Below are 53,775 nucleotides of genomic sequence, written 5' to 3'. Positions count from 1 at the left end.
TTCGCCTGCCGGCCAGGCAGCGGGCGCAGGTGCTGGCGCGGCTGAGCGACGTGCAGTGCGTGGAATGGTTCGAGCGCTTTCCGATCTGGGCGCATGCCGGACAGCTCGATCCGGGCGGCGATCCTCTGGTGTGGCTGATCCAGGCGGGGCGCGGCTTCGGCAAGACCCGCGCCGGCGCCGAATGGCTGAGCGGGCTGGCGCGGCGCGAGCCCAAGGGGCGCTTTGCGCTGGTCGGCGGGAACGCCGAAGACGTGCGTCGGGTGATGGTCGAAGGACCGAGCGGGCTGCTCGCGGTTGCGCGCAGCGGCGAGGCGATCGAGTGGAACCGCACGCGCGGCGAAGTGCGCTTCGCATCGGGCGCGACGGCTTTCGTGTATTCGGCGGCGGCGCCCGAGGCGTTGCGCGGGCCCGAGCATCACGCGGCGTGGTGCGACGAGACGGGCAAATGGGGACGGCGCGGCGATGCCGCCTGGGACAATCTGATGCTGGGATTGCGGCTGGGGAGCGCGCCGCGCGTGCTGGTGACCACCACGCCGCGACCGACCGAGCTGATGCGGCGCGTGGAGCGGCTGGCGGACAAGGCGGCGGCGGTGATCCGCGGGCGGACGCGCGACAATCCGCATCTGCCGGAGCGCTTCGTCGAGGCGATGCTCGAGACCTATGCGGGCACGCGGCTGGGGCGGCAGGAGCTGGACGGCGAATTGCTCGAGGATGCCGAGGGTGCCCTGTGGACGCGCGGGCTGATCGAGCGGGCGCGTGCCGAGGTGGCGCCCGAGCTGGTGCGCGTGGTGATCGGTGTCGATCCGCCGGCGAGCGCCGGGGGCGACGCGTGCGGAATCGTCGCGACCGGGCTGGGGCGCGACGGCCATGGCTATGTGATCGAGGATGCCACCGTCTCGGGGGTTTCGCCCGAGGGCTGGGCGCGCGCCGTCGCGGCGTGCGCGGCGCGGCATGGGGCCGACCGGGTGGTGGCGGAGAAGAACCAGGGCGGCGAGATGGTGGCGAGCGTGCTGCGCGGCGCCGATACCGGACTGCCGGTCAAGCTGGTTCATGCCTCGCGCGGGAAAGACGCCCGGGCGGAGCCGGTGGCGACGCTCTACGAGGCGGGCAAGGTTCGGCATGCGGGGGCGTTCCCCGAGCTGGAGAACGAATTGTGCGGGCTGCAGGCGGGCGGCGGCTATGAGGGGCCGGGCCGCTCGCCGGACCGGGCGGATGCGCTGGTCTGGGCGATGACCGAACTGATGCTGGGGAAACGCGGCGCGGCGCGGGTTACGCTGATGTGAGAGGGGCAACCCTCCCCTGGCGGGGGGAAGGTGGCGCCGGAGGCGACGGAGGGGACGGTAAGCCACCCACTTGCCGGCGTGCTTCCTCCCCCTTCGTCATGCTGCGCATGCCACCTCCCCCCTGGCGGGGGAGGATTGAATGTCGATACGACCTATAGTGGTTAGCGGACGGTTGATCCCGCATAATCCTCCCCCGCAAGGGGGAGGTGGCGCCGAAGGCGACGGAGGGGGAGGACGGCGATGCGTCTCGAGGGTTCCGGAAGCGGGCGTCGCAATGCCAGGCGCTTGCGCAAGGAGATGACCCCGCCGGAGATAGGCCTGTGGCTAGCACTGCGTCGAAATTCGGAAGGCTTGCGCTTTCGCAAGCAACACTCGGCCGGTGACTATATCCTCGATTTCTATTGTGCGCCGGCAAGGCTGGCCATTGAGGTGGATGGCGAAGCGCATGCACGAGGCGATCGTCCGGCACGCGACGCTGTTCGTGACGTGTGGCTCGTGTCGCAGGGTGTGCGAGTCCTGCGCTATCCGGCGAAGGAGGTGCTGACGAACCTCGAAGGGGTGGTTCGCCAGATCATCGCGATCGCGATCGATCGTCGGGATGGAAGGGAGAGCTAGTCGCTACCCTCCCCCTCCGTCGCCTTCGGCGCCACCTCCCCCTGGCGGGGGAGGATTGGGGGCTCGAAGGTCGATGGGAGCTTGTGCGGCGGCCGGACAGCGCGGATAGCGAGCGGCATGGTACCGCGCGAACTGATCGATACGGCCGAAGTGCCCGGCGGGGATCCGCTGCGGCTGTTTCGGCGGGGCAGCGACTTCATGATCGTGCTCGATCGCAACGAGCTGATGAACAGCCGGATGAGCGGGTCGGAAGAAGCGCTCGCCGAGATGACGATCGACCGGCTGCGCGTGCCGGCGCCGCATCTGCTGATCGGTGGATACGGGATGGGGTTCACCTTGCGCGCGGCGCTGAAGCGGCTGGATGCGGATGCGCGGGTGACCGTGAGCGAACTGGTGCCCAAGATCATCGACTGGGCGCGCGGGCCGATGGCCGCGCTGGCCGCGGGGTGCCTGGACGACCGGCGGGTGGACGTGGTGCTCGACGATGTCGGCGCGATGATCCGGCACGCGCGCGGCAGTTACGATGCGATCCTGCTCGATGTCGACAACGGGCCGGACGGGCTGACCCGGCCGGGCAATGACGGGCTCTATTCGATGCGCGGACTGGCGGCGGCGAAGGCGGCGCTGCGGACCGGCGGGGTGCTGGCGGTGTGGTCGGCGGCGCCGGACGCTGCCTTTACGCGGCGGCTGCGCGATGCGGGGTTCGCGGTGGAGGAAGTCGGCGTGAAGGCGCGGAGCAACGGCAAGGGGCCGCGGCACGTGATCTGGTTCGGGACCAAGCGGTAGGGCGCAGATATTCCCCTCCCTGGAAGGGAGGGGTCAGGGGTGGGTAGAAAAGGTCGGGCTCGATGCCCGGCCTTTTCTTTATTCCACGTGCATCGTTGGGCTCCCCCGGCCTTCGCCGGGGTCGCACCCACCCCCAGCCCCTCCCTTGCAGGGAGGGGAGTTTAACGGTTCGCGCAATCATCAGGAGACGGGCATGAAATGGTTCGGACGCAAGTCCGCGCGCGATGGCGTGCGGCCGGCGCTGGCGCGTGGCGGGAGCATCACCAGCCTCGGCGAATGGCCGCGCAGCTACGAGGCGCAGGTGCGCGAAGGCTATTGCCACAATCCGGTGGCGCAGCGCGCGGTGAAATTGGTGAGCGAAGGCGTGGGATCGGCGCCGCTCAAGGCGAGCGACCCGGCGCTGGCGGCACTGGCGAGCGCGCGCTCGGGCGGGCAGACGCTGATCGAGACCGTCGCGGCGCAATTGCTGCTGCACGGCAATGCCTATGTGCAGATCCTCTGCGACAGCGCGGGGCAGGTGCGGGAGCTGTTCGCGCTCAGGCCCGAGCGAGTGACGGTGGAGGCCGATGCCGGGGGCTGGCCGGTGGCGTATCGCTACCGGGTGGGCGAGCATGTCAGCCGGCTTGCGGCGGAGGATGCCGGCGGGCGCCCGGCAGTGGCGCACATCAAGGCGTTCAATCCAGTCGACGACCATTACGGGCTGGGGTGCCTCGGCGCGGCGGCGGGGGCGGTGGCGATCCACAATGCCGCGACGCGCTGGAACAAGGCATTGCTCGACAATGCGGCGCGGCCCTCGGGAGCCCTGGTCTATGACGTGAGCGACGGCGGGGTGCTGAGCCCCGACCAGTTCGCGCGGATCAAAAGTGAGCTCGAGGCGGCGTTCGCGGGGGCGGCCAATGCGGGGCGGCCGATGCTGCTCGAGGGCGGCCTCAAATGGCAGGCGATGAGCATGACGCCGGCCGACATGGACTTCATGGGGCTGAAGGCGGCGGCGGCGCGCGAGATCGCGCTCGCGTTCGGCGTGCCGCCGATGCTGATGGGACTGCCGGGCGACACCGCCTTCGCCAATTATCGTGAGGCCAACCGGGCTTTGTGGCGACTGGCGATCCTGCCGGTGGCGGAGACGATCCTCGCGGGGCTGGCACAGGCGCTCACGGGCTGGTTTCCGGATGCGGCGCTGGCGGTCGACCTCGACCGGGTGACGGCGCTGGCCGAGGATCGCGAGCGGCTGTGGCGCCAGGTGAGCGCGGCCGATTTCCTCACCGACGAGGAGAAACGGTTTATGGTCGGATTGTCGTGACGGTGAGCGTGCAGGTGCGCGTGGTTCGATCCCACGCGCCGCCGACGTCGAGACATCTGTCGATCAGAACATAGTCCGACCACCAGAGCCACGCGAGCAGCGCGGCGAGGACGACCAGCAACAGGACGAACAAGGGAAAGAGCCGGCGGCGCATGGCCATGGCCTAGGCGACGGCGTGCGGCGCGGCAATCGGGAGAAATGTGATGCGTAACGAAACGGTGCTCGCGCAACTGATCGAGCAGGCGAAGGAAGACGGCGCCGATACCGCGACTCTGCGGGCAATCGCCGAGGAAGCGGGCGAGCTGAGCGCGCAGCGGGCGCTGGCGCGGCTGGGGCTGGAGGATGTCGGCGCGGCGAAGGACATGGCCGAGCTGCGCGAATTGCTGAGCGCCTGGCGCGACGCCAAGCGATCGGCATTGAAGGCGGCGTTTTCCTGGGCCGGGCGGATGCTCGCGGCATTGGTGCTGGTCGGGCTGGCAGTGAAACTGGGGTTCCCCGGGTGGCTGAAATGATCCTTCGACATGCTCAGGACAGGGCGGTGCGCTTCGCAGGCTATGCCGCGGTGTTCGACGTGCCCGATCGCGGCGGCGACGTGGTGCGCCGGGGGGCGTTCCGGCTGGCGCGGCCGGTGCCGCTCTTGTGGCAGCATTCGGGCAAGCCGGTGGGCGAGATCGAGCAACTGGCCGAGGACAAGCGCGGTCTGCGCGTGATCGGGCGCGTCGCGGCGCCGGCGCTCGCCGAGGCAGTGGCGAAGGGCGCCGTGACCGGCCTCTCGTTCGGATATCGCGTGACCGAGGCCCGTGACGGGCCGCGGCGCGAGATCAGGGGGCTCGAACTGCTCGAAGTGAGCCTGGTCTCGAGTCCGATGCAGCCGCTGGCGCGCGTGCATGCGGTGGCCGGGGGCTAGGGACATCGACATTCAGGTGGGCGAGGCCTTCCAGATCCTCCCCCGCCAGGGGGAGGTGGCACGCGCAGCGTGACGGAGGGGGCGGAAGCACTGCGCTAGATAGAGAGGACGTCGCTTACCTCCCCCTCCGTCGCCTTCGGCGACACCTCCCCCTGGCGGGGGAGGATTTTGAATGCCGATACAGCCCAGTCTGGGAAGATTCAGGAGAGTCGGGTGTGCCCCTTTCGCAGTTGGCGGGAGGGGTTTCTTTTTGTGGGAGACGGACATGATCGAAGTGAAAGCGGACGGCCTCGAGGCGAGCTTCGAGGCTGTGGAAGCGGCGGGATTGCCGCCGGTGCGGCCGATGCTGGCGGGCGGAAGGCCGCTGGGCAGCGCGGCGTTCGAGGGGTTCCTGCGCGCCGGCAGCGGCGGCGTGGAGATGAAGGCGATGTCGGGGACGAGCGATGCCGCGGGCGGCTATGCCGTGCCCGAGGAGATCGATGCCCGCATCGACGCGACGCTCAAATCGGTCTCGCCCATTCGCGCGATCGCCAATGTCGTGAAGGTGGGATCGAGCGGATACCGCAAGCTGGTGGCCAGCGGCGGGATCGCATCGGGCTGGGCAGCGGAGACCGCGGCGCGCACCGAGACCGCGACGCCGACCTTCAACGAAGTCGCCCCGCCGAGCGGCGACCTCTACGCCAATCCGGCGGCGAGCCAGGCGATGCTCGACGACGCGGCGTTCGACGTCGAGGAATGGCTGGCGCAGGAGATCGCGCGCGAATTCGCCGCGGCGGAAGGATCGGCGTTCGTCAACGGCAACGGGACCAACAAGCCCAAGGGCTTCCTCGCGGCGGCGACGGCTTCGACGGGGGATGCGACGCGGCCGTTCGGGACGCTGCAATATATCGCGAGCGGCGCCGCGGGCGCGTTCGCGACGAACCCCGAGGACAAGCTGATCGATCTGGTCCAGAGCCTGCGTGCGCCGTATCGGCAGGGCGCGAGCTGGGTGATGAACAGCGCGACGCTGGCGAAGATCCGCAAGTTCAAGACCGTCGACGGAGCGTTCCTGTGGACGCCGAGCCTGGCGGTGGGGCAGCCGGCGACCTTGCTCGGCTATCCGGTGGTCGAGGCCGAGGACATGCCCGACATCGCGGCCAATTCGCTGTCGATCGCGTTCGGCAACTTCAAGGCGGGATACCTGATCGCCGAGCGCGGCGAGACGCAGGTGCTGCGCGATCCGTACAGCAACAAGCCGTTCGTGCATTTCTACGCGACCAAGCGCGTGGGGGGGATGGTGAGCAACTCCGAGGCGATCAAGCTGCTCAAGTTCGCGGCTTCGTGAGGCCTTGTTGTTCCTCTCCCCTTGATAGGGGAGAGGATAGCGAAGCTTGGCAGTTTGCTGCCTAGCGCAGCTTGGTGAGGGGTAGAGCGGAGCGAAGCTCCGCGCGGCCGCCCAGCGGCCGCACCCCCTCACCCAGCTCCGACTAGGGCCCGCTGAAGAAGCGGACCCAAGTCTGCGCAACCCTCTCCCCCTTCGGGGGCGAGGGAGTTTTGGCCAAAATTCGATGGGGAGACACTTATGCTTGCTCCGCCCTTTCCGGCGGCGGCGATCGCCGCAGCGCGCGATGCCGCCAAGCTTCATTTACGGATCCCGGGCACGGCCGAGGACGCATTGCTCGAGACGCATGCCGCGACCGCGCTGGCCTTGTGCGAGGCGTTTACCGGCCAGGCGCTGATCGCGCGGATGTGGACCGATACGTTGCCCGCGCATGCCGCGTGGCAACGGCTCGTCGGCGCGCCTGTGATGACGATCGATCGCGTCGAGGGACTGAACCTTTCGGACAACGGATTCGCTTTGCCTGCCGACACCTATGCGATCGACATCGACGCGGCCGGCGAAGGCTGGGTGCGCGGCAGCGCGGCGATCGCGGCGGGTCGGCTGCGGGTCGGCTATGCGGCGGGCCTTGCCGCGGAGTGGAGCGGGCTGCCGGTGCCGCTGACGCAGGGCGTGGTGCTGCTGGCGGCGCATCTCTTCGAAGCGCGGGCGAGCGGCGGAGCGCCGCCGGCGGCGGTCGCGGCCCTGTGGCGGCCGTGGCGGCGGATGCGGCTCGAGAGCGCGCGGCGATCGGCATGATGGAGGGATTCGAGGCGCGGGCCGAGGCGATCGGCGCGCGTGCCTCCGCACGCGCCGCGGCGCGGCTGGCGGATGCGGCGCGGGAAAAGCTGCCGGGCGTATCGGTCGAGGCCGAGCCGGGGCGCGTGGTGATTTCGGGACGCGGGCTCGGGCGGCGCTGGCTGCGCGATCCGGCGCTCCGCTGGCTGGGAGGGTTGTTGCGATGAGCGCACATGCGGTGTTGACCGAGGCAGTCGAGGCAGTGCTCGGCGCGCATCCGGGACTGGGAATCGCGATCAACGGCGTGTTCGACGCGCCGCCGGCGCGCGCGGTGCGGCCCTTTGCGGTGGTCGAGGATCCGGTGCTCGTCGACTGGGGCACCAAGGACATGATGGGGCGCGAGGGCCGGCTGGCGGTCGGGCTGTTCGAGGCGGGCGAGGACCGCGCGCGGCTGCGCGCGCTGGCCGACCACGCCACGGCGGCGGTGGCCGGGCTGCCGCGCGAGCTGGGCGAGGGGTGGCGGATCGCCAGCCTGGCGTTCGTGCGCAGCCGGATCTTCCGCGAGGGGCCGGCGCTGTGCGCGGCGGTCGTCGAGTTCCGGGTGCGGATGCTGCAGGCGAACTAGGCGGTCGGTTTTTCCTCACCGTTCGTTTCGAGCGAAGTCGAGAAACGGCTGTCGGGCGAATGCTTCTCGACTTCGCTCGAAGCGAACGGAGGGGGGCTCGCAATCCAATGCTCCTGCTTTCGCAGGAGCACATGCAAGGAGAAATGACATGGCGGCGGAGAAGGGTAGCGCGTTCCTGCTCAAGGTGGGGAATGGCGGATCGCCGGTGAGCTTCACCACGGTGGCGGGGCTGCGGACGACGCAGCTCAGCGTCAATGGCGAGGCAGTGGTGATCACCAGCAAGGATTCGGGCGGGTGGCGCGAATTGCTGTCGGGCGCGGGCGTGCGCTCGGTGAGCGTGTCGGGCGCCGGGGTGTTCACGGGATCGGCGGCGGAAGCGCGGGTGAAGACCAATGCGCTGTCGGGCGCGATCGACGATTACCGGCTGAGCTTCGAGAGCGGCGAGAGCATGACCGGGCGGTTCCTGGTCACGCGGCTGGACTATGCCGGGGATTTCAACGGCGAGCGCAGCTACACGCTGAGCCTGGAGAGTTCCGGGCCGGTGGTGTCGGCATGAGCGGGGCCAATCCTGTACGCGGCGAGGCCGAGTTGCGGATTGCCGGCGAGGTGCTGGTGTTGCGGCCGAGCTTTTCGGCGCTGGTGGCGGCGGAGGGGGAGCTGGGTCCGTTGTTCGCCCTGGTCGAGCGTGCCGCGGACGGGCGGCTGGCGCTGAGCGAGATGGTGGCGTTGTTCTGGCATTGCCTGCGCGAGCGGCCCGAGGGATTGAGCCGCGATGCCTTTGCCGAGGGCGTGACCGCGCGCGGGCTGGCGGCGAACATGCCGACGCTCAAAATGCTGATCGGGCAGATATTGGCGGGGCGGTGATGCGCTTCGCGGAGGCGGCGCTGCGGCTGAGCGGCGCGGCGGGGGTGGCGTTCGGCTGGACGCCCGGGACTTTCTGGAACGCTACGCCGGCCGAGCTGGGCGCGCTGGTGCGGGCGCTGGCGGGCGAGGATGCGGCGCCGCTCGGCGATGGCGAGCTCGCGCGGCTCAAGGAGCTTTTTCCCGATGGATGAAGAGATCGAACGGCTGATCGTCAGCGTGCGTGCCGACACGCGCGGCTTCGCGCGCGACGTGGCGGAGATGCGCGGACAGATCGAGGGACCGCTGGAGGCAGGCGCCGACCGCGCCGGGCGCGCGATCGAAGGCGCGCTGCTGCGGGCGGTGAAGACCGGCAAATTGGGGTTCGAGGATTTGCGCGTGATGGCGCTGGGCGTGCTCGGCGAGATCGCGGCGTCGGCGTTGCACCAGGGACTGGGGTCGCTGGGCGGCGGCGGGGCGAGCGGCGGCGGATTGCTGGGCACGATCCTCGGGCTGTTCGGCGGATCGCCGGGGCGCGCGACGGGCGGGCCGGTGAGTCCCGGGCGGCCTTATTGGGTCGGCGAGCGCGGGCCGGAATTGTTCGTGCCGTCGAGTGCGGGGCAGGTGGCGGCGCAGGTGGCGGCGGGGCCGCGCGAGGTGCGGGTGGCGATCACGGTGAACGCCGGGCCGGGCGAGGCGCCGCGGGCGCTGGCGCAGTCGAGCCGGCAAGTGGCGCGTGCGGTGAAGGCGGCGCTGGCGGGGGTGGAGTGAGCGGATCGATCAGAGAAGATAGCGCGCCGCTAGCCCCGCCAGCAGGATGAGCAAAAGGAGACTGCCCCATGCCGGCCGCGCATGGCCGGTCGCTTTGGCATGACCGTTGCGGAGGATCGTCTGCCGGATGACAGGGGGAAAAGCACAGCCGATCCCGGTCGAGATGTTGCGCCATCTGTTTCCCTGGCGCAGCTGCAGGGCCGACCAATAGCCGTTTTTCCTGCCGATCGCGCGATAGAGAAGCACGCGCGATTCTCCGGTGATCAGGCCGTCGACGGCGTCGCAGGTCCGTTGCCAGGCTTCCGGATCGTCGAGGGGGAAGATGTCGGCGAACCAGGCGTCGCCAGTGGTGCCGAGCGTCAGTTCATCGTGGCTGAACGCGAACCATAATTCGAAATCGAGGCCGGGCTGCTGCGGCAAGGTGCAGGAGAGCTCGACAGGGGCGTCCTCGCTCCATTCGAGGCGGAGCGAATGCCGCGCTGCCGTATCGGCGAGCATTTCGCGTACGCGGACGAGAAGCGCCTGCTCCCATCCGTCTTCGCGGACGGGCAGTTTAGCCATGCGGCGAAGGGCAATGGGCGAACATGTCCGCACCGTAACAGATGACAAGCCGTCGTGAAGGGCGCGGGCACAGAGGGGATAGACCATGGCGCATTGGCTGGCGTCCGAGCGGGGCGGGCAGGCGGAGGGGGTGCTCTCGCGCTTCGACCCGGCTTACTGGACGGTCAATTTTCCGCGGCCGATGATGGCGAGCGTGGTGACGACGGCGCCCGATGCGCTGCGCGTCGATGCGGTCTTCTATCGGCAGGACGATCTCGCCGGGCTGATCTGGGAGGCGGAGGACCGGTACGACCATCCGCTGCTCCGCTACGAGACCGATCGCGACTTTCGCGGGTGCCGGTTGCGGTTTCGCTGGCGGTCGGCGGGGGTGCTGGCGCTCGACGCGGTGAACGGGCCGGTGCTGACGATCGAGGGTCGCGACGCCATGGGGAATCCGCGGGCCTGGTATGTGCGGCTGTGGAATTATGCGAGCGGAGTGCCCGAGGACGCGATCGTCGCGATCGATTTCGCAAATGTCGACGGCGGTTTCATGCTGCCCGGCGAGGCGGATCCGGTGTTCGCGGGGGATGTCGACCGGATGTTCGTCTCGCTGGTGCCGGCGGGATACACCGCAGCCGATGCGGCGCTGGCGGCGCCGGCCGAGGCCTGGGTCGAGATCAGCGGGATTGCATGCGAGGGGCCGGGATCGGTGCTCAGCGTGGGCGATGTGGTGCTGCCCGAGCACGGGCTGCGGATCGCCAACGGCTATGACGATTGCTATCATCTGACGCCCGCGCGGGTGCTGCGCAACGCGCTCCAGCTCGGCTATCGCGGGAGCATCCTGCATTATGTCGGGATGAGCCATTATTTCCGGCTCGAGCTCAATTCGGGCGGCTATTATGTCAGCCTGGCGGGAGGCACGCTCAACGTGGCGTGTGCGGCGTGGCATGGCGACTTCGCGCGGCGGGCCAGGGCGCTCGGTTATGAGGTGATCTGGTCGCTCTCGTACGAACTGCTCGACCAGCATTGCTGGAACGACTGGAAGCAGCGCGCGGCCGACGGATCGCCGGGGCTGACCGGGTGGACCCCGCCCTCGGCATTGCTCTCCCCCGCACATTCGGGGGCGATGTATTATCTGCGCGTGGTGGCGCTGGCGTTCGTGGGCATCGCGCAGGCCGCGGGGCTGGCGGTGAAATTCCAGGTCGGCGAGCCGTGGTGGTGGGTGATGCCCGACGGGCGGCTGTGCATCCACGACGATGCGGCGAGGGCCGAGCTGGACGATCCGCCCGAGCAGAATGTGCGGGGGACGGTCGATACCGCAGTGCTCGATGCGGCGGGGGCCTTGCTGGCGGCATCGACTTTGGCGCTGCGCGACGTGGTGCGCTGGGCGCCGGGGGCGGAGGTGCTGCTGCTCGCTTATCTGCCCACGGTGCTCGATGCGGCGGCGCCCGAGCTCCAGCGCGCCAATTTGCCGACCGGCTGGGCGGCGCCGGCGTTCGATGTGCTCCAGCTCGAGGATTATGACTGGGCGGCGGCGGGGAACGAAGCGGCGAGCGCCCGGGGCATTGCGCTGGCCGAGGCGCGGCTCGGTTATGCCGCGGCGGACCAGCATTATCTGGCGGGGTTCGTGCTGAACCCGGCGGACAAGGCGCAGTGGCGGCCGATCGCGGCGGCGGCGGAGCGCGGGCGAAAGCGCGGCGTGCCGGCGACGTTCGTCTGGGCGCTGCCGCAGGTGCTGCGCGACGGCTTCGTGCATTTCGATGGGGAGGATGCTGTGGACGCGTTCGACGACGTGCTGTTTCCGCTCGCTTTGGGGCGCGAGGCCGAAGTGGCGCCCGAGGTCTCGACGGCGGTCGTGACCAGCGCGGGCGGGCGCGAGAACCGCAATGCCGAATGGGCCGAGGCGCGGATGCGCTACGATGTCGGGCCGGGGGTGCGATCCGAGGCCGACATCGCCGCGCTGATCGGGTTCTTCCGCGCGCGGATGGGACCGGCACGCGGCTTCCGGCTGCGCGATCCGTTCGATGCATCGGGCGGGGACGAAGTGCTCGGGGTGGGCGACGGCGCGGAGGCGCGGTTCCAATTGGTGCGGCGCTATGGCGACGTGACGCGGCGGATCACCCGGCCGGTGCGCGGCAGCGTGCGCCTGGCAGTGGACGGGCTGGCGACCGAGGACTTCACGCTGGGCGAACGGGGTGTGGTGACCCTCGATGCGGCGCCGGCCGCAGGCGCGGTGGTGACGGCGAGCTTCGACTTCGACGTACCGGTGCGGTTCGCGGAGGACCGGCTCAATGTCAGCCGGGCGACCTATCTTGCGGGGGCAGCGGCTTCGGTGCCGCTGGTCGAGGTGCGCGAATGAGCTGGCTGGATGGCGAATGCACGACGCTGGCTCTGTGCTGGCGAGTCGAGCGGCGCGACGGGGTGACGATCGGAATCACCGCGCATGATCGCGACCTGGAAATCGACGGTCTCGTCTATCGCGCGGCGCCAGGGATGATGCCGAGCGCGATCAGCCGCAGCGCGAACCTCGATGCCGACAGCATGGACGTGACCGGCGCGCTGACGAGCGCGGCGATCGGCGAGGCGGACCTGCTCGCCGGGCGCTGGGACGGGGCTCGGGTGACGCTGTTCGCGACCGACTGGTCGGCGCCGGGCGCGATGGTGGCGCTGGGCGAAGGGACGATCGGCGCGGTCGAGACGCGCGGCGGGACGCTGACCGCGGAGTTGCGCGGGCTCTCCGAGATGCTCGAGCGGCCGGTGGTCGAGGAGACTTCGCCCGAATGCCGCGCCGAACTGGGCGATCGGCGCTGCCGTGTGGCGATGGCGGGGCGGCGACGGTTCGCGCGGGTGACGGCGGTGGCGGGATCGGTGGTGACGCTCGATGCGAGCGAGCCGGTGGCCAACGGCTGGGGCGGCGGGCGGCTGCGCTGGTTCGGCGGGGGCAATTCGGGGCTGGAGGATGCGATCGCGCGATCGGACGGCGCGACGGTGACGCTGCGGCGGCCGCCGCGCTTTGCGGGCGCGGGGGCTTTGGTCGAATTGGTCGAGGGGTGCGACAAGAGCCTTGCGACCTGCGCGGGCCGGTTCGGCAATGCCGTGAACTTTCGCGGCGAGCCCTGGCTGCCGGGGATCGACCTCCTGACGCGGTATCCGGGCGGATGATGCCGGGCGAGCGCGCCGTCGCGGCGGCGCGGGCGGCGCTGGGCGTACGGTTCCGGCTGCACGGGCGGAGCGCCGAGGGGCTCGATTGCGTCGGGCTGGCGGCGCTGGCGCTGCGGGCGGAGGGGTTCGAGGGGCGGGTGCCGAGCGGCTATACGCTGCGGAGCGGCGATGCCGTGCGGGTGCGTGTTGCGATCGAGGTGCTCGGGCTGGTGCCGGCGGCCGAGCCGCGGCCGGGCGACCTGCTGCTCTTCAGGGCGGGCCCGGGGCAGCTGCATTTCGCGATCCAGGCGGAGGCGGGAATCATCCATGCCGACGCGCGGCTGCGGCGCGTGGTGGAGCGGCCCGAACTGCCCTGGCCGGTGATCGGCCGCTGGCGTCCGGCGACGGGAGACTGACATGGCGACAATCGTGTTGACGGTCGCCGGCAGCCTGATCGGCGGGCCGGTGGGCGGGGCGATCGGCGGGCTGCTGGGCGGCGTGGTCGACCGCGAAGTGCTGTTCAAGCCGAAGGGGCGCGAAGGGCCGCGGCTGAGCGAGCTGCGCGTCCAGACATCCTCCTACGGCACGCAGATCCCGAAGATCTTCGGGACGATGCGCGTGGCGGGATCGGTGATCTGGGCGATCGACCTGATCGAGCACCGCGCGACGCAGAGCAACGGCAAGGGGCGGCCGAGCACGACCAGCTACAGCTATACCGCGTCGTTCGCAGTGGCGCTGTCGGCACGGCCGATCCTGGGCATCGGGCGGATCTGGGCGGACGGCAAATTGCTGCGCGGCGCCGCCGGAGACTTCAAGGCGCGAACCGGGTTTCGCGTGCATCCGGGAACCGAGGATCAGGCGCCCGACCCGCTGATCGCCGCGGCCGAGGGGATCGGGATGGCGCCCGCGCATCGCGGGATCGCCTATGCGGTGTTCGAGGATCTCGAACTCGGCGATTTCGGCAACCGCATTCCCTCGCTGAGCTTCGAAGTGATCGCGGATTCGGGGCCGCAGGCTGCCGGTGCGATAGCGCAGGCGCTGGCGGGTGACGTGCTGGTCGCCGACGAAGCCACGGCCGCGCTGGCGGGTTTCGCCGCCTCGGGCGCGAGCGCGCGGGCGGTGATCGAGACATTGGCGGGCGCGGCGGGCGGATGGTTTCGCGCCGATGCGGGCAAGCTGGCGTTGCTGCACGGTGATGGCGCCGCGGTGGAACTGGCGGACATGGGCGCGGGCGAGGAGCACGGCCGGGGGCGTCGCGACATCGCCGCCGCCGACACCGCGCCGCGCGCGCTGACGCTGGCTTATTACGAGCCGGGACGCGACTATCAGGCCGGCGTGCAGCGCGCGATGCGGCCGGGTGCCGGGGTGCGCGAGGCGCGGATGGAGCTTGCCGCGGCGATCGACGCGGCCAGCGCCAAGACGATCGCCGAGGCGGCACTGATGCGCCTCGACATGGAACGCGAGCGGCGCACCGTGGCATTGCCCTGGGGATCGCTGGAGGTGCGCCCGGGCGAGCGTGTCACGATCGCGGGCGCGCCGGGGACGTGGCGCGTCGAGCGCTGGCGGCTCGAGAACATGGTGGTGCTGCTCGAATGCGTCGCGGTGACGCCGGGCGCGCCGAGTGCCGAGGCGAGCGGCGGGCGCGTGTTGCCCGCGCCCGATCTCGCGACGGGCGAGACGGTGGTCCATGTGTTCGAACTGCCGCCGCTGGGAATGCTGGCGACGACGCCACGGCTGGCGATCGCCGCGGCGGGGACCGGGCCGGGGTGGCGGAGCGCCGCGTTGCTGATCAGTACCGACGATGGCGCGAGCTGGTCGCCCGCGGGAGCGACGGCGGCGCCGGCGGTGCTGGGCCATGTCGTGACGCCGCCCGGCATGGCCCCGAGCCATCTCGAGGATCGCGTGAACACGCTGGTGGTCGAGCTCACGAACGGCGCGATGCTGCTGCACGACGCCGATACCGTCGCATTGGCGGCGGGGACGAACCTGGCGATGGTGGGCGAGGAATTGCTCCAGTTCGCGCATGCGGTGCCGCTGGGCGGGCGACGCTGGCGACTGGAGGGCCTCTGGCGCGGGCGCCGCGGGACCGAAAGTGCGATCGGCGGGCAAATGGCGGGCGATCGCTTCGTGCTGCTCGAACCGGAGGCGTTGGCGACGCTCGACCTGCCGATGCAGGTGGTGGGGACCAGCGCGCGCGTGCTCGCCCAGGGCGTGGGAGACGAGGATGCGGCTGAAGCCGCGGCGGCGATGACCGGCGTCTCGATCGTGCCGCCGGCGCCGGTGCATCTGCGCATCGACGATCTTCCCGACGGGAGCGCGGAGGTTCGCTGGATGCGACGCAGCCGGCTCGGCTGGGACTGGATCGATGGCGTCGACGCGCCGCTGGGCGAGGAAAGCGAGCGCTATCAGGTGACGATCCTGCGCGCCGAAGGGCCACAGGTCGTGGAAATGCTCGAGCCGCGAATTGCGCTGAGCGCCGGAGAGCGGGTCGCGGCGACGGAGATCGTCGTCCGGCAGATCGGGGCGCATGGCCTGTCGCGTCCGGCGATGCTCGAACTGGCTTGATCGGGAGAGAATGGATGAGTGACATGCATACGCCGCGGCTCGCGCTGCCGCTGTTGCAACCGGGGCAGGCGCAGAAAGAGATGCTCGTCAACGAGGCTATCGCGCTTCTCGATATCGCGGTGCAGGGCGCGGTGGCCGCCGCGGCGCTGGACGTGCCGCCGGTGGATCCGAATCCGGGCGATTGCTGGATCGTCGGCAACGCTCCCGGCGGCGCCTGGGCCGGCCATGCGCACGAGATCGCCGGCTGGACCAGCTCGGGCTGGCTTTTTGTGCGGCCGCGCGAGGGAACGCAGCTTTGGGTCGGCTCGACCGGGAGCGTCGCGCTGTTCACGGGCGGCGCATGGCGCCTGGGCGAGCTTCACGGGAAATTATTTATCGAGGGAGACCAAGTGGTTGGTCCAAGGGAGGCTGCCATCGCGGAACCCTCCGGGGGGTCGACGGTTGATGCCGAGGCACGGACAGCGATAGCTTCGGTGCTGGACGCATTGCGGGCACATGGTTTGATCGAGGGAGGTTGAAACTGTGACGTTGATGCAACAGTGCCGGTTTTGTGAGCTTGCGCAGAAACTTTCGTTTCGGTAGTGAGTTTGTCGCTGTCCGTAGTGACAACTTTGAAAGGGGATTAATATGCGGAAGCTTGCCGTAACTCTGGCACTAGCGACGACCGCGCTCAGCACGCCCGCACTTGCACGCGACGATGCGTGGTACGTGGGTGTCGAGGGCGGCGCCATGCTGGTCGAAGACATTGATTGGGACGTCGGCTCTGCGATCGACAGCGTCACCACTGACCATCGCGCCGGTTTCGACGTCGGCGGTACGGTCGGCTACGACCTCGGTCCGGTTCGCCTCGAGGCGGAAGTCGGCTATCGCGCCGCCAACGTGACGGGCCTTCGCTCGACGACCACGCTTCCGGCGATGACTGCTGCGGGCGGTACGGTCTTCGTACCGGGCGGCACCTATGACTTTGCCGGCGGCCGTGACTCGGCGCTGAGCTTCATGGTCAATGCGCTGTGGGACTTCGGTGACGACGATGGCGTGCAGGGCTTTGTCGGCCCCGGCCTCGGCGTTGCGCGGGTCAAGAGCCGCGTTGGGCTGAACACCAACGGCGACTTCCTCGACGATTCGGATACCGTCGTCGCCTGGCAGGCGATCGCGGGCGTCCGCGCTCCGATCTCCGACAATATCGACGTGTCGCTGAAGTATCGCTTCTTCAACGCACCGGGTGCCGAGCTCGTCGACGTTGCCGGTCGCCCCTGGTACGGCCGTTTCCGGTCGCACAGCATCATGGGCGGCCTGGTGTTCAACTTCGGTGCTCCCGAGCCCGAGCCCGTCGCTCCGCCGCCCGCACCGGCGCCGGAACCGATGCCCGCACCGGCTCCCGAGCCCGCTCCGCCGCCGCCGGCGGTGCAGTGCACCCCCGGACCGTACATCGTGTTCTTCGACTGGGATAAGTCGGACATCACGCCGGAGGCCGCGAGCATCCTCGACAACGCCATCAGCAACTATCAGAACTGCGGTAACTCGCAGGTCATGCTGGCCGGCCACGCCGACCGTTCGGGTCCTGCAACCTACAACGTGGGTCTCTCGCAGCGTCGTGCCGACTCGGTTAAGGCCTATTTCACGGGCCGCGGCGTCTCCGAAGGCGTCATCTCGACCGAAGCGTTCGGCGAAAGCCGCCCGCGCGTCGAGACCGCAGACGGTGTCCGCGAACTGCAGAACCGCCGCGTGGAAATCATGTACGGCCCGGGTTCGGGTCAGTAAGCCACGCTGGTTCTTCGGAACGGCAAAAGATTGGGGAGGTCGGGAAACCGGCCTCCCTTTTTCTTTCAAGCATAAGCTATTGCTGGAGCAGTGATGAGCACATCGGGCTGGTTCTGGACGACTGCGCTCGCGGCTGTTGCGGTTTATTGCGCCGTGCAAGCGGTTCGGGGCTTCAGGGCAAAGCGTTACGCGTGGGCAGCAGCGGCTGCCATCTCGGCTGTGCTGCTTCTAACGATGCCGATGCAATCGCATGCCGTTAAGATCGATCTACCCCAGTCACACTGAAGCTTGCCTAGGGGCGGCTCTATTTCCGTTCTGGAACGAGTTCCTATATGGATCGGATCCAAGAGGAACGCAGATGACCGCCTGGTCCGCCGAAATCGCCAACGAATTCATCCGCCGGGCCGCGGCGGAGAAACGCGCGCTCACCCAGATGCAGCTCCAGAAGCTCGTCTACATCGCGCACGGCTGGAACCTGGCGATCAACGGCGAGAAACTCACCCATGACGATCCGCAGGCGTGGGACTATGGGCCGGTCTATCGCGACTTGTGGGAGGCGCTGCGGACCTATGGCCGCGCGCCGGTCACGCGAGAGATCCTGAATGGCGAATATCTCCCGGGGATGCTCGACGACGAGACCGCCAGTGCCCCGGCGCGCGCGCGGCTGAACGACGACGAGCGTGCGATCATCGACCGGGTCTATCAAAGCTATGGGCGCTTCCACGCCTTCAAACTCTCGGCGCTGACGCACGAGCCCGATACGCCCTGGACCCATGTCTATGCCGAAGGCGGCGGGCGCTTCCATGAGATCACCTCCGAGCAGATCCGGCAGTATTTCCTTGACCTTGCCGCCCGCCAAGCTGCCTGATCCGACGCTCGACGCGATCGATGCGGGTGCGGCATTGGTCGAGGCCAAGCTGCGGCCCGACCTCAACGACATGCTCGAGAATGAAGAGCTCGAGGCGCTGCGGCTGCGCAACCGGCTGGCGCGATCGCAGATCAAGAACGTCAAGGCTGACCGGGCGATGCGGAAAACCTATGCGGGCCGCATCCTGCTGTATCTCGAAATCTACTCGGTGACGGTGGCGTTGATGGTGGTCGCGGCCGGTTTCCGGGTTCGCGGCTTCGATCTGCCGGTGGAGATCCTCGCCACGCTCGTCGGCAGCACTGCGGTGGCGGCGATCGGCCTGGTCGGATTCATCGCACGCGGACTGTTCCGGACGCCGCCGCCCGACGTGAGCTGATCTCGCGGATATTATTCCGGCGCAATCAGAGGGACGATGCCCCGGGCTGCTCGTGGAGTGCCGCGCGAAGCCAATCGGGAACGATCGCGTCGCCCAGAGCCTCGACGCGGCGCAGCTCGATCATCAGTCCCAGATCCGGCCAGGTCGCCCGCGTGCGATCGCCGGCCTCGCCGATCGGCGCGACGACCAGCCGGCGATTGACCTTGGCGCGATAGTGCATCCGCGCGGTATTCTCCTGGCCGACATAACAGCCCTTGGTGAAGCTCACGCCGCCCAGCTCGGCGGCGTTGCATTCGAGCCACAGTGTCTTGTCCTGGCCGAGCTCGGCGGCGCCCTCGGTCACGCCGAGGTGGAGGCGATGCATCGGCCAGCCCGTCGCCGGATCGCCGGCCGCGGGGCCGAGCCAGCGACGACCGAGTTCGGGGAGGCGCGGATCGGGCACGCCTTCGGTGCCGTCGGGGCTCCAATGGACGCCGCCTTCGATCGGCTCGATCGCGATCGGGCGGCGGAGCCGGTAGAGGGTGAGGCGGCGGGCGAGCGCATCGCGCTGGCCGGCCTCGCAGTCGATCACGATCGCCTCGCCGTCGTCCCACAGGATGAAATCGAACAGCGCCTTGCCCTGCGCAGTGAGCAGGCCCGACCATTTGGGCGCGCCCGGCTTCACGTCGGCCAAATCCTGCGTGAGCAGTCCTTGCAGGAAGCCGCGCACGTCTTCGCCGCCGACGCGCAGCAATGCGCGATCGGATAGCCATGTTCCGGGGCTGGTTTCGTTCATGGGGAACAGGTAGGAGCCGGGCACGCGCGACGGAAGAGGCGATATGACGAAGGTCGATCTCAAACTCACAGGCGGGCGAGTGCATTTGCCCGGCGGGCCGGCCGAAGTGGAGGTCGGTGTCTCCGGAGGCCGCATCGTGGCGATCGGCGATGTCGGCGATGCCGGCGAGACGGTGGACTGCACCGGGCTCGACGTGCTGCCGGGCGTGATCGACAGCCAGGTGCATTTCCGCGAGCCGGGGCTCGAGGCCAAGGAAGATCTCGAGAGCGGCAGCCGATCGGCGGTGCTCGGCGGCGTGACCGCGGTGTTCGAGATGCCGAACACCAAGCCCAATACCGATAGCGCCGAAGCCATTGCCGACAAGCTCGCGCGCGCCCGGGATCGCATGTGGTGCGACCATGCCTTCTACGTCGGCGCCACCGCGGCCAATGCGCCGCAGCTCAAGGAGCTCGAGCGGCTGCCGGGCACGGCGGGCGTGAAGATCTTCATGGGCGCCTCGACCGGCGACCTGCTGGTCGCCGAGGATTCGGAACTGGCGCGGGTGCTGGCTTCGGGCAAGCGCCGCGTGGCGATCCATGCCGAGGACGAGGCGCGGATGAACGCGCGGCTGGACGCGCGCGTCGCCGGCGATCCCGCCTCGCACCCGGTGTGGCGCGACGACGAGAGCGCATTGCTCGCGACGCAGCGCATCCTGCGGCTCGCGCGCGAGGCGAAGCGCCGGATCCATGTGCTCCACGTGACGACGCCCGCCGAGCTGGAGCTGCTGGGCAGGAACAAGGACATCGCGACCTGCGAAGTGACGCCGCAGCATCTGACGCTGGCGGGCGAGGACGCCTATCCGCGGCTCGGCACCTTTGCCCAGATGAACCCGCCGATCCGATCGGGCGCGCATCGCGACGGGCTGTGGCGCTGGCTGAACCAGGGCGTTCCCGACGTGATCGGATCGGACCATGCGCCGCACACGCGCGAGGAGAAGGCGAAGGAATATCCGGCGAGTCCGAGCGGCATGCCGGGAGTGCAGACGCTGCTGCCGCTGATGCTCAACCATGTCGCCGAGGGGCGGCTGACCTTGCAGCGGCTGATCGACATGACGAGCGCGGGACCGCAGCGGATCTTCGGCATCGTCGGCAAGGGACGCATAGCGGTCGGCTATGACGCCGACTTCACGATCGTCGACCTGAAGGCGCGCTGGACCGTGGAGGAGAGCTGGCTCGCCTCGCGGTGCGGCTGGTCGCCGTTCACGGGCATGGCGCTGACGGGCAAGCCGCTGGGCACGATCATTCGCGGCAACCGGGTGATGTGGGAAGGCCAGCTCGCCAATGCGGCAATCGGCGCGCCGGTGCGGTTCGAGGCAGTCGAGTTCGGCTGATCCCGGCCGATCGCGCCGGTGCATCCTTTGACCGCCAGCGCACGTTCATGAGGTCTATGCTGTTGGGAACGCATATTTCCTGACGAGGCTGGCGTTTGCGACCATGACCTTTGTGCGATCGACCCGAGCGGAGCGGGGCAGGGCTGCAGCGGGCGCTGCCATGCTGACCGCCGCGCTCGGTTATGCGCTGGTGGCGGGGCTCGCGATCGGCAGCGGCAAATCCCCCGAGGAAGCGCTCCAGATCTTCGAGGTCGGGCCCGAACCCCCTCCTCCGCCGCGCGAGAAGATCGTGCCGCACCGCAATCCGAGCCATCGCCGCGAAGGGGCGGCGTCGCCGCCCAATTTGCGGTCGGAACCGACCGAAGTGGTGGCGCCGACGCCGGTGGTGCCGCTCCCGATTCCCCCGCCGGTGATCGCGGCGCCCATTGCGGGAATCGGCAGCGCGCCGACGGCGGGCAATGCCGATGTGCGCGGTCCCGGCACCGGTAGCGGCGGCGAAGGGAATGGCCGTGGCAGCGGCGGCGAGGGCGACGGCAGCGGCGACGGGGGTGCGGAAATCCCGCCGCAGCAAGTGCGTGGCGAGCTCCGCGATTCGGACTATCCCGAGGGCGCCGCGGAAGCCGGCATCGGCGGCACGGTGGGGGTTCGCTATCTCGTCTGGACCGACGGCCGCGTTCGCGAATGCACGATCACGCATTCGAGCGGCAGCGCCGAGCTGGATGCCACGACCTGCCGGCTGATCGAGCAGCGCTTCCGCTTCCACCCCTCGCGCGATAGAAGCGGGCGGCCGGTCCCTGCATTGATCGTCGAGAACCACAGCTGGATGGTGCAGCGGGAGCCCGAGGAACCGCCGGCCCGGCGGAGGCGGCGGTTCGGCTTCTAGATCGCGAACCCGATCGCAACGCCGAGCTGGATCATCGCGATCAGCCACAGCCAGGTCGAGAAGGGCTGTTTGCGGGTCTTGTGGCGAAAGAGGTGGCGCGCAGTGAAGGCAGCGGGCGTGCCGCCGATAAAGGCCAGTGCGAGCAGGTCTGCTTCCGGAATCCGGCGCTTGCCTGCAATTGCGCGCTGTTTGTCCTGATAGAAGCGCAGCATCGTCCAGAGGTTGACCGCCAGCAGCGCCAATATTGCGTAAACGAGCATAATCGAAGTCTGGGATAGCACGGTCGAGAAGTCCACGACCGTTTAACGCCGCCTGCGTCCCGGGAATTTGAGCACTTCAGCGGCCGGACGGTTCGCCGCCATGGTCCGGGCGATGCCGCGCAGGAGCTGGTCCTGGCCGAACGGCTTGGCGAGGCGCGGTAGGTCTTCCGCGATGCCGTCGGGCAATTCGGCATAGCCCGAGACGAGCAGGACCGGCAGTCCGGGCCAACCCGCCTGCGCCGCTTCGGCGAGCTGCGCGCCGGTCATCTCGGGCATAGCGAAATCGGTGATCAGCAAGTCGACATGGCCTTCGCTCAGCAACTGGAGCGCGGCCCTGCCCGATGACGCCAGAAGCGCGCGATGCCCGGCATCCTCGAGCATCGCCGCGGTATTGGTGAGCACCAGCGCGTCGTCGTCGACCGCCAGCACCACCAGCTTGTCCATGGTCGCGGCGGGTTGCTCGGAAGCCGCATCCGCCCGGTCCCTCGGCGCATCGTCCTGGGATACCGGCAGCCAGAGTTCGGCCGTCGTTCCCTCGCCGACGCTGCTGCGCAGCGTCAGCTTGCCGCCGCATTGCTCGGCAAAGCCGTGCACCATCGACAGGCCGAGGCCGGTGCCCTTGCCGACGCCCTTCGTGGTGTAAAAGGGTTCGGTGGCGCGCGCGAGCGTCTCCGCGTCCATGCCCTGCCCGTCGTCGATGACCGACAGGCAGACATAGGCGCCGGGCTTCAGCCCGCCGCCGGACACGACATGCTCCTCGCGCGCAGCGATGACGATGCGACCGCCCTCGGGCATCGCGTCGCGGGCATTCACCGCCAGGTTGATCAGCGCGAGCTCGAGCTGCGCGGGATCGGCGTGGACATGCGGGACGACCAGCGGGAACTCGGTGTCGATGCGAACGCCGCCGCCGATCGTGCGCTGGAGCAATTCGGCCATGCCGCGGACCAGCGCGACGGGATCGACGGTCTCGAGCGCAAGCTCCTGCTTGCGGGCGAAGGCGAGCATGCGCTGGGTGAGTGTCGCGCCGCGCTCGGCGGCCTTCATGGCGTTGTCCAGGAAGCGCGAAATGTCGGCGCCGTCGGCCATCTTGCGGCGGGCGAGATCGAGGCTGCCGACGATCGCGGCGAGCAAATTGTTGAAATCGTGCGCCACGCCCCCGGTCAGCTGGCCGATCGCTTCCATCTTTTGCGACTGGAAAAACGCTTCCTGTGCCTGTTCGAGCGCGAGCTGCGACTGGCGCCGCTCGGTGAGATCGCGAGTGACCTTGGCGAAACCGATCAGTCCACCGCTCGAATCGCGGACCGGATCGATCACGACGCTTGCCCAGAAACGCGTGCCGTCCTTGCGCAATCGCCAACCCTCGGCTTCGAACCGGCCGTGGTTCGTCGCCGTTTCGAGCGCCCGGCGCGGGACGCCGGCTTCGCGGTCCTCTTCGGTGTAGAAGCGGGAGAAATGCTCGCCGATGATCTCGTCGGCCGTATAGCCCTTGAAACGCTCGGCACCTGCGTTCCAGCTCGCGACATGGCCGTTGATGTCGAGCATGTAGATCGCATAATCGGTGACGCTCTGGACCAGCAGGCGGAAGCGCTCCTCGCTTCGGCGCAAGGCTTCGTCGGCGGCGCGGCGGTGCGTGAGATCGCGCGTGACCTTGGCGAAGCCGATCAAACTGCCGTCCGGCTGGCGGATCGGATCGATGACGACGTTCGCCCAGAAACGCGTGCCATCCTTGCGCACGCGCCAGCCTTCGGCCTCGAAGCGCCCCTCGCGCTCGGCGGTGCGGAGCGCCAGTGCGGGTATCCCCGCGGTGCGGTCCTCATCGGTGTAGAAACGCGAGAAATGCTGGCCGATGATCTCGTCCTTGGCATACCCCTTGACCAGCTGCGCGCCTGTGTTCCAGGTCGCCACGTTCCCAGCGGTATCGAGCATGTAGATCGCATAGTCGGTGACGCTCTGGACGAGCATCTCGAACCGGTTTGCACTCGCCTCGCCTGAATCCGCAATCGTCGTCATAGGCTCCCCACGGGACCCGATGACGGCCCGACACAGCGGGAAAAACGCGAGTTTCGGGCGTTCGTTCCTAAGCCGTGAGAGAAGCGGCGCCCCTGGAGGTCAGAAGGGCAACCAGCGCTGCTTTTCGCTGAACTTCATATAGCCGGCATTGACGCCGAGCCGCCAGCCGACGCCGAGCCGGACCGGGATCAGCACCACGTCGCCGCGGCGCATATAGCTCGCCGAGAAGCCGCCGACGAAATAGACGCGGCCCTCGCCGGCGGGAAAGCGCTTGTAGAGCTCCTGGCTGTCGTAGAGATTGTAGACCAGCACGAAGACCTTGTTGGCATCGCCGCCGATGTCGAAACCGATCGACGGGCCGGTCCAATAGACCTTCCGCTGGCCCTCGACCTTGTGGAACAATTCGCCCGAGCCGTAGCGCAGGCCTACGCCGACCGCGCCGCCCGCCTCTCGCCCGGCGATATAGGCATTGGGTTCGCCCTGGTCCTTGAGGATGTTCTCGATGATGCCGGCCAGTCCCGACGCGCCCTTGCCGAACACGCCCTCGGCCGCGCCGATCAGATCGTCGCGCTGATAGGTGTTGGTGGCCTGCGTACGCGCGTTGGCGGCGCTGCCGGTCCCGGCGGGAGGCGGTATCTGGACGGGCTGCGGATCGACCGGCGCATCGTTGCGGGGCGTTTCCTGATAGGCACCCGGGTCCAAGGGCTGCGGATCGCCCTCCACCGGTGGTGGGGGCGGCGTCTTCAGGTCCGAATCGATCGCGGTGTTGGGATCGATCGTGGTGATCTGGGCGGAAGCCGGCGCCGCGCCGAACCCGAGCGCAGCCGTCGCCACCCACAGCATCAAGGTCCGCACGTGCATCCGATTCCCATCCCCGGCAACTTCCAGCCCGGTACGCTACGACTGCGCGCCTGACGCTGCAATGAACGGACGACCATTTTCGACGAAATCCCCGACAGCCACGGCACGCCGACCGGCAATGTCGCATTGGACCGGAAGCTGAAGTCGTGGGCACTGAGCGGAGATGAGGCGCTGAACGGCAACCCCTTCGTGCGTGCGCAGCGCGCTTGTTGCGCGTCCGTCGTGTGACCGGTAGCAGCATCAAAATGACGCCGTATGCGACGGAAAGGGTGGGGCGATGACGATGAAGACATTTCTGGCGCTCGCTCTGAGCCTGCTCTGCGCCGTGCCGGCCGCATCGGCGACGAAATGGCCAGGAGGGGCCAAGGCAGCAGTGGTGCTGACCTATGACGATGCGCTGGACTCCCAGCTAGACAACGCCGTGCCGGCGCTGGACGCGGCCAGATTCAAGGCGACCTTTTTCCTCTCCGGCCTGAAGGTGTCGGCCGTTCCGCGCTGGCGTGCCGTGGGCGCGGAGGGCCACGAACTCGCCAACCACACCCTCTTCCATCCCTGCCCCGCCTCCAAATTCTCCGCCGACCCCCGCTACACATCCGAGGCATATACGCCGGCGAGCATGCTGAAGGAGATCGAGCAGCAGAACGTCCTTCTGACCGCGCTGGACGGCAAGCCGACCCACGGGTTCGCGTCGCCGTGCGGCCAGACCATGGCGGGCGGCGTCGACTATCTCGAGGCGCTCCGGGCCGCGAAGCTGGTGACCTACGCGCGCGGGGTCTACACCTCGCCCGACGATCTTCGCGCCGACGTCGGCCGGATCGATCCGATGCACGTGCCCTCGCGCGGGTTTCCCGAAGGAGTCACGGGCGCGCAGCTAATCGAGTTCGCCAAGGAGGAGGCAGCCGGCGGCGGCATGGCGGTCTATCTGTTCCACGGCGTCGGCGGCGACTATCTGCAGGTCTCCGACGCCGCGCACCGCGAGCTGATCGCCTGGCTCGCCGCCCACCGCAAAGAGGTCTGGGTGACCACCCTGCAGGGCGCACTGGACTGGGCCAAAGCGCACCCGGATCCGCAGCAATAGGCGGCAGTCGCGAACGAACCCGCACCGTTCCAACGGGGATTGGCTCGGAAAGGGACGCTCGCCCGGATCAGCTCGCACCGACCGCCAGATCGCCCGTGACATTGCCGGTTCGCTCGAGCTTGCCCCAGCCCACCACCCAGCCTCCGATTGCCGAGGCGATCGCGCGCACGACCACCCAATACATGATCTGCCGATAGACGAACCGCTGCGCGACTAGCAGATGCGGCGGATATTTCGCACGACTGCCGTCGAGCGCATAAGCGAGCCAGCCGCACAATATGTCGACCCCAGTGAAAGCCAGCCAGTAGAGCGCCATCGTGCCGAGATCGCCGCTCGTCTGCGCCCAGCCATGCTGCTGAAGGCGCAGCGCCGTGCCGGCGATCGACAGGATCAGGGCCCCGTCGATGAGCGGCGAGATCGCGGCGAAGACGATCTGGAACAGCCATGCCTGGGGCAATCCCACCAGCGCCAGTCCCGAGGGCTCGCGCGTGCGCAGGATCGCACGGTGCTTCCATAGGCATTGCAACGTCCCGAACGCCCAGCGATAGCGCTGTCTGGCCAGTGCCCTGAAGGTCTCCGGCGCCTCGGTCCAGGCGACGGCCGTCGGGTCGTAGGTGACCCGCCAGCCCGCCCGCTGCACCGCGATCGTGAGATCCTGGTCCTCCGCGAGCGTATCCTCGGGATAGCCGCCGACGGACTCGATCGCGGCACGGCGCCACGCGCCGACCGCGCCGGGCACGACCGTGATGGCGTCGAAACCGGCAAGGGCGCGGCGTTCGAGATTCTGCGCCGTGATATATTCGACGGCCTGCCAGCGCGTGACGAGATTGACCCGGTTGCCGACCCGCGCATCCCCCGCCACGGCGCCGATGGCGGGATCGGCGAACCAGCGGGCGAGCCGCCGGATGGTCGCCGGCTCGAACTGGGTGTCGGCATCGAGCGCGATGATCACTTCCCCGGTCGCCTCGCGCAGCGCGCGGTTGAGCGCCGCCGCCTTGCCGCCGTTACGCAGCGTGAGAAGCGTCACTCTCGAATCCTCGCCGAAGCGGGCACGGACGATCTCGCTGGTGCGGTCGCTCGATCCGTCGTCGGCGACGATGACCTTCAATGCCGGATAGTCGCTGGCGAGCACGCGCGCGACGGCATCGGCGATCACCCGTTCCTCATTATATGCCGGTATGATCACCGATACGCCGGGTTCGAAAACGGGCGGTGCTTGCCGGCGCCGGCTGCTCTGAAACCATGCGAGGCCGGCCATCACCACCGCGCGGGCGATGCCGAGCGCGATCGCGACATAGAAGAGCCAGCCGAGCCCCGCCGCCAGGGCCGCGAGGAGCAGGAAGATCGCCACATCGGTGCGCACCGCGAACAAGTCGCTGCCCGTTACCGGAGGCATGGCCTGTGCCAGCGGGATGCCGGCGAGTTGCGAAGCCGGAACGAAGCGATAGCCTTGCGCCTTCAGCGTCGCGATGATCCGGGGCAATGCGGCCAGTGTCTGGCTGCGGTCCCCGCCGCCGTCGTGCAGCAGGACGACATTCGCCGAATTCGCGGGCGTCGCGGCATGAACCTGGGCAAGGACCTGATCCGCGATCGCGCCCACGCCGGGGCGCTGCCAGTCGTTCGGATCGACGTGCAGCCCCACCACCGTATAGCCCGCTTTCTGCGCCTCCAGCGCCGGGCCGAGCTCGTCGGCCGTGGTCGGCTCGGCGTCCCCGAAATAGGGCGCGCGGAACAGCGTCATGCTGTGCCCGGTATAGGCCTCCACAAGCCGCTGGGTCGAATTGAGTTCCAGTCGCGTCTGCGCCGCGCCGGCATTGGCCAGATCGGGATGCGTATAAGTGTGATTGCCGATTTCGTCGCCGTCGGCGATCATGCGCCGGAGCAGATCGGGATGCTCCAGCGCATTCTCGCCAATGACGAAGAATGTCGCCGGCACGTGCGCGGCCTCGAGCGTGTCGAGGATGCGGGGTGTCCAGACCGGATCCGGACCGTCGTCGAAGGTCAGTGCCAGCAGCTTCGGTTCCGCGCCGCCGGTGCGCTGGACGACATAGGGCGTGGGGACCGCCAGATACCGCTCGTCACGGATCATCTTCTGCGCGTCCACCGCCACGGTGCGGTGGCCGTCGGTCGGCGTCGCGCTGATCCGCAGGATCTCGCCCGAGCCCTCGACATCCGTGTTCAACAGCGAGCGGGGGGTCGAGAGGTCGGGCATGCCGCCTCTGCGGAAGGCGTGGAGATCGGACCAGAAACCCGGATCCTCGCTACCCAGCCGCCAAAGCGCGACGTCGTCGATACCGAGCCGCTCCAGCGCCTGGAGCTGGTTCCAGCTGGTGGCGGCGTCCATCATCCAGATATTGTGGCGTTGCCCATCCTCGTCATAGGCGAATCCGGCATTGCCGCTGGAGCGATCGAAAGTGATCGGCGCTTCGCCGTCATGCGCGGCGAGCCATGCCTCCTCGATCGACAATGCATCGGTGTGGGCATCGGTGTGGCCGCCATGCCAGTCATAGGCATAGCTGCCGAGCGCGACGACGAGCTTCTCCGCGCCCACTGCGCGCCGAGCCGTCTCGACCTGGCGGACGAACCAGTCCTGCGCGGCGATCGGGCCCGGCTCGCCCCCCTCCCAATGCTGGTCATAGGCCATGAAGATCAGCCGGTCGGCGACATGTGCGAGGGCAGGGAGCGGCCAGTTCTCGTCCTCCGCGGGCACCGTGATCGCGAGTTGCGCCCCTGCGGGCAGCGCGGTGCGGAGCTCGCGGAGGAAGCGCAGATAGTCGCTCATCGCGCTTCGCGGCAGCGTCTCGAAATCCACGACAAGTCCCGCGTCCTGGCGTTCGGCGACCATCCGGGCGAGACTGGCGGCCAGGGCGCGGCGGTGCACGGCATCGCGAAGCAGCGCCGCGGCGCCGACGCCGTCCCACGCGTTGCCACTGAAATTCTGCACCATCGGGAGAATCTTCGGCGGTGTGCGGGCCGCGCGGATCGCCCCGTCGAATTGCGGGTCGTTCTCGATCTTTATCGCGTGATCAGGGCCGGCCACGGTGACGACCGCCGGTACGACCCAGTCGAGCGAGCCGATGTTACGCCGTAACGAGGCGATGCTCGCATCGTCGCCGGGCACATAGAAGCCGATATTGAGCGGCGTGTGCGGGTCTTTCGAGACGAAGGTCGGCAACCAGGCCCCCAGGCCGTGACGACCGTGCGCCCCGCCCAGGCGCGCAGCGTGGGGCTGCGAAATCGGAAGAGTGAGTGCGCGCCCCTGCGGTACGGCGATGAGCGTCGTCGCGAACGCCACCGCGCCGACGAGCACCAAAGCGATCAACGCGGCGAGCGTGCGCTTTGACCAGCGGCTGCGGCGGCCGGTGGGGTCGAAAAAAACGGGCGGACGCATGCCTTGCCTTCCCATGAGCGTCGGATGATGCGCCGTCCCTATCCTCCCGAAGATGTCGCGGGACTGGGAGCGAGCTTAAATTCTCGTCATGTTCGCGCGATCCGAGCGTGCCGTGATGCGGAATAGCGCGCGTCAGCCAATGATCCCCGGATCGGCGGCATGCAGGGCATCGACCATGGTCTTGACGAGCCGCTTGTCGTCCCGGTGGAGGAAATGACCGCCGGGCAGCGCGATTACGCGCGCGGTGCCGTTGAGGGCGGGACAGAGGCTGTCGGACTCGAGCACACCATAGATGCAGATGATCGGTGCCCAGGCGAGCGCGCGCATCGCGGGTGCGGGGCGTGCGTCGGGAGTGCCGAGATAGGTAAGTCCGGTCGGGTCGGCCCGAAAGAAGACCGTCTGCGCCGGCACCACCAAGGTGATGGCGGCGACCCGCGCGCGAAGATCGGCCGGCAGATCGGGCGCGGCGGTCGCGACCATGTCGGCACCGAACGACTGGCCGATCAGCACGATTCTGCTTGCGCCGGTCCGTGCGATGGCGGCGCGGATCGCGTCCGACAGGATCGCGTCCACTTCGGCGCGGGTGCGATGCGTGGCGAAGTTGACCGACGAGCTAACTCCGAGCACCGGAATGCCGCGCGCAGCCAGCGCAGGCGCTACCCTCGGTCCCATGCCGAAGCCGAGGCCCATGTCTCCGGAAAAATAGACCGCGGCCACGCGCGGATGCTGCCGGCCGGTGCCGAACATGCGTAGGGGCTGCCCATCGAGAAGATGCAGCGCCGGCGCCGCGAGGCCGAGCCCCACCAGGACGATGCAAACCAACGCGCCGATTCCGAGTAGGCGCCACCAGCGCGATTTCGCCCGGCGCCCTGAGCGACCTATCAACACGGCACCGGCTCCTTGAGCGCGTGGGTTGCCTGGATCGGGGTATTTTCCGGGACGATGGCTGCGATCCGCGGCGGGGCGCTCTCCTGGCCGATCAGGCGTGACAGGTCCCGCAGCGCCTGGATCAGCCCCATGCCGTGCGGTCCGGCGACATAGCGCGGCTCCCAGACGGGCGCGAACTTCTCCTTATATCCGTGCAGGCCTCGGAAGCCGTAGAAACGCTCTCCGTGGTGGAAGACGAGCGCCGCCACTTTCGCCCAGGCGGGGGCGAGCCGCCGCCCGTCGATTCCGGCAAGCGGCGCCATGCCGAGCGTGAACCGTTGATAGCCGCGATCCTTCGCCCATTGCATCAGGTTCACGAACAGAAAGTCCATCGTGCCTTTCGGCGCGTCGTCGCGATACCGCATGAGGTCGACCGAGGCTTCCTGCTTGCCTTGCGTCAGCCAAAGATTGGCGAAGGCGACGATCCTGCCCTCGACGGTGACGAGGCCGATATCGAAATTGGCCAGATAAGTCCGATCGAAACGGCCGAGGCTGAAGCTCTTCTCACGATGCTTCTTGCTCCGGACCCACTCGTCCGAGATCATCGCGAGTTCGTCGAGGATGATCGGCACGGCAGCGGCCGGGACGATTTGAAACCGGGCTCCCGCGTTCGCGGCCGCGTGTTCCGAACGGCGAGCACTGCGCAGGCGCGGCGTCGCGATCTCGAAACCGGCGAGGTCGACGATCGCCTCCTCGCCATATTTGATGATCTGGAGGCCCAGGCCGATGGCGATGTCGAGCGTCTCGGGCGAAACTTCGTACAGCAACAGGCGGCCCTGCTGGCGATCGGCGAGGTCGCGCAATGCCCAGAGCAATTCGGCCCATGCCTCCTGCGCGCCGACGGGATCGCCCATCACGATCCAGCTGGTGCCCTTGACCTGATACATGAGGAAGGCGTCACGTTGCCGTGAAACGAGGAAGCGCTTGTCCCCCGTCAAAGCGAGCATCGCTTCGGTGCGCGTGGCCGAGGCGAGGATGGCGCAGATCGTGCCCATGTCCTGATCGGCCGATATTTCGCCGGCATGGCCGTGCGCCGGCGAGAGGAGTCTCCAGACCGCCGCGCCCGCGAGCACCACGCCCATCCCGACCGTGGCGCGGAGGAATCGCGGTGCATCGCCGTCAAGGGCGAAATGCCACCAGAGATCGTCAGCATAAGCGATGTTGCGATAGGCAAAGAGACCCGCCCAGACGGACAGCGCGACCATGACCGCCACCGAAGCCAGCCAGCCCGCAGTGAGGGGCTGCTGAGTCAATGCCGTGCGTCGATAGAAGGCGCCGCGCGTCCATTGCAGCAGGCCCGCAAGCGCGAGGCAGACAAAGGCCTCCTCATAATCGATCCCCTTGGCGAGCGAGAACAGAGCCCCCGCCAGGAGCAGCAAGCGAGTGGCGTGAAAGGCGCCGTCGAGCCGCCGGCAAAGCCCCGGCGCGAGGAGCAGGAGGCCCGTGCCGGCCAGGCTCGCGGCGACGTGGCTCGCTTCGATGAACGGAAGGGGCAGGATGCCGGCGAGCGCGCCCATCCGCGCCTGCAGCGCCGGCAACGATCCCGAGAGCAACAGCATGGCCCCCCCAAGGAACGTGGCGGCACCGAGAACCAGCGGCGACGCGCTGTTCGCCAGCGTTCGGACGCTGGCGAACAGCTGTCCGACGCGGCGATGCCGCGTGCCTTCATGCCAGGCGAGCAGCAGCACCGCCACGGCCAGCGGCAGCAGATAGTAGATCAGGCGATAGGCGATCAGGGCCGCGAACAATGCCGCGCGATCACTCGGCACCATCGCGAGGACCACCGCCTCGAACACGCCGATCCCGCCGGGCACATGCGTGAGGACCGCCGCGATGATGGCGAGCGAATAAGCGAGGACGAAGGCTGGAAGCAGGGCAGGTCCAGCGCCAGGGATCAGGACGAGGAGCGCCGCGCTGGCGAAGGTGATGTCGATCAGGGCAATGCCGATCTGGGCAGCGAGCTGCGAAGGGCGCGGCACAGGGAGGCGCAAGCCGAAGAGCGAGAGGGAAGGGCGAACCAGGCTCAAGGTCGCCATCAGCGCAGCGACGAGGAGCAGGACGAAGGCGCCGGCCAGATGCGCCTGCGTCGCGCCAAGCGTCAGGCTGGCGATCGTCACGCCCCCGGCACTGCTCAACAGCGCCGCCCCCGCGACAGTAACCACGCCCGCCCAGAAAGTGGCGCTGGCGAGAGCGACGACACGGGCGACGTCCATCCCGTCGAGCCCCGCCGCAGTGTAGACGCGGTATCGGGCGGATCCACCGGTCAGCAGGGAAAGCCCGAGATTGTGGCTGAGCGTGTAGCTCGTGAAGGACGCGAGCGCCGCGGTGCGCCACGGAAGCGCCCGGCCTATCACCCTGAGTGCGAGCACGTCGTAAAAGGTGAGCGCCAGATAGCTGCCGGCGGAAAGGGCGAGGGCAAGCACGACCTGTCTTGCCGACAATGCCCGGGCGGCGGCGCGAACATCGGCATAATGAATTTCGCGGGTCAGCGCCTCGAGCGCGGCGAAGCCGAGTGCGATCAACAGGAGCACCATCGCGACTCTGATCGGCCCGCGATACCGCTCCAACAGGATGCGCAGCCGGCTCATTGGGGCAGGCGCTCGATCCGGCTCCAGACCTGTGACTTGCAGATCAGCCCGCCGAGGATACACCCTTTGACCTTGAGCCGGGTGGGCGAGATCGCGTCGATCTCGGAGGAGAAGCGGCGTCCCATGTCGGGCACGAAGACGGTGCCGGACCAGCTCCCGGCGCGATACGGCCGGTAATTTTCGAGGAGTTCGGTGCCGACAAGCGAGTCGACGCCATTCTCCTTGGCGTCTTTCCGCGCTTCATCGCTCGCCCAGACGATCCACCCGCAGATCTTGTCGCCGCAAGCGCCCGTGCGTACCGCGACGGACCCGTGCGGATTGAGCCACAAGCCTTGCGGCGAGCTTGCCGGCTGGGCCGTGGCGATGCTGGTCGATGCGAGTATCGCCGCCAACGCGGTCATGATCCCTGGCTTGTGCATGCGGTTTTCTCCGTCAGGAGCCCGACCCTTATCCTCGCCCGGATTGCCGCGACTTCAGCGTTGGCTGAAGAATTGGTAATGTGGCGGTCGGCCGCGCTCAGCGGCTGAGCGCATAAGTGATCACGAAGCAGGCGAGCGTGAGGAGCAGCATCGCGGCGATGAAGGCCCGGTCGGCTATCCGCTCGAGCCAATGAAGGCGCGCATGCGACTGAACGCGGAGCGCGAAATAAGATGCGAGCGTCGCCGAGAGGAACAGCACGGCGTCGATCGACAGCAGATCGTCGGCGATAGTGCCCTGGCGGCGCACCGCCGTGGCGACGCGCAACAGGCTGATGCCGGTGAGGCATACCCCGACCATTGCCGCTGCGACGGGACAGATGAGCCGGCACGTCCGTTCGTCGAGCGCAGAAAGGCTGTCGTTCGGGACGGGGGAATCGTTCATCTCGGGCGCGTTCCCTGGCGGCATCGCTCCCGTCTAGCCGCCGTCGGCGAACCCTGGGCTGAAGGAAAGATGAGCAAAAGTTCATCCGTTCCCAACCCGCGCGAGAAGCGTGGTACGCTAGTCAGGAGGCGGTCGCCAAGGAATCGAGCACATGGCCGTCGCACAGCGCCTCGAACATATTCTCATGATATCGCGGCGGGAGTTTCCGCCGGGGTTAGAACGATGAACGGCATGCGGTCGCTCCGATCGCTGATGCTGGCGATCGTCGTGTTGGCGGGAATCGCCGCGGTGTTGCTGTCTAGGCAAGTCGGTTATCGGCATCAAACCGGTGGGGAGGATTCGCTAGGGGCTACCCTCGTGCCGGCCTCCGCTGCGGGGCCGCTCCTCGTCGACAGCCTCCGTTCGGGCGGCGAGGCCGAGCATGCGGGATTGCGGGTCGGCGATCGCATCGAGGCGGTGGGCAGCCGGGCCGCGCGTTCGAAGAGGGATGTCGAGCATGCGCTCGCGACACATCATTCCGTGCTCTTGCATGTACGCCGCGCCGGTCACACGCTGCCCTTGACCGTCACATCGCACCGGAGCTGAACAGGTGGGACATAAAATCCTTGTCGTCGAGGACGACGACGCGACTGCGAAGTACATCGTCAAGGGCCTTGCGGAGGAGGGGTTCGTGGTCGACCGCGCCGATAATGGCCGGGACGGCCTCTTCCATGCGACGGACGGGTCTTACGCCTGCATCGTGCTCGACCGGATGCTGCCTGGGCTCGACGGGATGGCGGTTCTCGGCGCGATGCGCAGCGCGGGAGTGGAGACGCCGGTCATCGTGCTGTCGGCGCTCGGTTCAGCCGAGGACCGTATCGAGGGACTAACCAGCGGATCGGACGATTATCTCGGCAAGCCCTTCGCCTTTGCGGAGCTTCTTGCGCGCATCCGCCTGCTGATCCGGCGCGGCACGCCGGCTGCCGCGCCTGAGACGGTGCTGCGGTGCGACGATCTGGAGATGGACCTGCTTGCACGGCGGGTTCGCCGCGCCGGACGGACCATCGAGCTCCAGCCCCGCGAGTTCAGGCTGCTCGAGTTCCTGCTTCGCCATGTCGACCAGGTGGTGAGTCGCACCATGCTGCTCGAAGGCGTTTGGGACTATCATTTCGACCCGGGTACCAACGTGGTCGACGTTCATCTCAGCCGCCTGCGCAAGAAGGTCGATGAAGGGGCCGTGCCGCCGCTGCTCCACACCGTGCGAGGTGCGGGATACCGCCTCGGCGCGGCGCCATGATATGGCGCTCGACCACCTTCCGGTTCGCGGCGCTCGTCTTCCTCTGCCAGATCGTGGCGGCGGCGATCCTGCTGGCGGCGGTCGGCGCCGTGCTGCGCGGACGCAGCGACCAGGCTGCCGCCGCCGCAGCCGAGACCCTTCGCGACGATCTGCTCGCAACCTACACCCGCGGCGGAGCACCGGTGCTCGCGCGCGCAATCGAAGCGCGTGAGACGGGAGCGATCACGCGCAACGCCGTCATGCTGCTCGTCGATGGTTCCGGCCGTACCGTTGCGGGCAATCTCGCCGCCTGGCCTCCCAGCGTGCCGACATCGGGCGGTTACGCGGAGATCCAGCTCTACCGCATCGGCCACATCGCCCCCGAGACCATGCTCGTGCGGACCACGCACTTGTCTGGAGGCGAGGGCCTACTGACCGGGATCGGAGTCGAAAGCGAGCGCCAGCTTCTCGACCTCCTGGGAGAAACCAGCGCGCTGGCGCTTGCGCTCGCGCTGATCATGGCGGCACTCGCGGCCTGGCTGGCGGCGCGATTGATCGTTGCCCGCCTCGAGGGCACGATCCGGACCTTTCGCGAAGTGCGCGACGGCGATCTGGGGCGCAGGGTGCCCGACGACCGGTCCGGCGACGCTTTCAGCATCCTGGGGGAAGAGGTCAACCATACGCTCGATCGAGTCACTTCGCTGATCACCGAGCTCAAGATCGCCACGGACGGCCTCGCGCATGACCTCAAATCACCGCTGACGCGCCTGCGCGTCGCTCTGGAGCAAGTTGCGCGCGAAGTACGCGAACCGGCAGCACAGGAAGCCGCCGCGCGGGCGCTGGCTGAAGGCGAGCGCCTCACCGCATTGGTGGAAACTGCCTTGAGCATCAGCCGCGCCGAGGCGGGCATCGGCCGCGAAAGCTTTACCAGAATAGACCTTGTTCCACTGTTGACCACGATCGCAGAGATTTATGCGCCGCTGGTCGAGGATCATGGCCGGACCATAATCGTCGACGCACCGGTGGCCATCAGCTGGCTTGCGCATCGCCAATTGCTCGCGCAGGCCGTCGGCAATCTGATCGACAACGCAGTCAAATACGGAGACGGCACGATCACGCTCGAACTCGCCGCCGGAAGCGAAATGGCGACGATTACGGTCCGGGACCAGGGGACTGGAATACCCCCTGCGCTGCGGCACGAGGCGCTGCGCCGTTTTGGTCGCCTGGACGCAGCGCGTGGGGGATCCGGGGCAGGCCTCGGCCTGTCGCTGGTCCAGGCGGTCGCCCATCTGCATGGCGGCACGGTCGAACTGGAGGACGCCGTACCCGGCCTGATCGTGCGGATCCAGCTCCGTCACTGATGCCCATGTCGGGCGTCATGACCTTTCGTCTCAATGCGACTTTCGCGGTCCAGGACTGTGAGAATCCTTTTGCGTCGGGGCCTGAATATTCGGCCGCCGCGGCAATCTACAGGATTTGTTAGCTATCATCGGTAAAATTGCGCGCGATGTCTCACCGGCGCTCAGGCAATCTCATTGCATTGGATCTGCTGCGCTTCGGCTGCGCACTGTTGGTGCTCGCCTTTCATTGGGGAAACGGTTTCGCTTATTCTCCACCGCCCGGGGGGCGTGCGCTGCTCGAGGGAATGCCGGTCGATGCGGGGTGGTCCCCTTTCGTGAACTCTGGGTGGATCGGCGTAGAGTTGTTTTTCGTCGTGTCGGGTTTCGTAATTGCGTGGTCCGCCGAGGCTTCAGGTGCCGCGTCATTCGCCGGCCGGCGTCTCTTGCGCCTGGTGCCGAGCGCCTGGATCTGCGCCACCATCACCGCGGCTGCAATGATCGCTTTCAATACGCTCCCGGCTGGAGTCGTCGTAGCGCAATGGTCTGGATCAATTCTTTTCTGGCCGATGTTCGGCATCGATCCGAGCTACTGGACGCTGGCTCTCGAAGTAAACTTCTACCTGCTTATCGCGCTGTCGCTGATCGGAGGATCCACCCTCGAACGGATTGAACGGGTCGGTGTGCTGCTCGGCCTGGCGAGCGCCGCCTATTGGGGTGCCTCGCTCTATGTCGAAGTTCCATCGGCGACCCAACGAATCGCGCAGCTGACGCTTCTGCCGCATGGTTGTTTCTTCGCACTCGGAATGCTGATCCGAACACGACAGCGACTGGGATGGCGGTCGTTCCGATTGGTCTATTTCATTCCCATTTGCGTCGCGGGGGTGATGGAGATCGATGCCCATCGGATCGTAATCAATGGCGACCGCTTGGCATATGCCCCTCCGCTGCTCTTGTTCACGCTCTGCCTTTTGCCGATATTGTTCGCCGAGCGCCTTCAGCCGCAGCTCGAGCGCCATATAAGTCCCTCGGTGTCCACGATGGCCGGGTTGATTACCTATCCGCTATATCTACTCCACCAGGAGCTGGGCGCGATACTGATCGGAGGCTTCCTCCATCTTGGCGCGGGATACTGGCCGGCCGCCGCTGTCGCGCTCGTCGTGATGTTGACGCTGTCCTGGGCGATTGTCCGTGCCGGAGAACCGCCGCTGCGAGCCATGCTCAAGTCGTTCGGCCGCTCGCGATTCGTGCGCACGAATGTCGGCGAGGCGACGCTCTGACGCCGTCAGGCAGGTAAGGAGTCGGCGGTTCCGGAAGGCCATCTGCGTTCCGAGCCGGATATGCAATCGCGGTACGGGAGGGGCTTGGCGTGGGCACGACGCCGCGATAGGCCCTGTGCCGTGCCGACAACAAGCTACGCCATCGCGCTGGGTTCCAACCGCAGGGGGCGCCATGGCAGCCCCGAGGCCGAGCTGGCCGCGGCGCTCGCGGCCCTGGGCGGGGTGGTCGCGGTGTCGCCGGTGCTGCGCACCCCGCCGCTGGGGCCGTCGAAACGCCGCTTCGCCAATGCCGTCGCGCTGATCGAGAGCGACGAGGAGCCGCCGGAATTGCTCGCGCGATTGAAGGCGATCGAGCGCGCGTTCGGCCGACGGCGCGGGCGGAGCTGGGCGGCGCGGGTGATCGACCTCGACATCATCCTGTGGTCCGAAGGCGCTTGGGGGCAGAAGGGGCTGACCGTGCCGCATGCCGCGTTCCGGGAGCGCGATTTCGTGCTGCGGCCGCTGCTGGCGGTGGCGGCGGACTGGCACGATCCGGTGAGCGGGTTCAGCGTGCGGCAGCTCGCGGCGCGGCGCGGCGCACGGCGATGACCGAGGACGCGCCGCTGGTGCTGGAAACTGAGCTGTGGCGCTGGGCGCCCGAGCCGCCCGCCAAGGCGAGCTGGTATTTCGTGACGATCACCGGCGCGGCGGCCGACGCGATCCGTGCGCGCGCGTTCGAGCTGCGCGCGATGGGCGGCGCGCGCGGGTTCGGATCGGTGCGAGTGCGTGCGTCGATCGACGGGGTAGCGCTCGAAACCTCGGTATTCCCGCACAAGGCGAGCGGCGGCTATCTGCTGCCAGTCAAAGCCGAGGTGCGGCGCAAGGCGGGGGTGGCCGAAGGCGATCTGGTGGAAGTGGCGATCCAGGTGTGAGCGCGCCCGCTTATCGCGCGGGGCGGTGCGAATAGCTGAACACGCGGGCGAGCTGCCAGCCGCCGGGCGTGAGCTTCCAGAGCTGGACGAAATGGGCCTTGCCGCTGAGCTTCTCGGGGCCGTCGCCCTTGCGTTCGTAGAAGAGATGGTCGCCTTCCTCGATCGCGCCGAAGCCGGGGACGGGCTGGACGTCGAGCGAGTCGAGGACCAGTTCGCGGCGGAGGCGCCACGCATCGGGCGCCTTCTTGGCCTCGCAATCCCTGGCGTAGCGATCGACGAAGTCCTTGCGGTCCTTGCCCGTCACGCCGGCGCGATCATGGTACATCTCGAAATCGGGAACCACCATCGCCGCGACCCGGGCGGGATCGCACTGGTCGAAGAAGACATGGAAGAATTCGGTGTCGGCGGCGTGGATGGCTTCGCGCAGCGCGGGACCTTCGGGGAGCGTGACGGGCGCTTCCTGCGCGAGGGCGATCGATAGGAGGAGGGGGAGCATGGCGGACCTCGCTTGTGGTGTATTGTGAATGTAATACACTAATGGGGTCGGCTGGCAAATGCTCGGGTCTCTTGGGGCGGGCGGAGCCCGTGTCGGCATATTGCCGGAAGCGCACGCCCTTGCCGGCCGCGGCGCAAGCGCATCCGGATCGGTGCGGTCTCCCCCCGCTCCCGTCCCCCGGCCCCTTCGACTGCCTGCAAGGCAGGCGCTCAGGACAGGCTTGTGCCGGGGTCCACCGGGCGGCAGGCTGCACGGCTGATGATCGACGGCATCCCCTGCGTCTACATCCTCGCGAGCGGCTATAACGGTGCGCTGTACGTCGGCGTGACGTCGAACCTGATCGGCCGCTTGTTGCAGCACCGCGAAGGCACGTTCGACGGGCACACCAGGAAGTACGGCATCTACCGGCTGGTCTATTTCGAAGTCGGGGACTCGATGGAAGGCGCCATCGCGCGCGAGAAGCAGCTCAAGCGCTGGCGGCGCGAATGGAAGCGCAATCTGATCGAGCGGCAGAACCCGGCGTGGAATGACCTTGCGGTGGGGCTGGGGTTGGAGCCGCTGGCGGTGTGACGTGCGGCGCAGTGGACCCCGGCACAAGGTCGGGGTGACGGTGTGGGCTTGGGGCCGCTGCTCACCACTCTCCCATCGTCATCCCGGACTTGTTCCGGGATCCACGGTGCGGCGGGGCGAGAGCGCTTGAGGGGCGCCTGCGCTGGCGGCGCGAGTGGAGGTGGATGATCGAGCGGAAGAACCCGGCGTGGAACGACCTTGCGGTGGGGCTGGGGCTGGAGCCACTGGCGGTGACGGCGGCACGTTACCTCCTAGCCGAGGCCGCGTGACGATATAACGCATTCTCCGGTAGTTCCCTTTAGAGTTGAAAGTTCGGATGACGGGACGTCACTGCTCTAAGTCTTGAGAATATTTCGGATATATACCCTAGAGTTTCGTTAAAGGAGGGAAAGTAATCCCCCGGATGTGCGCATTCGTTTCGCTTGGATAACATTCCAAAAAGCGCCTTTGTTTCCGCCTTCGTAAAGACCTTCATCGCCCCCAGCGCTTCTATGAGCGCGTGTTCAGTGTAGTTCTCCGCCATCTGTTCAACTGAGAGGACTTTCCATTTGGGGCGAGCGGCGTTGAGTAAGACGAAGCCGTCACTCGCAACGAGCGCCTGTAAGCAATCCGCCATACCCGCCCAAGCCATCACATGCGCCGCTCGGAAGAGCCCATTTTCGACACATCTCAGGCCCTGGCGAAAAATCTCATCTTGGCGAAGAGTAAGGCCGTTTAGAGAAGTGTAGCTCTCATCTAATGTGATTTTTCTGCTTGCAGACGATTCAAGGCTACCGAATATTTCATGCGCCTCCGCCTCAAATAGGGAAATCCTACCGGCCCAAATTTGTATTTCATTTTGAGGCATCGATAAGATGCTTTTTCATGGCTGCAAAGAACTTATCGTAAACCTCGCCGGTGGCAGCCGTAGGAAGGGTCAACTCAACATTCAAATTGATCGTCATACCGCCAACGCCGCTTATTTGACGAGACACGATGGATCTGGCGTTTTGTTGGGCGCCGTTGCTCTGGTCTTCGATTTCGTTCACCTGATTATCGTCAAGTGATTCGAAATCACCAAATTGAGCAAGACTTCGAAAAGTGGAAACCATCTGCTTCACGACGGCATCGCCGACAGTGGTTTTTGCCTTGAAAAAATTCGTTAGAGCTTCGGCGTCTTTTCTGTTTGCATCAGGGAAGGTTTTGAAAAGCTCTGCATAGCCGTTCTTTGTACCGCGCGCTGTTGCTAACTGAGGGTTGGTGCGGGCATCCTTCCAAAGCTGCTGCGGAACTCCCGATCCGTCTATAAAACCGATATGCTTTAAAACGCCGATGACGGGGCGGTCATTGCTGCTCTTGTATCCCCAAACGGGAAGCTCTTTCGTAGTGAATTTGTCTGGAACGCCGTGCGAACCGATCGCTTTAATGACGGCAATCAAGGTTCCGACGTTCTGAGTATATGGAAACATTGTCCCCTCCCCATAGCGAGGGGACAACATAGACAGACAAAGATCAGTGTCCAGCCACCGAGTTATTCTGCTGCGATTCCTGCCTTTGAGAACATGTCCCCGCTTTCGCTCGCGTCCTCATTTGCTGGCTTCTCAATCTTCGCCTTCTGCCGCTTGTCGAACGAGTCCCAGACTTCGTTCCAGTTCCCCCGCGTCGCGCCCTTCGAATATTCCGTCGCGCGCTGTTCGAAGAAATTGGCGTGCTCGACGCCGTTGAGCAAAGGGGCGAGCCAGGGGAGGGGGTGTTCGTCGATCATGTAGATCGGCTTGAGGCCGAGCTGGCCCAGCCGCCAGTCGGCGATGTAGCGGATATACTTCTTGATCTCCTTGGGGGTCATGCCGGTCACCGGGCCGTGCTCGAAGGCGAGGTCGATGAACGCGTCCTCGAGGCGGACGGTGGTCTGGCACATGTCCATGATGTCGGACTTGACCGATTTGGTCAGACAGTCGCGCTCGCGGGTGAAGGCGTGGAACAGGCGGATGATGCCTTCGCAGTGCAGGCTCTCGTCGCGCACCGACCACGAGACGATCTGGCCCATGCCCTTCATCTTGTTGAAGCGCGGGAAGTTCATCAGCATCGCGAAGCTGGCGAAAAGCTGGAGCCCCTCGGTGAAGCCGCCGAACATCGCGAGCGTCTTGGCGATGTCCTCGTCATTGTCGACGCCGAACTTCTGCAGATAGTCGTGCTTGTCCTTCATCTCGGCATATTCGAGGAACATGCCATATTCGCTCTCGGGCATGCCGATCGTGTCGAGCAGGTGGCTGTATGCCGCGATGTGCACCGTCTCCATGTTGGAGAAGGCGGCGAGCATCATCTTGACCTCGACCGGCTTGAACACGCGGCCGTATTTCTCGTGGTAGCAATCCTGCACCTCGATATCGGCCTGCGTGAAGAAGCGGAAGATCTGGGTGAGCAGGTTGCGCTCGTGATCGGTGAGCTTCTGCGCCCAGTCGCGGCAATCCTCGCCGAGCGGCACTTCCTCCGGCATCCAGTGGATCTGCTGCTGGCGCTTCCAGAACTCGTACGCCCACGGATATTCGAACGGCTTGTAGGTCTTGCGGGCTTCGAGAAGAGGCATGGGATTACTCCGAGACGAACTTGAGATTGATGGCGATGTAGGCAGCCGTTTGGACAAGCCAGATTACGGGGATCAGAACCAGCGCGATACGGCCCGCCTGATTGAGCGTGAACAGCTCGAGCTTGCGTTGCGACGGGGTAATCCAAGGATAACGCGGCGGATAAGGGAGGTCGGTCTTTCGCGCCCTCCTAAGCGCCCAGAGGAAGGCGCATGCGCAAAGCAATGTGGTGAGCGCATAGGTGATATGGAGACTCATGCCGCACCCGCCATCGTAGCGACGGCCGCGAAGCCGCCGAGGAACAGGCCCAATGCGAACAGCATCATGCCGGCGATGCGCAGGGCATAGCCGGTCGCCTCCGCGTCGGGCAGGCGCAGCGCGCGGCGGGCGAGTGACGGACGCAGCAAAGTCGTCAGCCCCGCGGCGCCCGCGGCCCCGGCCAGTCCGGCCATCAAGGCGAGGCTGCGCGTCATTCGTGGTCGATCACCGTGGTGTGGCGCTCGCGGACGATGCGGTCGCGATAGACGACTTTCCGGCCCCGATTGGCGCCGACGCCGAACACCACGATCCCGAGGAAATAGCCGAAATCGTACCAGCCGCCATTGTTGGGCACGGCATAGATGGCGATGTCGGGCAGGATCAGCGACAGGAACCAGGCGACCGGGAAGATGAAGCCGTGCCACAGCCCGAGCAGGAAGCCGGGTGCCTGCGGGGATACGCCGGCGCTCACTTGTGTCGCGCAGGCGGCGAGCAGCATCGGCGCGGCGAGCGCGGCACTGTTACGCATGCGGATCATTTCCTATCTCCTGCATCGTTCGCGGCGCTCATGCGTTGCCGAGCCGAACCAACCCAAGGAGTGATCCCATGGCCGACGCGAGTGCAATCAGGGAACATATGGAAGTCATCGGCGCCGACGGCGTCCATGTCGGCACCGTCGACCATGTCGATGGCGACCGCATCAAGCTGACCAAGAAGGATTCGAGCGCTGATATCGAAGGCGCCGAGGGCAGCCATGCCGGGCATCACCACTACATCTCGATCGGCCTCGTCGCCGATGTCGAGGGCGACCAGGTGCGGCTCAGCGCCACCGCGGCGAACGCAGTGCTGTTCGAGGAAGAAGAGGGCTGAACGGACGCGAGTCCCCCTCACCCTTCCGGCGCTACGCGCCTCCCTCCCTCTCCCACAGGGGGAGAGGGAATTGAGGGCGACCACCCCCCTCTCCCCTTGTGGGAGGGGGAAGGGGCCCGCGCCGAAGGCGTGGGAAGGGTGAGGGGGACGCATCACGCGAAGCTGCCCCGCAACTCGGACGGCAGGTTCCGGGCGATCTCGGCAAGCCCGCCTTCGATATTGCCCATCACATCATTGTTCCAGAAACGCAGCACACGATAGCCTTCCGCGTTGAGGAAGCGGGTGCGCGTCTCGTCGTGCGCGCGCCGCTCGGCGTGGGTGGCGTCATCCACTTCGACGATCAGCTTCGCGGAGTGCGAGCAGAAATCGGCGTGATACGGGCCCATCGGGACCTGATGCCGGAATCCTGCTGCGGGCAAGGCACGGCGGAGTGCGGCCTTCAGAGCCCTTTCGACGGGTCCGGCGTTCCGGCGCAATTCGCGCGAACGAAAGACGGTGACGGCGGGAAGCAGCTGGCGCTTGGTCAGACCATCCACATTCCCCCTCCCCCTCCCACGCCGCTGCGCGGCGCGGGCCCCTCCCTCTCCCACAAGGGGAGAGGGGTTTTCAGGGCGGGCTAGCTCCGCCACCTCACTGGCACGCCAGGCATTCGTCGTAATCCTTCGATTCGACCTGGATCTCGCGCAGGTCGATCGTGTTGTCGGCCTCGACGCCGCCCGCGAAGCCGGCGCGTTGCACCGACTTGGAGCGGAGATAGTAAAGCGACTTGATGCCCAGCTCCCACGCGCGGAAGTGGAGCATCAGCAGGTCCCATTTCTCGACATCGGCCGGGATGAACAGGTTCAGCGAGGCCGACTGGTCGATATAGGGCGTGCGATCGGCGGCGAGCTCGAGCAGCCAGCGCTGGTCGATCTCGAACGACGTCTTGTAGCAGTCTTTCTCTTCCTGGCTCAGGAAGTCGAGGTGCTGGACGCTGCCGCCCTGCTCGAGGATCGAGCTCCACACGCCTTCCGAATTCTTGCTCTTCTCGCTGAGGAGCTTCTCCAGATACGGATTCTTGACCGAGAAGCTGCCCGACAGCGTCTTGTGGGTGTAGATGTTCGCCGGGATCGGCTCGATGCACGCGCTGGTGCCGCCGCAGATGATCGAGATCGACGCAGTCGGCGCGATCGCCATCTTGCAGCTGAAGCGTTCCATCACGCCCATCTCGGCGGCGTCGGGGCACGGCCCACGCTCGACCGCGAGCTGCATCGAAGCCTCGTCGACCTGCGCCTTGATGTGCTTGAACATCTTGAGGTTCCACGACTTCGCCATCGCGCCTTCGAAAGCGAGGCCGCGCGCCTGGAGGAAGGAGTGATAGCCCATCACGCCCAAGCCCACCGAACGCTCGCGGCTAGCCGAATAAGCGGCCTTCTCCATGCCGGGCTCGGCGCGGTCGATATAGTCCTGCAAGACGTTGTCGAGGAAGCGCATCACGTCCTCGATGAAGCCCTTGGCGTCCTTCCACTGATCCCAATTCTCGAGGTTGAGCGACGAGAGGCAGCAGACCGCGGTGCGCTCATTGCCGAGATGGTCCTTGCCGGTGGGCAGGGTGATCTCGGAGCACAGGTTCGAAGTCGAGACCTTGAGGCCCAGATCGCGGTGATGCTTGGGCATGTTCGAATTCACGTGATCGGCGAACACGATGTACGGCTCGCCCGTGGCCAAGCGGGTTTCGACCAGTTTCTGGAAGAGCGCGCGGGCATCGACCTTGCCGCGCTCGGACTGGTCCTTGGGGCTGCGCAGCGTCCATTCGGCGCCGTCGCGCACGGCCTCCATGAACGCGTCGGGAATGAGCACGCCGTGGTGGAGGTTCAGCGCCTTGCGGTTGAAGTCGCCCGAGGGTTTGCGGATCTCGAGGAACTCCTCGATCTCGGGGTGCGAGATATCGAGATAGCAGGCGGCCGAACCGCGGCGCAGCGACCCCTGCGAGATCGCGAGGGTCAGCGAATCCATCACGCGGACGAAGGGGATGATGCCGCTGGTCTTGCCGTTGAGGCCGACCGGCTCGCCGATGCCGCGGACATTGCCCCAATAGGTGCCGATGCCGCCGCCACGCGAGGCGAGCCAGACATTCTCGTTCCACGTGTCGACGATCCCGCCGAGGCTGTCGGGCACCGAATTGAGGAAGCACGAAATCGGCAGGCCGCGCCCGGTGCCGCCGTTCGAGAGAACCGGGGTGGCCGGCATGAACCAGAGCTTCGAGATGTAATCGTAGATGCGCTGGGCGTGCGCGGCATCGTCGGCATAGGCCGAGGCGACGCGGACGAAGAGATCCTGATAGGTCTCGCCGGGGAGGAGATAGCGATCCTTGAGCGTCTCCTTGCCGAACTCGGTGAGCAGCGCGTCGCGCGAATGATCGACTTCGAGCGTGTAGAGCTGCGGCGCGACGGCGCGCGTATCCTGGTCCTTGGCGGACTTGCGCGGCTTCGCCTTGGTCCCGGCGGCAATCGTGGCTTCGGCGACGGTGTCGTTCACGCTATTTTCCGTGTCTCTGAATTCCATGTCATCCGACCCCTTATACCCTTGCACGCGCCTCCTTCCGGGAGGCCTCGGCGCGACTCGGGGGCGGCTTGTCGATCCTAGCATCGACACGGCGCGGCACGAGAACAAAAAGTGTACTCGTCGCCGGCGGCCGGGCACAGCAGAGCCTGTTCCGCATATGGGTATGCGGTTGCGGTTCTACCAGTAGTTGAGCCTGCCCCTCAGTCCTACCACTACAGATTGTGCCAAACCGAGTCCCGGCACAAGGGGTTAAATCACGCGTTAACCAAACGATTCGTCGCTAAAATGACTCGACTCACGGACGGCCGAAGCGCGCTGCAGCCCGCGACGCATGGTCAATCCTCGGGTCCCGCAAAGGCAAGAGAACACAGCGCGAACCGAAAAAATATTCCGGGGGAGGAATCGGTGGACACAATGGGTGGTGGTGCGGTGGAGTTCGATCCAGCGGGTTCAACGCAGCACAATTTCCGGATCGCTTCGACCTCGGCCAAAGAAACTCCCTCCCTTGCAGGGAGGGGAATCTGAATGCCGACCCTACCCCGCCAGTTCGCGATATGCCGCCTCCAGCCGCTTGGCGACCGAAGGACCCGATCGGGGCGCGGCGCCGAGATGCGTCGTGCGGAGCTCGTCCATGAACTGCTCCCACATCGCCGGGCCGCCTTCCTCGAGCAATTGGTTGCGGATCACGAGTTCGGGCTTGGCCGGCAGATGCGCGCGGCCCCAGGCGCCCATCGCCACCAGCAGCGGCAAGAGCTGGATCGCCTTTTCGGTGAGGCTGTAGAGCGTCTTCTGCTTGTGGCTGGGATCGTCGGCGCGGCTGACCAGCCCCGCCGCCTCGAGCCGTTTCAAGCGATCGGCGAGGATGTTCGAGGCGATCCCCTCCATCGACTCGCGCAGCAGCACGCGGAAATGACGGCGATTGCCGAACATCATGTCGCGGATGATCACGAGGCTCCAGCGATCGCCGAGCACCTCGATCGCGAGATTGATCGGACAGCCCGAACGCGGCTCTTCCATATGGATCTCCAAAAAAACCGCTTGCAATATACAATCGGTTTGCGTAACTCGCAACTGGTTGCAAAACGCAAGCAGACGGAGAAGGACAATGTCGAAGGTTCGCGTAAGTGCATTCAGCGTCTCGGCCGACGGATATGGCGCGGGGACGGATCAAAGCGTGGAGGATCCGCTCGGCCGGCGCGGCGAGGAACTGCACGGCTGGGCTTTCGAGACCCGCACCTTCCGGACGATGTTCGGACAGGAGGGCGGCTCGACCGGTGTGGATGAAAGCTATGCGGCACGGAGCATGGCGGGGCTCGGCGCGTGGATCATGGGCCGCAACATGTTCGGCCCGGTGCGCGGCGAATGGCCCGACCATGACTGGAAGGGCTGGTGGGGCGACAACCCGCCCTATCATGTTCCCGTCTTCGTGCTGACGCACCACGCGCGGCCGTCGATCGAGATGGAAGGCGGCACCGTGTTCCACTTCGTCACCGACGGGATCGGGAGCGCGCTCGAACAGGCGCGCGCCGCTGCAGGCGATCGTGATATCCGGATCGGCGGCGGGGTGGAAACGATCCGCGAATATCTGGCCGCGCGGGCGATCGACGAGCTGCACATCCCGGTGGCACCGGTGCTGCTCGGCAAAGGCGAGGCCTTGTTCGCGGGGCTCGACCTCGACGCGCTCGGCTATCGAATCGCCAAGCAGGAGGCGGGCGAGAATGCCGTGCATCTGACGATCGTGCGCGGCGACTGAGCGACCGCGCCCGACCGGCCAGCTTCGACTGGCGCTTGGAGTAAGCTTCGCATAGCTTCGCCCCGGAATCGGCGATTTGGGGGCGAAGATGCGGCATTTGCTGGCGGTTGCGGCTTTGGTTTCGGCGCTTCCGGTAACCGCGCAGGAAGCCGCGCCTTCCAGATCGTCCGCTGTGGTCGAGAAATCGATCGATGAGCTGCAGGCGATGCTGGCGTCGGGGAAGTGGAGCAGTGCGCGGCTGACCCAAGCCTATCTCGACCGGATCGAGGCGATCGACCGCAAGGGACCGACGCTGCGATCGGTGATCGCAATCTCGCCCAATGCGATGGAACAGGCGCAGGCGAGCGACGCGCGGCGCAAGGCGGGCAAGCTGCTCGGGCCGCTCGACGGCATTCCGGTGCTGATCAAGGACAATATCGACACGATCGAGCTGCCGACCACCGCGGGCAGCCTTGCGCTGGTTGACAACTGGACGCGGCGCGACGCGCCGGTCGTAGCGCGACTGCGGGCAAAGGGCGCGGTGATCCTCGGCAAGACCAATTTGAGCGAATGGGCGAACATCCGTTCGAACAATTCGATGAGCGGGTGGAGCGCGGTCGGCGGGCTGGTGAAAAATCCGTATGCGCTCGACCGCACCGCCTGCGGATCGTCGAGCGGATCGGGGGCGGCGGTGGCGGCGAGCCTCGCCGCAGTCGCGGTCGGGACCGAAACCGACGGATCGGTGGTGTGCCCCTCGGCGATGAACGGGCTGGTCGGATTGAAGCCCACCCTCGGCATGGTCAGCCGCACCCATGTCGTGCCGATCAGCCATAGCCAGGACACGCCGGGGCCGATGGGGCGCAGCGTCAGGGACGTCGCGATCCTGTACTCGGCGATGGTCGGCAAGGATCCCGAGGATCCGGCGACGATGGATGCCGACAATTATCTGGCCAACTATGCCGCCGGTCTGTCGGCGGATGCGCTCAAGGGCATGCGTGTCGGCTATTGGAAGCCCGACATGGACCAGGATCTCGCGGCGCGGTTCGACAAGGCACTGGACGAGCTGCGCGCGGCGGGCGCGATTCTGGTCGAAGTGAAGCTGCCCGAGCTGAAGGGATTCGGCGATGCCGAGGCCGAAGTGCTCTACACCGAGCTCAAGGACGATCTCGCCGCCTATCTCGCGACCACGCCGGCATCGGTGAAGGTCCGCACGATCGCCGATGCGATTGCGTTCAACGAAGCGAACAAGGCCGCCGAGATGCCGTTCTTCGGGCAGGACGGCTTCATCAGGGCGGAGAAGACGCGTGGCACGAAGGACGCCGAATATCTCGGCGCGCGCGCCAAATCGCTGCGGCTGGCCGGAGTCGAGGGGATCGATGCGATGCTAAAGGCGGCGGATGCGCGGCTCCTCGTGACGCCGACCTATGGCACGCCGTGGCTCAGCGATCCCGCGCATGGCGACCATTTCGACGGTCCGTCGGCGAGCGAGCTCCCTGCGGTCTCGGGCTATCCGCATCTGACGGTGCCGATGGGGCTGGTCGACGGGCTTCCCGCGGGGCTGTCGTTCATCGGCATGGCCGAATCGGACGGACTGCTGCTCAAGGCGGGTTACGCCTATGAGCAGGCGACGCGTGCCCGGGTCGTGCCGCGCTATCTGTCGAGCGCGCCCGCCGATCTGGGGCCGCAAAAACTGAAGTGAAGCGCGCCTATTTGCTGTCGAGCTCGAGCAATTCCTCGCGGACATGGATCGCGCCGAGCGACATCCGCACTTCGATCAGGAAGTAGATCAGGCACGTCATCAGCAGCAGCATCGAGACGACGAAGGCGACGGCGACGATCGCCCCGACATGGAGGCCGAACAACCGCGAGACGAACATCAGCGCCACCACGAAGCAAGTGGCGAGCGCGCTGGAGACGCACAGGAAGATCGCCATGTTGATCACCGAGATGCGCTTGTCGATCAGCCGCAGCTCCCAGACGTGGCGGTCGTGCTCGGGCCCGGTCGAGCGCGGGTGGATTTCCTCGATGTTGCGCGCGCGATCGACGATGCGCGCGAGTCGCCCGACCATCACGTTGAGGATCGCGCCGATGCCGGCGAGCAGGAACACGGGAGCGATCGCGCTCTGGATCGTGTCGGCGACGGTGGAGAGATAGGGGCCTTCCATCATGCGCCGTTTATGACGGGCTCGCGCGCCGGAGTGAAGCCGCTTACGGATTTCTACCGGTTGGTAACCGATGCGGGCGTAGAAATGCGGGATGACCAAGCCGATGCCGCTCGATGAATTCACGCGCCTGCCGCCGATGCTGGCGGTCGAGTGCGTCGACGGACTCGCGGCGGGGATCGACCAGGTGGCCGCAGGCGCTGCGCCCTCGCACCGCTTCCTGCGTTATGGCTGGTTTGCCGCTGCGCTGCGTGCCTATGGCGGCGCGGCGCGGACGCTGACCGTGGCGCGTGAAGGCGACCCCGCGGTGGCGCTGCCGATTGTGACGGCAGGTCCCGCATGGCTGGGGCTGGCGAGCGTGCCTGGTTGCTATTGGCCGTTCCGCAGTTTCCCGGTGCGCGACGACGCCGGGGTCGAGGTGGGCGAGGCCCTGCTGGCGCGGCTCGCGCGGGAGGCGAACGCGCTGCGGCTCGGGCCGGTCTATGACGGCGATCCCGGGCTGGAATTGCTCAAGGCCGCGGCGCGGGCACGGGGCTGGGCGGTGCTCGACCGCTTCGTCGCCGAGAGCTTCCTGCTCGATATCGCCGCGCTGCAGGCCGAAGGCACCTGGCCGCGCAACTCGACGCTTCGGAAAAATCGTTTCCATGAGAAGCATCTCGGCAGTCATGGTGCGCTCGACTGGAGCTTCGTCTCGGGTGCGGGCTGGGACGAAGCGGCCTTCGACGCGCTCGCCGGGATCGAGACGAAGAGCTGGATCGCGGCGCGGACCGACGGATCGGACGCCAAGTTCACTGCCGAGGGGCATGGCGGCTTCTGGCGCGCAGCTTCGGCGGATCCGGTGGTCGCGGCGATGATGTGGGCGGCGATGCTGCGCGTCGACGGCGAGCCTGCCGCCTTCTCGTTCGATCTCAACGCCGGCGCGCTCAAATACGCGATCGCCAACAGCTATGATCCGGCGTTTGCCAAGCATTCGCCGGGCAAGCTGCTTTACTACCGCAATCTCGTCCGCGGCATCGAGGACGGCATCACGACCGTCGACTGGGGCGCCGGCGACAGCGGCTACAAGCGCGTGATCGGTGCCGAGCGCGGCCCGGCGATCCGCGACTGGCTGTTCGTGCGGCCGGGACTGCCGGCGCTGGTGGGGCGGATGCTGCATGGGCTGTGGCGGCGCAGCGGGCACAAGCAACCCGCTGTCACCCCGGCCGAAGTGCCGGGGTCCACCGATCCGCACGCGACAGACTAGAGGCGCTATCGCCTCGCCCAACCGCACAGTGGATCCCGGAACAAGTCCGGGGTGACGATGGGATGTCAGGCGGCGAAGGCGTCCGCATCAATCGAATAGAGGACGTCCGCCGGTGCCATTGCCGCGGCCTTGAGGCCCATCGCCTCGGGGACGATCTGTGCGACATAGAAGCGCGCGACGGCCTGCTTCATCTTGCGGAAGGCCGGGTCGCCCTCGCTGCGCGCGGCGATGCGGCCGCTTTCCTCCATCAGCCAGCCGCATACCGCCACCGACAGCATCGTCAGGAAAGGATAGCTCGCCGCGAGCCGGTCGTCGGTCTCGGATGCGAGCAAATTGCGGGCGACTTCCTCGCAGGCGTCGATCAGGCGGAGCAGTTCGGCATCCTCGGCATCGCCGCGCATTTCGGCGAGCAAGCCGAACAGCGTGCCGCCATTGTCCATGCTCAATTTCCGGCCGACCAGGTCGGCGGCCTGGATGCCGTTGGTGCCTTCGTAGATCGGGGTGATCCGCGCGTCGCGGAAATGCTGGGCGGCGCCGGTCTCCTCGATATAGCCCATCCCGCCATGGACCTGCAGGCCGAGGCTGGCGACTTCGTTGCCCAGATCGGTGCCGTGCGCCTTGGCAAGCGGCGTGAGCAATTCGACTCGCGCCTTTGCCGCGGCATCGCCGGCATGGCTGCGGTCGAGCTGGCCGAAGGCGTAATAGACCAATGCGCGCGCCGCCTGGGTCTGCGCCTTCATGCGGAGCAGCATGCGGCGGACATCGGGGTGCTCGACGATCGCGGCGGGGGCGCCGGCGCGGACTCCCTGGACGCGTTCGCGAGCATAAGCGACGGCGCGCTGGGTGGCGCGCTCGGCGATCTGCACGCCCTGCAGGCCGACATTGAGGCGGGCATTGTTCATCATCGTGAACATCGCGCGGATCCCGCCCATTTCGCCGCCGATCAGTTCGCCAATGCAATCGTCACGGTCGCCGAAGCTGAGCACGCAGGTGGGGGAGGCATGGAGACCCATCTTGTGCTCGATCGAGACGACGCGGACGTCGTTAAACGCGCCCGGATTGCCTTCCGCATCGAGCCGGTATTTGGGGACGAGGAAGAGCGAGAGGCCCTTGGTCCCGGCAGGCGCATCGGGGGTGCGCGCGAGGACGAGGTGGACGATGTTGTCGGCCATGTCGTGATCGCCGAACGAAATGAAGATCTTGGTGCCCTTGATCCGGTATGTGCCGTCGCCGACCGGCTCGGCTTTCGACTTGAGCGCCCCCACGTCGCTGCCCGCCTGCGGCTCGGTGAGGTTCATCGTGCCGGTCCATTCGCCGGTCGCGAGCCTCGGCAGATAGAGCGCCTGCTGCTCGGGCGTGCCGTGATGCGTCAACGCCTCGATCGCGCCGACGGTGAGGATCGGGGCGAGCGCGAAGCCCATGTTCGCGGTGCCGAGCGTTTCGAGCACTGCGATCGACAGGCTCACCGGCAGGCCTTGGCCGCCGAACTCGGCCGGCGAGCCGATCGTGCCCCAGCCGCCCTCGACATAGGCCCTGTAGGCTTCGGCAAAGCCAGCCGGCATCGTCACGCCGTTCTCGCTCCATTTCGGCCCGTCGGTGTCGCCCAGACGTTCGAGCGGCGCCCATTCGCCCGCAGCGAACTGGCCCGCGCCTTCGAGCACTGCGTCGGTCATTTCAGCCGCCTCGGGACTGATCTCGGCGAGGCCGACGATATGCTCGAGGACGAAGCGCTGCTCGGCGGTGGCGGGGGTGAACATCGTGCCTCTCTTGTCGTCTCGTTTCCCGCGCTATAGCCCCCCTCGCGTGAGCCCGACAAATCCCCGCATCTTACCCTACGGCGCGGCCGCGATCGCCGAAGCTGCGGCGTTGATTCGCGCCGGCGGCTGCGTCGCGGCGCCCACCGAGACGGTCTATGGGCTTGCCGCCGATGCCACCGATTCGCGCGCGGTGGCGGGGATTTACGCGGCCAAGGGGCGGCCGAGCTTCAACCCGCTGATCGTGCATGTTCCCGATTTCGCGGCGGCGGAGCGTATCGCGGTGTTCGATGCGGCGGCGCGTGATCTCGCGACGCGCTTCTGGCCGGGGCCGCTGACGCTGGTGCTTCCGGTCCGCGCCGATGCGGGAATCGCCGCTCTAGTCACTGCGGGGCTCGACACCATCGCGATCCGGGTGCCCGATCACCGTGCGATGCAGGCGCTGCTCGCAGCTACGGGCAAGCCGCTGGCGGCGCCTTCGGCTAATGCGAGTGGGTCGATATCCCCGACGCGTGCGGCGCATGTCGCGGCGAGCCTGGCGGGGCGGATCCCGCTGGTGATCGACGATGGCGCGACGCCGGCGGGAGTGGAATCGACGATCGTGATGGACGGCCGGATTCTACGGCCGGGGCCATTGACCCAAGCCGATTTGTTCCCCGGCGAAGGCCGGGGCCAAGTTGCCACGCAGCTCGAGACTGGGCCCCGGCCTCCGCCGGGGAACGGTGAAGGTGTAACGGCGCCTGGCCAACTCGCCAGCCATTATGCGCCGGCCAAGCCGCTGCGGTTGGGGGCGATGATCGGGCAGAAAGGCGAATGGCTGATTGGTTTCGGCGATGTCACCGGCGACGATACGCTCTCCGCCAGCGGCGATCTCGTCGAAGCCGCGGCCAATCTGTTCGACGCGCTCCACCGCGCCGATGCGGCGCCGGCCGCCGCGATTGCAGTGGCGCCGATCCCCGAGAGCGGCATCGGCGTCGCGATCAACGATCGGTTGCGCCGGGCCGCGCATCCGCGCTGAGCGTTACTTCGCTTTACTTTACTTTCGCCCGCGTGGAGCTACACTTCAGGGTATGTTCCCAAGTGTTTGAAGTGGAAGCAAAAACAGCGGGAGAAAATTCATGAGTAATGTGCAGCGCGGGCTTGCCGAATTGATCGGTACCTTCTGGCTCGTCTTCGGCGGATGCGGCAGCGCCGTGCTTGCCGCGGCCTTTCCGGACGTCGGCATCGGGCTGGTGGGCGTGAGCCTCGCCTTCGGCCTCACGGTGCTCACCATGGCCTATTCGATCGGCCATATCTCGGGTTGCCACCTCAATCCGGCGGTCA

At 67.1% G+C, this 53,775-nt stretch carries 61 protein-coding genes (2 of these 61 cut by a window edge); 38 read left to right on the top strand and 23 right to left on the bottom strand.

The window, feature by feature from the left end:
- The 4 genes from BR78_RS0113315 to BR78_RS0113295 form a co-directional block, all read left to right on the top strand.
- Window positions 1–1,283 carry the 3' portion of a DNA-packaging protein gene (locus BR78_RS0113315; protein ID WP_029936680.1) on the top strand. Its footprint begins 52 nt before the window's first position, so the window shows 1,283 of its 1,335 coding nt (coding positions 53–1,335); its start codon lies off the left edge, out of view; it ends in the stop codon at window positions 1,281–1,283.
- 240 nt (window positions 1,284–1,523) lie between these two features.
- Entirely contained in the window at window positions 1,524–1,898 is a 375-nt protein-coding gene (locus tag BR78_RS0113310) for an endonuclease domain-containing protein (protein ID WP_037566701.1), read from the top strand.
- A 117-nt stretch (window positions 1,899–2,015) separates the two neighbouring features.
- Window positions 2,016–2,684: a spermidine synthase gene (locus BR78_RS0113300; protein WP_025587740.1), complete on the top strand. Its 669-nt coding sequence runs from the start codon at window positions 2,016–2,018 to the stop codon at window positions 2,682–2,684.
- A gap of 193 nt (window positions 2,685–2,877) precedes the next feature.
- The gene (locus BR78_RS0113295) at window positions 2,878–3,984 is read left to right on the top strand and encodes a phage portal protein (protein WP_029936678.1); all 1,107 of its coding nucleotides are present in this window, start codon (window positions 2,878–2,880) and stop codon (window positions 3,982–3,984) included.
- Here BR78_RS0113295 and BR78_RS22005 read toward each other — a convergent pair.
- Window positions 3,965–4,138: a hypothetical protein gene (locus BR78_RS22005; RefSeq protein WP_197021373.1), complete on the bottom strand. Its 174-nt coding sequence runs from the start codon at window positions 4,136–4,138 to the stop codon at window positions 3,965–3,967. The two genes, BR78_RS0113295 and BR78_RS22005, sit on opposite strands and share 20 nt — an antisense overlap.
- A gap of 49 nt (window positions 4,139–4,187) precedes the next feature.
- Here BR78_RS22005 and BR78_RS0113285 point away from each other — a divergent pair, with 49 nt between their 5' ends.
- From BR78_RS0113285 to BR78_RS0113230, 10 genes are all read left to right on the top strand, one after another.
- Window positions 4,188–4,496 (top strand): DUF6127 family protein, encoded by a 309-nt coding sequence (locus BR78_RS0113285; RefSeq protein WP_025587737.1) that lies wholly within the window; start codon window positions 4,188–4,190, stop codon window positions 4,494–4,496.
- On the top strand, window positions 4,493–4,891 hold the full coding sequence (locus tag BR78_RS0113280; protein WP_029727517.1) for an HK97 family phage prohead protease: 399 nt from the start codon (window positions 4,493–4,495) through the stop codon (window positions 4,889–4,891). The genes BR78_RS0113285 and BR78_RS0113280 overlap by 4 nt, the downstream gene beginning before the upstream one ends.
- A gap of 265 nt (window positions 4,892–5,156) precedes the next feature.
- Window positions 5,157–6,215, top strand: coding sequence for a phage major capsid protein (locus tag BR78_RS0113270; protein WP_029936677.1), 1,059 nt, complete (start codon window positions 5,157–5,159; stop codon window positions 6,213–6,215).
- Between the two features lie 237 nt (window positions 6,216–6,452).
- A complete protein-coding gene (locus tag BR78_RS0113265) occupies window positions 6,453–7,007 on the top strand; it encodes a head-tail connector protein (RefSeq protein ID WP_029724650.1) in 555 nt (184 codons plus the stop codon).
- Complete coding sequence (locus BR78_RS0113260; protein WP_025495702.1) at window positions 7,004–7,213, top strand: hypothetical protein; 210 nt, start codon at window positions 7,004–7,006, stop codon at window positions 7,211–7,213. The genes BR78_RS0113265 and BR78_RS0113260 overlap by 4 nt, the downstream gene beginning before the upstream one ends.
- A complete protein-coding gene (gp17, locus tag BR78_RS0113255; RefSeq protein WP_029724651.1) occupies window positions 7,210–7,611 on the top strand; it encodes a tail completion protein gp17 in 402 nt (133 codons plus the stop codon). Before BR78_RS0113260 ends, gp17 begins: the two co-directional genes overlap by 4 nt.
- 148 nt (window positions 7,612–7,759) lie before the next feature.
- On the top strand, window positions 7,760–8,167 hold the full coding sequence (locus tag BR78_RS0113245) for a phage major tail protein, TP901-1 family (RefSeq protein WP_025587697.1): 408 nt from the start codon (window positions 7,760–7,762) through the stop codon (window positions 8,165–8,167).
- Window positions 8,164–8,475: a gene transfer agent family protein gene (locus tag BR78_RS0113240; RefSeq protein ID WP_025587695.1), complete on the top strand. Its 312-nt coding sequence runs from the start codon at window positions 8,164–8,166 to the stop codon at window positions 8,473–8,475. The genes BR78_RS0113245 and BR78_RS0113240 overlap by 4 nt, the downstream gene beginning before the upstream one ends.
- The gene (locus BR78_RS0113235; protein WP_029727509.1) at window positions 8,475–8,666 is read left to right on the top strand and encodes a phage tail assembly chaperone; all 192 of its coding nucleotides are present in this window, start codon (window positions 8,475–8,477) and stop codon (window positions 8,664–8,666) included. Before BR78_RS0113240 ends, BR78_RS0113235 begins: the two co-directional genes overlap by 1 nt.
- A complete protein-coding gene (locus tag BR78_RS0113230) occupies window positions 8,659–9,222 on the top strand; it encodes a hypothetical protein (protein ID WP_025587691.1) in 564 nt (187 codons plus the stop codon). Before BR78_RS0113235 ends, BR78_RS0113230 begins: the two co-directional genes overlap by 8 nt.
- A 9-nt stretch (window positions 9,223–9,231) precedes the next feature.
- Here the strand turns inward: BR78_RS0113230 and BR78_RS0113225 are convergent, their stop codons facing one another.
- The gene (locus BR78_RS0113225; RefSeq protein WP_029936676.1) at window positions 9,232–9,783 is read right to left on the bottom strand and encodes a hypothetical protein; all 552 of its coding nucleotides are present in this window, start codon (window positions 9,781–9,783) and stop codon (window positions 9,232–9,234) included.
- Between the two features lie 85 nt (window positions 9,784–9,868).
- Between BR78_RS0113225 and BR78_RS0113220 the strand changes: the two genes are divergently transcribed.
- From BR78_RS0113220 to BR78_RS0113185, 8 genes are all read left to right on the top strand, one after another.
- Window positions 9,869–12,121, top strand: a complete 2,253-nt coding sequence (locus BR78_RS0113220; RefSeq protein ID WP_029936675.1) for a DUF2460 domain-containing protein — start codon at window positions 9,869–9,871, stop codon at window positions 12,119–12,121.
- Window positions 12,118–12,924, top strand: a complete 807-nt coding sequence (locus BR78_RS0113215; RefSeq protein WP_029936674.1) for a DUF2163 domain-containing protein — start codon at window positions 12,118–12,120, stop codon at window positions 12,922–12,924. Before BR78_RS0113220 ends, BR78_RS0113215 begins: the two co-directional genes overlap by 4 nt.
- The gene (locus BR78_RS0113210; protein ID WP_443027678.1) at window positions 12,924–13,319 is read left to right on the top strand and encodes an NlpC/P60 family protein; all 396 of its coding nucleotides are present in this window, start codon (window positions 12,924–12,926) and stop codon (window positions 13,317–13,319) included. Before BR78_RS0113215 ends, BR78_RS0113210 begins: the two co-directional genes overlap by 1 nt.
- A gap of 1 nt (window position 13,320) precedes the next feature.
- The gene (locus tag BR78_RS0113205) at window positions 13,321–15,468 is read left to right on the top strand and encodes a phage tail protein (RefSeq protein ID WP_025561175.1); all 2,148 of its coding nucleotides are present in this window, start codon (window positions 13,321–13,323) and stop codon (window positions 15,466–15,468) included.
- Between the two features lie 23 nt (window positions 15,469–15,491).
- Window positions 15,492–15,986, top strand: a complete 495-nt coding sequence (locus BR78_RS0113200; protein WP_331280244.1) for a DUF2793 domain-containing protein — start codon at window positions 15,492–15,494, stop codon at window positions 15,984–15,986.
- Window positions 15,987–16,095: 109 nt separating this feature from the next.
- Entirely contained in the window at window positions 16,096–17,229 is a 1,134-nt protein-coding gene (locus tag BR78_RS0113195) for an OmpA family protein (RefSeq protein ID WP_025561177.1), read from the top strand.
- A gap of 358 nt (window positions 17,230–17,587) precedes the next feature.
- Window positions 17,588–18,097 carry a Panacea domain-containing protein gene (locus tag BR78_RS0113190; RefSeq protein ID WP_025561178.1) on the top strand — a complete coding sequence of 170 codons (510 nt, stop codon included), beginning with the start codon at window positions 17,588–17,590 and terminating at the stop codon, window positions 18,095–18,097.
- Entirely contained in the window at window positions 18,069–18,473 is a 405-nt protein-coding gene (locus BR78_RS0113185) for a hypothetical protein (RefSeq protein ID WP_156022318.1), read from the top strand. Before BR78_RS0113190 ends, BR78_RS0113185 begins: the two co-directional genes overlap by 29 nt.
- Window positions 18,474–18,498: 25 nt before the next feature.
- Here the strand turns inward: BR78_RS0113185 and ygfZ are convergent, their stop codons facing one another.
- Window positions 18,499–19,248, bottom strand: a complete 750-nt coding sequence (gene ygfZ / locus BR78_RS0113180) for a CAF17-like 4Fe-4S cluster assembly/insertion protein YgfZ (RefSeq protein ID WP_025587369.1) — start codon at window positions 19,246–19,248, stop codon at window positions 18,499–18,501.
- A gap of 43 nt (window positions 19,249–19,291) precedes the next feature.
- On the opposite strand from ygfZ, the gene BR78_RS0113175 reads away from it, so the two are divergent.
- Together BR78_RS0113175 and BR78_RS22320 are read left to right on the top strand one after the other, a co-directional pair.
- A complete protein-coding gene (locus BR78_RS0113175) occupies window positions 19,292–20,617 on the top strand; it encodes a dihydroorotase (RefSeq protein ID WP_025587370.1) in 1,326 nt (441 codons plus the stop codon).
- A gap of 160 nt (window positions 20,618–20,777) precedes the next feature.
- Window positions 20,778–21,500, top strand: coding sequence for an energy transducer TonB (locus BR78_RS22320; RefSeq protein ID WP_269320210.1), 723 nt, complete (start codon window positions 20,778–20,780; stop codon window positions 21,498–21,500).
- Here the strand turns inward: BR78_RS22320 and BR78_RS0113165 are convergent.
- The 3 genes from BR78_RS0113165 to BR78_RS0113155 all read right to left on the bottom strand — a co-directional run bounded on the left by BR78_RS0113165 (window position 21,497) and on the right by BR78_RS0113155 (window position 24,631).
- A complete protein-coding gene (locus tag BR78_RS0113165) occupies window positions 21,497–21,760 on the bottom strand; it encodes a DUF1294 domain-containing protein (RefSeq protein WP_029727472.1) in 264 nt (87 codons plus the stop codon). The genes BR78_RS22320 and BR78_RS0113165 overlap by 4 nt on opposite strands.
- Before the next feature lie 42 nt (window positions 21,761–21,802).
- Entirely contained in the window at window positions 21,803–23,770 is a 1,968-nt protein-coding gene (locus BR78_RS0113160; protein ID WP_025587375.1) for a hybrid sensor histidine kinase/response regulator, read from the bottom strand.
- 99 nt (window positions 23,771–23,869) lie between these two features.
- Window positions 23,870–24,631: a DUF1134 domain-containing protein gene (locus BR78_RS0113155; RefSeq protein WP_025587376.1), complete on the bottom strand. Its 762-nt coding sequence runs from the start codon at window positions 24,629–24,631 to the stop codon at window positions 23,870–23,872.
- A 283-nt stretch (window positions 24,632–24,914) separates the two neighbouring features.
- Between BR78_RS0113155 and BR78_RS0113150 the strand changes: the two genes are divergently transcribed.
- Window positions 24,915–25,709, top strand: coding sequence for a polysaccharide deacetylase family protein (locus tag BR78_RS0113150; RefSeq protein ID WP_197021391.1), 795 nt, complete (start codon window positions 24,915–24,917; stop codon window positions 25,707–25,709).
- A gap of 67 nt (window positions 25,710–25,776) precedes the next feature.
- Here BR78_RS0113150 and BR78_RS0113145 read toward each other — a convergent pair whose 3' ends face one another.
- The 5 genes from BR78_RS0113145 to BR78_RS0113125 all read right to left on the bottom strand — a co-directional run bounded on the left by BR78_RS0113145 (window position 25,777) and on the right by BR78_RS0113125 (window position 33,500).
- Window positions 25,777–29,100, bottom strand: coding sequence for a glycosyltransferase (locus BR78_RS0113145; protein WP_025587378.1), 3,324 nt, complete (start codon window positions 29,098–29,100; stop codon window positions 25,777–25,779).
- Window positions 29,101–29,232: 132 nt separating this feature from the next.
- A complete protein-coding gene (locus BR78_RS0113140) occupies window positions 29,233–29,922 on the bottom strand; it encodes a type IV secretion protein VirJ (protein WP_025560937.1) in 690 nt (229 codons plus the stop codon).
- A 59-nt stretch (window positions 29,923–29,981) separates the two neighbouring features.
- The gene (gene mprF, locus BR78_RS0113135) at window positions 29,982–32,615 is read right to left on the bottom strand and encodes a bifunctional lysylphosphatidylglycerol flippase/synthetase MprF (RefSeq protein ID WP_025560938.1); all 2,634 of its coding nucleotides are present in this window, start codon (window positions 32,613–32,615) and stop codon (window positions 29,982–29,984) included.
- Window positions 32,612–33,034 carry a DUF2147 domain-containing protein gene (locus BR78_RS0113130; protein ID WP_025560939.1) on the bottom strand — a complete coding sequence of 141 codons (423 nt, stop codon included), beginning with the start codon at window positions 33,032–33,034 and terminating at the stop codon, window positions 32,612–32,614. Before BR78_RS0113130 ends, mprF begins: the two co-directional genes overlap by 4 nt.
- Before the next feature lie 97 nt (window positions 33,035–33,131).
- A complete protein-coding gene (locus BR78_RS0113125) occupies window positions 33,132–33,500 on the bottom strand; it encodes a hypothetical protein (protein ID WP_231478256.1) in 369 nt (122 codons plus the stop codon).
- Between the two features lie 198 nt (window positions 33,501–33,698).
- On the opposite strand from BR78_RS0113125, the gene BR78_RS22000 reads away from it, so the two are divergent.
- From BR78_RS22000 to BR78_RS0113095, 6 genes are all read left to right on the top strand, one after another.
- Window positions 33,699–34,061, top strand: coding sequence for a PDZ domain-containing protein (locus BR78_RS22000; protein ID WP_025560942.1), 363 nt, complete (start codon window positions 33,699–33,701; stop codon window positions 34,059–34,061).
- A 4-nt stretch (window positions 34,062–34,065) separates the two neighbouring features.
- A complete protein-coding gene (locus BR78_RS0113115; protein ID WP_025560943.1) occupies window positions 34,066–34,752 on the top strand; it encodes a winged helix-turn-helix domain-containing protein in 687 nt (228 codons plus the stop codon).
- Window positions 34,749–36,092: a sensor histidine kinase gene (locus BR78_RS0113110; protein ID WP_025587384.1), complete on the top strand. Its 1,344-nt coding sequence runs from the start codon at window positions 34,749–34,751 to the stop codon at window positions 36,090–36,092. Before BR78_RS0113115 ends, BR78_RS0113110 begins: the two co-directional genes overlap by 4 nt.
- A gap of 179 nt (window positions 36,093–36,271) precedes the next feature.
- Window positions 36,272–37,348, top strand: a complete 1,077-nt coding sequence (locus BR78_RS0113105) for an acyltransferase family protein (protein ID WP_025560946.1) — start codon at window positions 36,272–36,274, stop codon at window positions 37,346–37,348.
- Window positions 37,349–37,468: 120 nt separating this feature from the next.
- Window positions 37,469–37,936, top strand: a complete 468-nt coding sequence (gene folK, locus BR78_RS0113100) for a 2-amino-4-hydroxy-6-hydroxymethyldihydropteridine diphosphokinase (RefSeq protein WP_025560947.1) — start codon at window positions 37,469–37,471, stop codon at window positions 37,934–37,936.
- Window positions 37,933–38,259, top strand: a complete 327-nt coding sequence (locus tag BR78_RS0113095) for a DUF1905 domain-containing protein (RefSeq protein WP_025560948.1) — start codon at window positions 37,933–37,935, stop codon at window positions 38,257–38,259. The genes folK and BR78_RS0113095 overlap by 4 nt, the downstream gene beginning before the upstream one ends.
- A 10-nt stretch (window positions 38,260–38,269) precedes the next feature.
- Here the strand turns inward: BR78_RS0113095 and BR78_RS0113090 are convergent, their stop codons facing one another.
- Entirely contained in the window at window positions 38,270–38,755 is a 486-nt protein-coding gene (locus tag BR78_RS0113090; RefSeq protein ID WP_025560950.1) for a nuclear transport factor 2 family protein, read from the bottom strand.
- Window positions 38,756–39,013: 258 nt separating this feature from the next.
- On the opposite strand from BR78_RS0113090, the gene BR78_RS0113085 reads away from it, so the two are divergent.
- Window positions 39,014–39,325 (top strand): GIY-YIG nuclease family protein, encoded by a 312-nt coding sequence (locus BR78_RS0113085; RefSeq protein ID WP_029725491.1) that lies wholly within the window; start codon window positions 39,014–39,016, stop codon window positions 39,323–39,325.
- A 298-nt stretch (window positions 39,326–39,623) separates the two neighbouring features.
- On the opposite strand, the gene BR78_RS21760 is transcribed toward BR78_RS0113085, so the two are convergent.
- From BR78_RS21760 to BR78_RS0113050, 6 genes are all read right to left on the bottom strand, one after another.
- Window positions 39,624–40,172 (bottom strand): hypothetical protein, encoded by a 549-nt coding sequence (locus tag BR78_RS21760; protein ID WP_156022316.1) that lies wholly within the window; start codon window positions 40,170–40,172, stop codon window positions 39,624–39,626.
- Complete coding sequence (locus tag BR78_RS0113070; protein WP_025560953.1) at window positions 40,159–40,773, bottom strand: DUF5343 domain-containing protein; 615 nt, start codon at window positions 40,771–40,773, stop codon at window positions 40,159–40,161. The genes BR78_RS21760 and BR78_RS0113070 overlap by 14 nt, the downstream gene beginning before the upstream one ends.
- Before the next feature lie 62 nt (window positions 40,774–40,835).
- Window positions 40,836–41,891 carry a ribonucleotide-diphosphate reductase subunit beta gene (locus BR78_RS0113065; RefSeq protein WP_025561245.1) on the bottom strand — a complete coding sequence of 352 codons (1,056 nt, stop codon included), beginning with the start codon at window positions 41,889–41,891 and terminating at the stop codon, window positions 40,836–40,838.
- Window positions 41,892–41,895: 4 nt separating this feature from the next.
- On the bottom strand, window positions 41,896–42,147 hold the full coding sequence (locus tag BR78_RS0113060; RefSeq protein WP_025561246.1) for a hypothetical protein: 252 nt from the start codon (window positions 42,145–42,147) through the stop codon (window positions 41,896–41,898).
- Window positions 42,144–42,362 carry a hypothetical protein gene (locus BR78_RS0113055; RefSeq protein ID WP_025561247.1) on the bottom strand — a complete coding sequence of 73 codons (219 nt, stop codon included), beginning with the start codon at window positions 42,360–42,362 and terminating at the stop codon, window positions 42,144–42,146. Before BR78_RS0113055 ends, BR78_RS0113060 begins: the two co-directional genes overlap by 4 nt.
- Complete coding sequence (locus BR78_RS0113050) at window positions 42,359–42,676, bottom strand: hypothetical protein (protein ID WP_443027681.1); 318 nt, start codon at window positions 42,674–42,676, stop codon at window positions 42,359–42,361. Before BR78_RS0113050 ends, BR78_RS0113055 begins: the two co-directional genes overlap by 4 nt.
- A 77-nt stretch (window positions 42,677–42,753) precedes the next feature.
- On the opposite strand from BR78_RS0113050, the gene BR78_RS0113045 reads away from it, so the two are divergent.
- The gene (locus tag BR78_RS0113045) at window positions 42,754–43,017 is read left to right on the top strand and encodes a DUF2171 domain-containing protein (RefSeq protein WP_025561249.1); all 264 of its coding nucleotides are present in this window, start codon (window positions 42,754–42,756) and stop codon (window positions 43,015–43,017) included.
- Window positions 43,018–43,169: 152 nt separating this feature from the next.
- Here BR78_RS0113045 and BR78_RS0113040 read toward each other — a convergent pair whose 3' ends face one another.
- The 3 genes from BR78_RS0113040 to BR78_RS0113030 all read right to left on the bottom strand — a co-directional run bounded on the left by BR78_RS0113040 (window position 43,170) and on the right by BR78_RS0113030 (window position 46,578).
- Window positions 43,170–43,553 carry an endonuclease domain-containing protein gene (locus tag BR78_RS0113040; protein ID WP_037566691.1) on the bottom strand — a complete coding sequence of 128 codons (384 nt, stop codon included), beginning with the start codon at window positions 43,551–43,553 and terminating at the stop codon, window positions 43,170–43,172.
- 94 nt (window positions 43,554–43,647) lie between these two features.
- Complete coding sequence (locus tag BR78_RS0113035; RefSeq protein WP_029724598.1) at window positions 43,648–45,561, bottom strand: ribonucleoside-diphosphate reductase subunit alpha; 1,914 nt, start codon at window positions 45,559–45,561, stop codon at window positions 43,648–43,650.
- A 534-nt stretch (window positions 45,562–46,095) separates the two neighbouring features.
- Entirely contained in the window at window positions 46,096–46,578 is a 483-nt protein-coding gene (locus BR78_RS0113030) for a winged helix-turn-helix transcriptional regulator (protein ID WP_025587797.1), read from the bottom strand.
- Window positions 46,579–46,666: 88 nt separating this feature from the next.
- On the opposite strand from BR78_RS0113030, the gene BR78_RS0113025 reads away from it, so the two are divergent.
- A complete protein-coding gene (locus tag BR78_RS0113025; protein WP_025587795.1) occupies window positions 46,667–47,314 on the top strand; it encodes a dihydrofolate reductase family protein in 648 nt (215 codons plus the stop codon).
- Between the two features lie 88 nt (window positions 47,315–47,402).
- Window positions 47,403–48,992, top strand: a complete 1,590-nt coding sequence (locus tag BR78_RS0113020) for an amidase (RefSeq protein WP_029936670.1) — start codon at window positions 47,403–47,405, stop codon at window positions 48,990–48,992.
- Window positions 48,993–48,999: 7 nt separating this feature from the next.
- On the opposite strand, the gene BR78_RS0113015 is transcribed toward BR78_RS0113020, so the two are convergent.
- Window positions 49,000–49,458, bottom strand: coding sequence for a DUF2721 domain-containing protein (locus tag BR78_RS0113015; RefSeq protein ID WP_037566830.1), 459 nt, complete (start codon window positions 49,456–49,458; stop codon window positions 49,000–49,002).
- Window positions 49,459–49,549: 91 nt separating this feature from the next.
- On the opposite strand from BR78_RS0113015, the gene BR78_RS0113010 reads away from it, so the two are divergent.
- Window positions 49,550–50,698 (top strand): GNAT family N-acetyltransferase, encoded by a 1,149-nt coding sequence (locus BR78_RS0113010; protein ID WP_081855770.1) that lies wholly within the window; start codon window positions 49,550–49,552, stop codon window positions 50,696–50,698.
- A 65-nt stretch (window positions 50,699–50,763) separates the two neighbouring features.
- On the opposite strand, the gene BR78_RS0113005 is transcribed toward BR78_RS0113010, so the two are convergent.
- Window positions 50,764–52,455 carry an acyl-CoA dehydrogenase gene (locus BR78_RS0113005; RefSeq protein WP_029936668.1) on the bottom strand — a complete coding sequence of 564 codons (1,692 nt, stop codon included), beginning with the start codon at window positions 52,453–52,455 and terminating at the stop codon, window positions 50,764–50,766.
- Between the two features lie 46 nt (window positions 52,456–52,501).
- Between BR78_RS0113005 and BR78_RS0113000 the strand changes: the two genes are divergently transcribed.
- On the top strand, window positions 52,502–53,470 hold the full coding sequence (locus BR78_RS0113000; RefSeq protein ID WP_029936667.1) for an L-threonylcarbamoyladenylate synthase: 969 nt from the start codon (window positions 52,502–52,504) through the stop codon (window positions 53,468–53,470).
- A gap of 100 nt (window positions 53,471–53,570) precedes the next feature.
- Window positions 53,571–53,775: the 5' portion of an aquaporin Z gene (aqpZ, locus tag BR78_RS0112995; protein ID WP_029936666.1), read on the top strand. It continues 524 nt past the right edge of the window; only the first 205 of its 729 coding nucleotides appear in the window; it begins with the start codon at window positions 53,571–53,573; the stop codon falls past the right edge of the window.

Source organism: Sphingomonas sp. UNC305MFCol5.2 (assembly GCF_000712135.1).
GTDB lineage: Bacteria > Pseudomonadota > Alphaproteobacteria > Sphingomonadales > Sphingomonadaceae > Sphingomonas.
This window is presented reverse-complemented; position numbering and strand designations above follow the sequence as displayed.

Excerpts from the sequence above, each read along its gene's own strand:
- BR78_RS22320 (WP_269320210.1), top strand. The coding sequence starts at position 20,778 with ATGCTGACCGCCGCGCTCGGTTATGCGCTGGTGGCGGGGCTCGCGATC.
- BR78_RS0113010 (WP_081855770.1), top strand. The coding sequence starts at position 49,550 with ATGACCAAGCCGATGCCGCTCGATGAATTCACGCGCCTGCCGCCGATG.
- BR78_RS0113125 (WP_231478256.1), bottom strand. The coding sequence starts at position 33,500 with ATGCCGCCAGGGAACGCGCCCGAGATGAACGATTCCCCCGTCCCGAAC.
- BR78_RS0113295 (WP_029936678.1), top strand. The coding sequence starts at position 2,878 with ATGAAATGGTTCGGACGCAAGTCCGCGCGCGATGGCGTGCGGCCGGCG.
- BR78_RS0113090 (WP_025560950.1), bottom strand. The coding sequence starts at position 38,755 with ATGCTCCCCCTCCTCCTATCGATCGCCCTCGCGCAGGAAGCGCCCGTC.
- BR78_RS0113260 (WP_025495702.1), top strand. The coding sequence starts at position 7,004 with ATGATGGAGGGATTCGAGGCGCGGGCCGAGGCGATCGGCGCGCGTGCC.
- BR78_RS0113215 (WP_029936674.1), top strand. The coding sequence starts at position 12,118 with ATGAGCTGGCTGGATGGCGAATGCACGACGCTGGCTCTGTGCTGGCGA.
- BR78_RS0113085 (WP_029725491.1), top strand. The coding sequence starts at position 39,014 with ATGATCGACGGCATCCCCTGCGTCTACATCCTCGCGAGCGGCTATAAC.
- BR78_RS0113280 (WP_029727517.1), top strand. The coding sequence starts at position 4,493 with ATGATCCTTCGACATGCTCAGGACAGGGCGGTGCGCTTCGCAGGCTAT.
- BR78_RS0113065 (WP_025561245.1), bottom strand. The coding sequence starts at position 41,891 with ATGCCTCTTCTCGAAGCCCGCAAGACCTACAAGCCGTTCGAATATCCG.
- BR78_RS0113270 (WP_029936677.1), top strand. The coding sequence starts at position 5,157 with ATGATCGAAGTGAAAGCGGACGGCCTCGAGGCGAGCTTCGAGGCTGTG.
- BR78_RS0113060 (WP_025561246.1), bottom strand. The coding sequence starts at position 42,147 with ATGAGTCTCCATATCACCTATGCGCTCACCACATTGCTTTGCGCATGC.
- BR78_RS0113070 (WP_025560953.1), bottom strand. The coding sequence starts at position 40,773 with ATGTTTCCATATACTCAGAACGTCGGAACCTTGATTGCCGTCATTAAA.
- BR78_RS0113015 (WP_037566830.1), bottom strand. The coding sequence starts at position 49,458 with ATGGAAGGCCCCTATCTCTCCACCGTCGCCGACACGATCCAGAGCGCG.
- BR78_RS0113195 (WP_025561177.1), top strand. The coding sequence starts at position 16,096 with ATGCGGAAGCTTGCCGTAACTCTGGCACTAGCGACGACCGCGCTCAGC.
- BR78_RS0113155 (WP_025587376.1), bottom strand. The coding sequence starts at position 24,631 with ATGCACGTGCGGACCTTGATGCTGTGGGTGGCGACGGCTGCGCTCGGG.
- BR78_RS0113095 (WP_025560948.1), top strand. The coding sequence starts at position 37,933 with ATGACCGAGGACGCGCCGCTGGTGCTGGAAACTGAGCTGTGGCGCTGG.
- ygfZ (WP_025587369.1), bottom strand. The coding sequence starts at position 19,248 with ATGAACGAAACCAGCCCCGGAACATGGCTATCCGATCGCGCATTGCTG.
- BR78_RS0113045 (WP_025561249.1), top strand. The coding sequence starts at position 42,754 with ATGGCCGACGCGAGTGCAATCAGGGAACATATGGAAGTCATCGGCGCC.
- BR78_RS0113230 (WP_025587691.1), top strand. The coding sequence starts at position 8,659 with ATGGATGAAGAGATCGAACGGCTGATCGTCAGCGTGCGTGCCGACACG.
- BR78_RS22000 (WP_025560942.1), top strand. The coding sequence starts at position 33,699 with ATGAACGGCATGCGGTCGCTCCGATCGCTGATGCTGGCGATCGTCGTG.
- BR78_RS0113225 (WP_029936676.1), bottom strand. The coding sequence starts at position 9,783 with ATGGCTAAACTGCCCGTCCGCGAAGACGGATGGGAGCAGGCGCTTCTC.
- BR78_RS0113175 (WP_025587370.1), top strand. The coding sequence starts at position 19,292 with ATGACGAAGGTCGATCTCAAACTCACAGGCGGGCGAGTGCATTTGCCC.
- BR78_RS0113020 (WP_029936670.1), top strand. The coding sequence starts at position 47,403 with ATGCGGCATTTGCTGGCGGTTGCGGCTTTGGTTTCGGCGCTTCCGGTA.
- BR78_RS0113300 (WP_025587740.1), top strand. The coding sequence starts at position 2,016 with ATGGTACCGCGCGAACTGATCGATACGGCCGAAGTGCCCGGCGGGGAT.
- BR78_RS0113050 (WP_443027681.1), bottom strand. The coding sequence starts at position 42,676 with ATGCGTAACAGTGCCGCGCTCGCCGCGCCGATGCTGCTCGCCGCCTGC.
- BR78_RS21760 (WP_156022316.1), bottom strand. The coding sequence starts at position 40,172 with ATGCCTCAAAATGAAATACAAATTTGGGCCGGTAGGATTTCCCTATTT.
- BR78_RS0113200 (WP_331280244.1), top strand. The coding sequence starts at position 15,492 with ATGCATACGCCGCGGCTCGCGCTGCCGCTGTTGCAACCGGGGCAGGCG.
- BR78_RS0113035 (WP_029724598.1), bottom strand. The coding sequence starts at position 45,561 with ATGGAATTCAGAGACACGGAAAATAGCGTGAACGACACCGTCGCCGAA.
- BR78_RS22005 (WP_197021373.1), bottom strand. The coding sequence starts at position 4,138 with ATGCGCCGCCGGCTCTTTCCCTTGTTCGTCCTGTTGCTGGTCGTCCTC.
- BR78_RS0113205 (WP_025561175.1), top strand. The coding sequence starts at position 13,321 with ATGGCGACAATCGTGTTGACGGTCGCCGGCAGCCTGATCGGCGGGCCG.
- BR78_RS0113310 (WP_037566701.1), top strand. The coding sequence starts at position 1,524 with ATGCGTCTCGAGGGTTCCGGAAGCGGGCGTCGCAATGCCAGGCGCTTG.
- BR78_RS0113110 (WP_025587384.1), top strand. The coding sequence starts at position 34,749 with ATGATATGGCGCTCGACCACCTTCCGGTTCGCGGCGCTCGTCTTCCTC.
- BR78_RS0113285 (WP_025587737.1), top strand. The coding sequence starts at position 4,188 with ATGCGTAACGAAACGGTGCTCGCGCAACTGATCGAGCAGGCGAAGGAA.
- BR78_RS0113150 (WP_197021391.1), top strand. The coding sequence starts at position 24,915 with ATGAAGACATTTCTGGCGCTCGCTCTGAGCCTGCTCTGCGCCGTGCCG.
- BR78_RS0113220 (WP_029936675.1), top strand. The coding sequence starts at position 9,869 with ATGGCGCATTGGCTGGCGTCCGAGCGGGGCGGGCAGGCGGAGGGGGTG.
- BR78_RS0113160 (WP_025587375.1), bottom strand. The coding sequence starts at position 23,770 with ATGACGACGATTGCGGATTCAGGCGAGGCGAGTGCAAACCGGTTCGAG.
- BR78_RS0113235 (WP_029727509.1), top strand. The coding sequence starts at position 8,475 with ATGCGCTTCGCGGAGGCGGCGCTGCGGCTGAGCGGCGCGGCGGGGGTG.
- BR78_RS0113030 (WP_025587797.1), bottom strand. The coding sequence starts at position 46,578 with ATGGAAGAGCCGCGTTCGGGCTGTCCGATCAATCTCGCGATCGAGGTG.
- BR78_RS0113025 (WP_025587795.1), top strand. The coding sequence starts at position 46,667 with ATGTCGAAGGTTCGCGTAAGTGCATTCAGCGTCTCGGCCGACGGATAT.
- BR78_RS0113005 (WP_029936668.1), bottom strand. The coding sequence starts at position 52,455 with ATGTTCACCCCCGCCACCGCCGAGCAGCGCTTCGTCCTCGAGCATATC.
- BR78_RS0113165 (WP_029727472.1), bottom strand. The coding sequence starts at position 21,760 with ATGCTCGTTTACGCAATATTGGCGCTGCTGGCGGTCAACCTCTGGACG.
- BR78_RS0113145 (WP_025587378.1), bottom strand. The coding sequence starts at position 29,100 with ATGCGTCCGCCCGTTTTTTTCGACCCCACCGGCCGCCGCAGCCGCTGG.
- gp17 (WP_029724651.1), top strand. The coding sequence starts at position 7,210 with ATGAGCGCACATGCGGTGTTGACCGAGGCAGTCGAGGCAGTGCTCGGC.
- BR78_RS0113190 (WP_025561178.1), top strand. The coding sequence starts at position 17,588 with ATGACCGCCTGGTCCGCCGAAATCGCCAACGAATTCATCCGCCGGGCC.
- BR78_RS0113210 (WP_443027678.1), top strand. The coding sequence starts at position 12,924 with ATGCCGGGCGAGCGCGCCGTCGCGGCGGCGCGGGCGGCGCTGGGCGTA.
- BR78_RS0113245 (WP_025587697.1), top strand. The coding sequence starts at position 7,760 with ATGGCGGCGGAGAAGGGTAGCGCGTTCCTGCTCAAGGTGGGGAATGGC.
- BR78_RS0113265 (WP_029724650.1), top strand. The coding sequence starts at position 6,453 with ATGCTTGCTCCGCCCTTTCCGGCGGCGGCGATCGCCGCAGCGCGCGAT.
- mprF (WP_025560938.1), bottom strand. The coding sequence starts at position 32,615 with ATGAGCCGGCTGCGCATCCTGTTGGAGCGGTATCGCGGGCCGATCAGA.
- BR78_RS0113130 (WP_025560939.1), bottom strand. The coding sequence starts at position 33,034 with ATGCACAAGCCAGGGATCATGACCGCGTTGGCGGCGATACTCGCATCG.
- BR78_RS0113055 (WP_025561247.1), bottom strand. The coding sequence starts at position 42,362 with ATGACGCGCAGCCTCGCCTTGATGGCCGGACTGGCCGGGGCCGCGGGC.
- BR78_RS0113240 (WP_025587695.1), top strand. The coding sequence starts at position 8,164 with ATGAGCGGGGCCAATCCTGTACGCGGCGAGGCCGAGTTGCGGATTGCC.